The following is a 57671-nucleotide window of genomic DNA, read 5'->3' as shown; positions in this document are numbered from 1 at the left end:
TAGGCTTGCTAGTCGGAGTCTGCTCGCAGCTCATCGTTACGCCATTCGCATACCGATATTGGATCTTAAAATTAATCATAGTGTTCCAAAGGCTCACGGGGAACTCACCGTGCCCTTCGACTTCAACCGGTCCCGTATGTTCGGAATTGTTTGCCCACTGCGCCGCGTCGAAATAGTGAGGACCCCAGTTGGCGATCATGCCCTGGGCATAAGTATCGACTCTCATCCAGTTGGGCCGCAGTTTATGCTGCTTCACATCGTGCACACGTTTTTCGGTGTAAGGCACCTTTGGGGTGGGACCGAGCCACATGTCGTAGTCCAGTTCCGGAGGAATCGGCATATCCGGCTGTACACCAACCGGGGTCGGATCCGACGGGAACACAATCTCGATCCGTTCCAGTTTTCCGACGTGTCCATTGCGGACCAACTCGACCGCATGATTCTGAGGACGGAGCGAACGAAATTCGCTGTCGGTCCGGGCCGTTACACCGCATTGCTTTACTGCATCTGCAAGCATGCGCCCCTGCTGCACGCTGATGCTGATGGGCTTTTCCATGGCAAAGTGCTTTTTGGCTTTAGCCGCGGCAATGCCCATGGGAACATGCCAATGGTCGGGTGTGGAGACCATCAACACATCGATATCCGGATTGCCAATCACTTCTCTAAAGTCGGATTTCGTTGCACAGCCGTTGTATGCGGACAATCCATCCCTCTGCGCATAGAAAGAATTCACGAATGCCTGGGCCTCGGTCATTCGCCAACGATCGACGTCGCAAACAACTACGGCCTGTACCCCGGGAACCCTCATCATCTGGGGAAGGTTACTGCCGAACGCCTGGCGTCCGGTACCGATAAATCCTACGTTGAGACGGTTACTGGGTGCATTGGCCCCAAATACACTGGCTGGAACAATTGTTGGCATGCCCAAGGCGGAAAGAGTGCAGGCAGCACCAGAAACAAATTCTCTGCGGTTCATGGTTTACTCCAATCCTGATTACTTCTTATGGCAACTCTTTGATCTTGATGTTCTTGAATGCAACGTTGTGGCCGTGGTCCTGCAGGAGAATGTACCCGCTGGGAATACTCGCGAAACCCGGATAGCCGTTGAATTTGCTTTCCGCTACGCCCTGCTTGAAACGCGCAAACTTCCGATCCACGTCGAGAACCTCGATGCCATCGAGCCAATGTTGAATGTGGTCGCCACGCACGAGGACGCGCGAGTGATGCCACACACCCATCTGTGTGTCACCCTTTAGGTTCGCCGGAACTACGTCATAAATCGACGCAGTCTTCAATCTTGGAGGAAGATGTTCTCCTCTGTATATGTAATTCGCATCATCAATAATCTGATACTCATAACCAGGCTGTGATCCTGCGGGTTTAGGCTGTCGCTCTTCAACAAAGTATTTGACTCCGCTATTCCCTCCGAGGCCGAGTTTCCAGTCGAACACGAGGTCGAAGGATGTGTATTTATTGAGAGTCACAATATCGCCAGCGTCGCCTGCTTCCATCCCACCTGACAGCACGCCCCGCAATTCGCCGTCCGATACATCCCAGCCTTTTGACGGAAATGTCTGCATATACGCGCCCCTCCAGCCTTTCGTTGAGTGGCCGTCGAACAGTAGCTTCCAGCCGTCGCGGACTTCGGCAGGCGTAAGAGTGTTTGCGCTTTGCGCCTCTACCGCTGTTACGCGCAGGTTGTCGAACTGAATGTGACCCCACTCAGTTCCCAATGCGAACATCCCATGCGAATGGACTGAACTCTCAGCTGTAGCAAGTAACTTCCCATCGAGCGCGGCTGCTATCTGAGTTCCATTGAAGCTCAGCTCCAGCCGATGCCACTGATTGCGGTCTATCGCGATAGATCCGGACGCGAGCGTTACTGCCGGCTTTTTATACTCAACCGAAAGAATTTCCCATATGCCATCAGGCTTCACGCGCAGTACATAGCCGCCTGGCAGTCTAGTCTTGTCGTCCGCAGCCGACGCATCGATCCGGCCGATGACAACGGCCGGTGACTCTGAAAGAAATCGCACATCGGCAGCAACACGATAATCTGTCCAATTCTCGTCTCCGGCTAGAGTGATTGGATCCGGCAAGGCGCCCCACGGAATCGCCTTATCCGTGATCACTTGCTCCAAACAGCGGCCGGAGCGGCCATTGCAATCACGAACCTCGAACGCACCATCTTGATCGGCCAGATACTTCGCTGAGTGCCCCAACTGAGTCTTTTCAAAATCATCCCCATATGGAAAAGGAAATGGCTTTGCAGCGGGTGGCTTCACTGACCCTTTTCCTTGTCCCGTGGTTGTGGTCAACGAATAAAGCGAATCCGGATCAAAAGTGTAGGTCAACGTGCCGTTCACCGGCTTCACATCGGCGACGTGTTCAAAGGTCCGAGAGTCGTTTGTTTCCCAGATATGCACTTCATTCGCGGCAAGACCGCCGGCGGGGCGGAAAGAGACGGTTTGCGGATGTTTGGCATCGATCGTCTCCAGAATCACGCTCCAATCCTTCGCATCCGGTGAACGAAGGGCGACATAGGTTCCCTTTTCCGGGAGATTGCCTGATGAGGAGTCGAGATACTGCCACCCAGGCTGCGCAAACTGCGTGGTGTGAGCTGTGGCCCAGATTGTCCCCTGAACGTCGTAGTGTCCGGACCACGGAGTATTCGCATACATCAACCCGGAGTTAGGAGCAGCAAGAATGTCATAGTAAGAGGTAACCGGACTCCAGATTTCCGTGGCAGTTAGAGAGCCCTCCAGGTAGTTCTTGTTATAGAGATGAGCAAGGATGCGTCCGCCAACGTGCCAGTCGCGACTAACGAACGGTCCACTTCCACGATTCGGCTGATCTTCGCTTGACCAAAGCGGCTTATTCGTTCTGCGAGCCGCGTCGGTAGTGGTAGGTCCAAACCAGAATGGATAGTGCACACCGATCACATCAATGGCAGTAGCCAGATCCGGGTCTTTCAGAATCTCGGGTGCGATCGTCCATTGATCCCCGGGATTCCCATCGCAGCAGATGATTCGGGTGGATAGATGGTGAGCCTTGAAGTTGCTGCGTAGTTCCTTGATATATGCCACGTCATAAGCGGTCTCATTCCAAATGCCGGCATAGGCGATATCCAGGGAGTAATCGCGCTTTGCGGTGCGGATAAAGTCCGCAACATAATCAGCCATTTTGGAGGAATAGAGCGTTTCCTTTCCGCCCGAATTGGAGCCAACCCACTTGGGCGCGCCCCACGGAAGGACTTCCAAGATGACATGGGGATTCCGTTTGTGCGCCTCAGCCATTAGCCACCACTCGTAACCTCGTGATGAGTTGTGATCCGAAGCTGTGCGCATGTGACTCGGCTCAGAACCATCTGTTGAATTCACATCTGCGCCTATTTCAACCTTCAGATGCTGCAGGGCCGCACCATAACCCGGCTTGAACAAATAATCCAGAATCTGGCTGCGCTGTGGCTCTGGGTAGTCAATGAGCAACCGTGAAGAGGCTCCTGCGCTCACGCCGCCAAGACCGTCGAACACTCTGCCTTTACTGCTACCGTCTAAAAGTACGCTTGGCTGCTGGCCGCTTACGACTACACCGGTACACAGCAACAATGCCAGCCCAGTCATCGAAAACCGTCCCCGCCGATCGTTTGCCGAATGTCGAATCAATTCCCGTCTTGCCTTGCCCATCTCGTACTCCAATTAATCATTTGTTTCTCAAGCTTCTCTCGATTTCCTAGAGGGTCTTCTCTTTTGTTTTCGGCAATCGCAAATAGAGGAACAAAGTCCCAGTCATGCAAACTGCAGCATATGTCCAAAACGCTCCCGCTGGTCCCAGATTCGCATTCACTAGCAGAAACTGATTTCCGAAATCACCAACCAGGTCGCCGGCGCCAGAGACGAAGAGGCGCACAAACGTTGGTGAACTGAGACCTCCTACAGCACAACCCCTTGCCTTCAGTGCGCGTCTTTCGTCAGGCCGATAGCCTGCTGCATGTGAGAGATCTCAGGGTTGGACATAAAATATCGCCAGACAAGTCCGGTGCGGCCGTTTTCAATCATGACAGCCATTGGAGCTTGATTTAAGCCCATAGTAATCTCCGAATACCAATTCTCCTGCTGGTTAAACGCATCACGAAATCCATAGATGCTCCACACTTGCGTTCCCAGATCGCGATAATAATGCTTCAGGGCAAGCATCGACTGTTCCGGTGTGTAAGCGAAGGAACTGATTGCTCCGGTGGGCGCGATGGTGCCATCGTCAGTCGCGGTATATACATGCTGGTTATCGCGGGGAGGAGCAGTCACCCCATCGTTTGGGGCTAAGGGCTTGTATTCCCGATATCCATTAGGACCGTCGACGGCTGTCAAGCCCCATGTATCTGCGCCATGCCCTTTGAAGTGATTAGGATTCGCAATGCTGTATGCCTGACTGACAAGTGCTTCATTGCGATTATTAACGAAATAGTTTGCGTACTTGTCGCGCCATCCGCGGGGATCATAGCCCAAATAAGAATAATGAGTGAAGAAAAGAGGCCCAGGCGAGGACGGCGCGTGGATCATGTCAAGAGTGATACCGTAATGGGTATTTCGTACTCCATACAGGTGATCTTTAACTCCCTCCCCAGCGTACCCTGTGTAATAGAGGCTTGGTGGAACAGGATGAGTGGGTGAGGCGATCGCGAGCATATACGTGATCATTACTTCATTCCAACCTTGCAAGCGGTTGGCGATGTGAAATGCGAAGTTAGGCGACCAGTGCCAATAGAGAGCATCTTTGTTTGGTGTTGCCCGGAACCAATCCCACTCCACCCCTTTCCATAACGCTGTGATGTTATCGCGAAGCTCGTGTTCGTCCTTGTTGTCCCGATCGAAGTATTGGCGCGCGGTCAGAAGACCTTGCATGAGAAACGACGTCTCTACAAGATCGGCCCCGTCATCATATATGCCAAAGACAGCGACAGTATGGCCGGTGCTGCCGCTAAGAAAGTGCGGCCACACTCCATGATAACGATCTGCTTTGGCAAGGAAATTTGTGATGTGGAGAAGACGGTCCACAGCTTGTTGGCGCGTAATAAATCCTCGATCGGAAGCTACGACCATCGACATGATTCCGAAACCGCTCGCACCAACGGCAACGATATCGTCGGCACCTGGAGTTGATTCCCGGGCCATGCCGGAGTTAGGCTCATTGGCCTCCCAGTAATAGCGGAAGGACGCCTCCTCCACCATCGTCAGTAATTCGTCATCAGACATGGGATGCGTGCTTCCTGTAACAGCAGATGACAGAGGAGACTCATTCAGCGATGATGTGCGTGCAGAGATCTTGTAGGATGCCGTCGCGTGTGGGTCTCCGATGTAGTCGGAAAACCGGTTGACCCCATATCGCTGCACCCCAATTGCCTGATATGGCTCGCCATGGATAGAGCGATAGATGACATATTGCGCGACAGTTGGGTCTTGCGCTGCTTCCCATGTCAGATCGACGTGCCGCTCATACCCCTTTGCCGCCAGATTTGTCGGTGTCGCTGGTGCTTGTTGCCTGGCTGACGGCGCGTCTTCAATGCGGATGTCATCTATATAGAGTGTGTGGGACTTTGCATCACTCGCACCCTGCGCAAAGATGATCGATGCAATTCGATGTATATCGAAAGGCCGCAGAGATGTGCTCGTGAAGCGCGATAGAGGAATCTGCACACGTATCCATTTGCCCGGTTCGATATCATTCGTGAATGTTCCGATCGGCAACGATCCCGTAAAGTCATGACTTGCGTATTCTATGACTGGCAACAGCCCTGTAAAGTCACGGTTAAAACCGCGCAGAGCAATCTTGGGAAGATCAGCGGCGCGTATTCCGTCCTTTGCATAAATCCAAAAGAAGAGACTATCTCCGGTAAAGTGCACATTCCGATTGCGCCAGTCGTTGAGGTCGATCTCGGCAGTCCATCCACCGTTGGGCATCGATTGCCATTGCAATTCAAGCGCGTTGGGGCCGCTGATGAAATGCGAGGTCTCGATAGGTAGTTTGTTATCGACAAGTTTCACGATGCTTGGAGCGGACACCTTGCCGGAACTGTAATAGTACGAATCCGGCGAGGTGCTGTTCTCGAAGAAAACCTGCTGCGAATAGTTCTGGTCTGCTATGGCAGTACCGGATATGGAAACAAAACCTAAGAGAAATGCAGCCAGAGCCTTTGGTGCTTTCATAGGGTTCATACCGACGTTCATCGATCCTCCATCTGGTTTTGGTGTGGGGAATTGTTCGGGCTCTGGTGCAAATTGTTCATGCACCGAACGACTTGGTGAGAACGTCGCGCTGATCAGGTCCCAAGCACGGCGCCACTAGGGCACTTCAATGCTCGCCGACTGACTCCCAACGCCGTGCACATCGAAGGCCTCGACGCATGAATGTGTCCCATACAAAACCTGAACGCAGACAGACAGTTAAGGGGCAACGGTAAATTTAGCATTCTCCGTTGCAAGTGAGCTACCGCCGATCCAGACGGTGTACTCCGTTGGCTCCATCACTGCTTTGCTGTGAATGTTGTAGAAGGCGAGCTCATCAAAGCCCAGATTAAAGGTCACATCTCTCGATTCACCGGGATTGAGAGTCACCCGCTGGAATCCCTTCAAACTTCTTACAGGCTGTTCAATGCTCGCACCTAGATTTCTGACGTAACACTGCACCACTTCCGTTGCCCTCCGATTTCCAGTGTTCGAAATCGTTGCCGTAGCGATGATCAACGGTGAGGTCCCATTTTCAGTAACCTGCTTAAGCTGGATACCTGGCTTGGATAGCCGGACCCCAGAGTAAGCGAATTGGGTGTAGGAAAGACCATGCCCGAAGGCGAAGAGCGCGTCGTTTGGGACATCGATGTAACGGGAGATGAAGCGGGAGTTCGATGTTGGCGGGTTTGAGAGATCGGCATCCATTGGTGGCCGCCCGGTCGGCAACTGGTTGTAATAGAGCGGCTCCTGCCCCACAGCACGCGGAAAGCTCATGGGAAGTTTGCCGCTGGGCGACACATCGCCATATAGGACATCTGCGATTGCCGGACCGGCTTCAACGCCGGGAAACCAGACCGCCATAATTGCTGACACATTTCTGGCGGCCCAGTCCAGGACCAGGGGACGACCGGAGAATACGAGTAAAACAATTGGCTTCCCGGTGGCAGCTACGGCTTCAAGAAGCTTCTGTTGCTTGCCCGGCAGATCGAGGTGTGCGCGGGACCCCGCTTCTCCGCTCATTTGATTGGATTCGCCCAGCGCGAGAATCGCGACGTCTGACGCTTTGGCTGCTTCTACGGCCGCCACAATGTCGGCTTCGGAATCACCAGAGATCTCTGTGCCCTTGGCATAGATGAGCGAACGGCCTTCTCGTTGAGAGCGCTCTTCCAACGCAGCTTTAACGGTGATCACGTCGCTATGTTGTCCCGCCCCTCCCCACGCACCACCCATATTGGAGGCACTATCTGCCAGGGGGCCAATGAGAGCGATTCTCCTAACGCTGGGCTGGAGTGGAAGAACAGGGGTGCCGCTCGCCAGCTTTTCATTCTTCAGAAGAACAAACGATTCCTCCGCCGCTTTGCGCGCCAGTGGTCTATGTTCCGTAACAGCAGCCGTAACCTCGGTCCCCTCAGCATACGGATGCTCGAAAAGACCCAGGGCAAACTTCACTCGCAAGACTCTACGAACGGCTTCATCCACAACTGCCATTGGAACCTTGCCCGACCGAACCAGTTCAGGGAGTTCGGTATCGTAGTAGTGCGACATCATATCGACATCCACACCCGCGGTGAGTGCCTTGCTCGTTGCCGACGCCGCGTCGAGAGCGATGCCGTGATGTGTCAACTCCATCACCGCTGTAAAGTCGCTTACTACAAAGCCATCGAACTTCCACTCGTCGCGAAGGATCTTTGTAAGAAGAAACGGATTCGCCGAGGATGGAACTCCATTGAGGGAGTTAAACGCACTCATCAGCGTCGCGGCCCCGGCCTCAACAGCAGCCTTGTAGGGTTGCAGATAAACCTGTCGCAGGGTGATCTCCGACATGTCCGTCGTGTTGTATTCTCTGCCCGCCTCGGCTGCACCGTAGGCGGCAAAGTGCTTTACGGACACCGCAACATTGCCTGGCTGCGAGAGGTCATTCCCCTGATAGCCCTTCACATAAGCTCTCGCCATCGCTGAGCCAAGGTAGGGATCTTCTCCTGCTCCTTCCGTTGACCGTCCCCAGCGTGCATCGCGGCTGATGTCTACCATCGGTGAATAGAACCAACGAACTCCAGCGGTCGTGGCCTCTTCCGCGGCCATGTGCGAAAGCGATGAAACAAGATCAGGATCAAAGCTGGCTGCCAGCCCTAACGGCACGGGGTATACCGTCCGAAAACCGTGAATGACATCGGCCCCGAAGAGTAGAGGAATGTGGAGTCGACTCTTCTCGACTGCCGCATGCTGAAGTTTGTTCGTGCGCTCCGCTCCAATGGTGTTCAACGTCGAACCGAGCATTCCAGTTTCGGCAAGTCGAAAAGCATCCACTTTAACGTGGGTCACAGGATTGGCTGCGAGGTTCGCAGTTGCATTGGCTGCTTTGCCCGCCCCCGGAGATCGCGGCGGAGCAACGTGATCGTCAGCATGATACTGAACAAGCTGTCCAATCTTTTCCTCCAGGGTCATCTTTTGTAGAAGCTCATTCACCCGGGCTTCCAGCTTTGGATCCGCAAGCTGGACATTAGGGCGCTTCGACTGTTCTTGTGCAGCAGCTTCCCCGCCCTGAAGTCGGGACAGTTGTGCTGTGCTCAAACCATGAAAAGCAACAATACTGAAGCAGAGCAGGATTGCACGGCACGACAAATTCTTAGGCACATGCAACCGCTCGCTTGTCGAATGAATCATTCTTCTACTCCTTCAGTTCACGCATCCAGGTCGTAAGGGACGCGTATACGTTAATTTGCTGTCTGATCGTTGAATGCTTTCACACGGCGTCTGCTAAAGCCGTTGCGCAACGCTTGTGGATGCATGTTCGACAAAGTTAGGCAGAACTGACACTGTGGCCCGAGAAAGTCCCAGTTGGCGAGCGTGCAGGCTCCTGATGGCTTCAGATACGAAATGGCCCCCTTCTCCCTGCTCACCTGATGTACAGACACCACGTGAGCGGGGAGAGGAGGCCATATGGAGGTTAGAACGTGAACTTCCCAGCGATCTGCAGAATGCGCGGATCGGCAGCGCCCTGAATCTTCCCAAAAGAGCTGCTCGACAGGTTAGTGCTCAGGCTATTGTAGTTGGCGTGGTTGGCAAGGTTGAACGCCTCGAAACGGAATTCGAATCGTTGCTGTTCGCGGATAGCAAATTCCCTGCTCAAGGCCACATTCACGTTTATCCATCCGGGGCCTCGCACTGAATTCCGCCTGACATTGCCAAAGGTTCCCCATGCGTTTGGGGTAAATCCGGTGGCAGTGAGCCATGTAAGATGCTTCACATCGCGTTGATAGGGATTTCCCGTCAGATTCGGGCGGTCATTATTGATATTCGTCAGAGAATAATCGAAACCGCTACTCGGGGTAAACCATGTACCACTATGCCTGGTCACAATCGGCGACAGCTTCCAGCGACCGACCAGAGTGTTAGCCAAACGATTCGAAAGAGCAGGAGACACTCCAACGAACGAAATATTGGCGATATGCCGAATGTCGGTGCTGCAGTTGCCTCGTTCGCCATTCAGATTATTGGGGTCCTGCGTCTGCTGAAACGCGAAGTCGGTGGAGAATTCAGCGTTGCCGAGGCAGTGGGAGTAGGTGTAGTTCGCCAGAATCGTATAGTTCGAGCTGAACCGATGCTGGCCTTTGAGAAGCAAGCCGTTGTAACCCGCAATTCCGTTGTCGTCGGCCTGGTTAATATCGGAATATACCGCTCCAAGGGCCGGGTTCTTCAAATAGAGCGCTCGTCTCGAGTTCGACGTCTTTCGGAGCGCGGCGCAGACCGTGGACGTAGGGTCGTTGGGCGTGGGGCAGCTTCCCGGTGCGTACACAGAGGCATTAATGTTCTCTCCGCTCAAAACATGAATGGTCTTGTTACCAACATACCCTGCGGAAAATACCCAGTTTGAGAACGGCTGAATCTCATACATCAGATTCCACTGGTTGGTGTACATCTGGCGCATGTTGGACGGATACGTAATATAGGATCCTTGAGCCGGGAATGCCACGTTCCTGGAAGGCGGTTGAGGAGTCGGAAATGGACTTCCCCCCGGATATCCAGCCCATGGATTTGAGAATCCTCCCACAGGGTTGTTCAGAGAAATTTGATAGCCCCAGGGAGCATCTGCTGTTTGATCTTCCCAGTAACCCAGCGACAGCACATCATAGAAGAGCCCATAGCCGGCTCGAATAATCTGGTGGCCAGTCCCTGTAGGATCCCAGGAAATACCCGCGCGTGGTTCGAACTTCCAGGGATGGTTCTGCGCAAAAGTCTGCCCTACGCCCTTATCCCCTGGAAACAACAAACCAGCCGGGGCGTTTGGATATACGTTGCTGACGGTACCGACGTTGAAGGCAGCCATATCAAAGTGCTGCATTCGGTTGGCTCTTTCATTTCCCCACAGGTTTGGCTCCCAGCGCACGCCAAGCTGGGCGGTCAATCTCTTATTGAATTGGACGACATCATGGACGTACGCTCCGAAGTAATTCTGGTTACCATCAAAGCGCTGCTTGTTTGCTTGTGTGAAGCTCCTCGGAAGGCCGAGCATGAAGTCGGCGAGAGCGTCTCCCGTGTTGTTATTGCTAAAGCCGAACTGTCCGGCCGCCAACCCCCAGAACACGATCACGTCTTTGTGGTTGACCCATTCGACTCCCAGCGAGATGTGCTGCCGTCCGCGAACTATATCCATATCGTCTGCTAACTGGATATTGTTCTGAGTCAGGTTAGCCGACGAGCAGGTTCCGCAGCCGACACTAAAGTATGACGGGACAGAAAGAGAAAGAAAGTTAGACAAAGGTTGATACGGAATATTTACGCCCAGTGAGGCAAGGTTAATCCCATTTGGAGCCGGTCCGCGCGTAACTGCCAAGCGCGTATAGCCAAGGTGGGCGGAGTTCACAATGGTAGGAGAGATTGTGTAGGTGTCGCCCATCACGATGGACTTGCTGTGGTCCACCACGCCGGACACTTGCGCTAGCAGGATATTCGAATCGCTATAGTGTCCGGGGCGCAGGTAATCTCCGCTGAAATAGTGGCCGAAGATGTTCTGCCTCGCGCTGATATTGGTGTCAACACGGCCAAGAATCTGACGCTCGCTCTGAGGCTGTGGAATCGAATATACAAGCTTCCCGCACGGATCTGTAGGCATGGGAAGATGCTTCACGAGGTTAAGCGCCTGTTGATTGAACCGGGATGTAGGAATCTTGTTACCTGCGAATGTTCCTCCGTTCGGATCTTTTAGCGTGACTGCTGCTTTCGCCTGACATCCTCCGTTCGTGGCAAGGGCATCAAACGTGCTAAAGTCTCCATTCAGTACGGCCTGGGTAGGCAGGTAAGAGGTATACCCCGAAGGCGTAGTGCGTGTCACCGTTTCTTGAAGTCCGAAAAAGCCGAATACTTTACCCCTGAGGATCGGCCCGCCCACGGTTCCACCGAACTGATTTCTCTTTAACGGGTCAACTTTGTGGCTATAAGCGTTTGCCGCGTTGACTGCCCCGTTGCGAACGAATTCGAAAAGACTGCCGTGAATCTGATTCGTTCCGGACTTTGTTACCGCGTTCACAACGGCTCCCGGGTGCGAGCCGTAGCGTGCCGAAAGCGAGCTGGTCTCAACGCTGAATTCCTGAAGCGCGTCAGGGAAAGGCAACGGAAGGTTCACGTTGGAGAAAGTGTCGATATTCTCGCCGCCATCGAGCAGATAGTTTGTTCCGTTAGACTGCCCGCCGAAAACAGAGATGGCGGTGCCCGAGCTATAGTTCTTGCTGCCGGTCAAGTCGCTGTACCTTGGAGGCGTATCCGTTGCTCCTCCTGCTAACATGATGAGATCCGTGGGCTGGCGACCGTTGAGCGGAAGCTCGGTCATTCGCGCCTGGTCAATCACCTGCGAAACGGACGTCGTGTCGGTCTGTACCATGGCAGCTTCCGAGTTCACAACCACCTGCTCGGTGACCTGTCCCACGTTGAGGGTGATATTGACTTTTGGGCTCTCGTTGACCTGGAGGGTGATCCCGGTCTGAATATACGTTTCGAATCCCTGCGCTGCCACTCGCAGCTTATAAGGTCCAATGGGGAGAGCTGACAATACATAGATTCCGTTGGCGCTGCTTACCGTCGTCCTGACAGTGGCGGTTGCGATTTGCGTTGCGGTGATCGTCGCACCAGGTATGGCAGCCCCCGAGGCATCCGTCACGACGCCGGAGATCTGCGCACTTGCGACAGCCTGCGCGCGCGCAAGATTGCCGGAGACGGTAACCGTCGACAGCGATGAAAAGGCGAGACAATAAGCGAGAATCGTGCGTTTCATTTGTGGTCCCGTTCCTCCAGTTGAATAGGCTTGCGTGCTGCATGGCTGTTGGCTGCCATTGCGCTCGATCGAGAGTTGATTAAAATCCGTCCAGTTCGGCCGCAGATTCCATATCGAGAAAGAGAGTCGCATCCGGGTGGGTGCGAAGAATCGTCGCCGGACAATCGCGTGAGATTGGTTCTGTAAGAGCGCGCCGGACGATGCTGGCCTTTCGCACGCCAGGCACCGATGCGATCAGCCTGGGCACACGAAACAGCGTCGGGATCGTAAGAGTCATGGCCGTGGGCGGCACTTTCTCGAAGCTCTCGAACCAGCCCTCCGCGGCTTGCTGTACGCGGCACGGATCATCCAGATCCACGATCTTCACGTCGAGAGGATCGTAGAAGTCCGCAACGTGTGGATCGTTGAAAGCCAGGTGTCCGTTTTCGCCAATCCCCAACAGGCATACCTGAGGCCTGGCGGCTCGAACAGCGCTCGCATAGTCCTCGCACACGCGAGCTGGGTCGGGTTCAGTTCCATCGATCTCGTAGAATTGCTTCAGAGGAACTTTTCGCACCAGGTTCTCATGCAGGTAGCGGCGAAACGAGGCTGGATGGTCGGGCGCCATGCCCACGTATTCATCCATATGGAAGGCTTGCACCCGCTCCCAGGGAATATTGCCGATCTGAGTCAGTGCGCGAAGTGTCTCCAGTTGCGAGGCGCCAGTCGCAAAAATAACTGGAATGTCTTTGCCATCGTGACCCGCGTGGCGGAATGCGGTTGCTGCGGCCTCCGCTGCAGCCTGGCCTGCAGCCTGCCTCGTCTCGTGAACCTCAACTTTCATGGATCCACACTTGAATTGCTTGATTGCGGTAGTAAACGTGCTCATCACTTCTCCTTAATCATTTGCTTCGCTGTTTTCACGTAACGTCAGTGTTGCGGCAGGGACAGACGATCCTCTCCGCTGGCACCTAGTAACTCAATGGTTTGGTCTTCACTGGACGAATAAGTGCGAAGACACAGATGGTTGCAACCACCGGCAGCAAGCCAGCGGCAAGGAAGGCGGGACCGTAGGAAAACCGGTCGACCAGGATACCAACGGCATAGGTAAACGCAGCCCCGATCAGTCCGGCGGCAAAGCCGCTGAGTCCTGTAACGGTGGCAACTACATCCTGCGGAAACAGATCCGACGGCAAGGTCAGTCCCATGGTTGACCAACTGGCAAAACCCCATAAGGCGACGCATATCAGCGCCATCGCAAGGTACACGTTGTGCAGATGGGCCGCTGGTACTCCAGCCAGAATCGGAATCACGCTGACAGCACAAACGGCCTTCCGCGCGCGAACCACCGGAACGCCACGCCTAATGCAGTAGCTGGAAATCCAGCCACCGGTAAAGTTGCCGATGTCGGCGGCAACGAATGGGATCCAGGCAAACAGCGCGATGCTCCGCAGGCTGAATCCGCGCGCGTCGCTCAAGTACTGGGGCAGCCAGAAAACATAAAACCACCAGATGGGATCGGTAAGGCTGCGACCCAACACAATGCCCCACACGTTAGGATCTTTCATCAGCTGGAGATACCGCTGCAGGCCGCGCAGGCCGGACTTGCAGGCCACTTCCTGGCCGGAACGGATGTAGGCGGCTTCGTCCCGCGTTACCCGTGGATGACGATCGAGTGGATGGTAGACGCGAAACCACGCGACGAGCCAAACGAATCCCAGCAGCCCCGAGAATGCGAACGCCCAGCGCCAGCTCAGCGCCAACGCAATCCACGGAATGCCGATAGCAGCCAAGGCTCCCCCCACACTTGATCCGCTGTCAAAGATTGCTACCGCAAGGCTGCGTTCCTGGCTCGGAAACCATTCGGCCACCGTTTTGCTGGCGGCAGGCCAGTTGAATCCTTCCCCGATTCCGAGCATGAAGCGAAAGGCGGCAAATCCGAAAACAGAGCTCGCGAATCCGGTGAAGATGTTGACCACCGACCAGAGGATCGCCGCCAGGGCCAGCCCCAGCTGCACTCCAATTGCGTCAAGCAGGATGCCGCCCAGAAGCCACGTCAGCGCGTACGACACCTGGAACGTGCCGAATACCTTTGCGAGATCAGTGTGAGTGAAGTGGAACTCGCGGGCGATCATCGGCGACAGAACCGAGAAGGTCTGCCGGCTGATGTAGTTCGTCACCGTCGAAAAGAAGAGCGTCCAGGCGATCCACCAGCGGACCCGGCCGGATCCGTTTCGCATAGATGAAGTCGGTGCGATGCGGACTGGCAGTTCGTCGATAGCCCCTCTTCCCAACGTCATTCGTTTTCCCTCCAGACTTGACACTATCGGCGCAGCCCTTGATCCAATTCCCGAACATCAAAGCCGTCGCGGACGAGGAGTGTTACGCCCTCATTTTCTGCAGTGGCGGGAAAACATGCGTGATACTAGAAACAGCAAACGAAGATTGTCAAGATATTTTTCCCATTCGACAGATAATTCTCCATAGCCCAAAGGACCTACGAAGTGACGTGCTTAGCTCTGTGATTGCTGCGTTTTCGCCTGCTGAAAACGAACCTAGCCAGATAAAACCTCGGGGAATTACGGTGTATGTTATATATATAAATACACTTATGTCTGTGCTGTCAGCGTGTGAAAGGCTGGTTCAGCCATGCGGCAGACCATAGGGCCAATAGATATTGAACCTCAGGACAAGCAGAAAACGTGGGCCTCGCCCGGTTTGCTGTACGGATTCTGACTTGTCTATCTCATCGACTTGTGGGAAAATTTTCCGCATGCTTGAAAGAGCCGCTGCGCGACGCTCCTTGGGACAGCTCCAAGCGTCGGTTTTTGCGGTTCAAAACGTATCACTCCTCCGGCCTGCACAACATCCACAACTCACGTTCTAACCTTTCGAGGCCTCAGAGTGGGGCGCCCATGACCGAACACTATCCACCAACACAAGGACCTTTGCTGATAACACATGATTGATAAGGAGCAAAAAATGATAGACAACGGCACTCCTGGCCCCAGCCGCCGGGACTTCTTGAAGGTGGCAGGCGGAGCAGTTCTTGCCACCGGCATGGATGCGCGCTCATACGCACGCATCCTGGGCGCCAATGACCGCATCCGCCTTGGTCAGCTCGGATGCGGCAGCCGCAGCGGCGGGCATCTGCACATGGTGCAGCTTGCTTCTAAGCAGTTCCCGGTGGAGACCGTCGCGGTCTGCGATTTATGGAGTCTGGCCCGCGAAAAGAGCGCCGCCCATGTCAAAAAGAGCTTCAATTTGGAACCACGTTCTTACAAGTACTCGGAAGAGATGCTGGCCTCCAAAGACATTGACGGCGTCATGATCGCCACGGGCGACTTTCAGCACGCCAAGTTGTGCATCGACGTGGTGAAGGCAGGCAAGGACTGCTACGTGGAGAAGCCGTTTGCGAACGTTTTGAGCGAAGCCAAGGCAGCCCGCGATGCAGTCAAAGCTTCGAAGCAAGTCGTCCAGATGGGGACGGAATATCGGAGTGAGCCGTATGCGCTCAAAGTCAGGGACATCGTTCGCTCAGGCCGCATTGGCAAGCTTGTGCGTCTTGAGCACCAATGGAGCGTGAACCATCAGCGGTGGCGTTTCCCGGGAACCGATACAGGCAAATCCGACATTGCACATGCCTCGCCTGCAGAGCAAGAGAAGTGGCTGAACAGCCGTCAGTCCATGCTTCGGGAAGAAGACACCGACTGGAATCGCTGGCTGCTCGGCAAGCCTTATCGCCCCTTTGATCCTCATGTATATCTTGAGTTCCGGCTCTATAAGGATTACTCAACCGGCATCTTCGATCAGTGGATGAGCCACGCCGTGGATCTGGTGCACATGTGGACGGACGAAAGCTATCCCGTAAGCGTCATGGCAACCGGCGGAAACTTTGTCTGGCACGATCAGCGCGAAAATGCGGATACCGTTACGGCCGCCATGGTTTATCCCAAGGGATTCATGTACACCTACCAGATGACTTTGGGTAACAGTTATCGCAGCTTTGCACGGATTCAAGGGCGCGAAGGCACTATCACAAGTACAGGGACTGAGGGACCGTCATTTTACACCGTTACAAAAGAGGGCGGGTCCAAAGAGTCCGATGAAGGGCATCTACCTGTATATACGAAGCTCCCCATCGCCGCCTCTGCCGAGGAAGAAGAAGAGCTGTTGAATATTCCAGGCGCTTATCCGCCCAGCTCGCGTGAAACGCCAGACGATTCAGTTCCGCACATAATGAACTGGCTCACAGCCATGCGCGATCGAAGGGAGCCGAACAACACAGTGGACCATGGCTTCTCGCACGCCATCGCATGCATCATGGCGGCTAAGTCGTATTGGACGGGGAAGAGGGTTTATTGGGATCCCAAACGGGAAGAGATCGTGGATCAGCCTGTCTGAACCTCTGCAACCTTCAGCGTCGGAAGATGTGGTAATGCAGACAGGGAACTCTCTATAGGAGTTCCCTGTTTGTACTTTGACGATAGACTCGCGCCACGATTCAGCACTGAACGGGATGTGGTTTTCCGTATCCCTTGCATTTCGATCTGACTTAGTGAGAAACTTTCCCGGAAAGTGTGGCGAGATACGTCAAGCATGAGCAAAAACAATCTTCGAACGAGCAAGACTGGACTACGCGAGATCGCATCCGCTGCCGGCGTCAGCATATCGACTGCCTCCCGTGTACTGAATGGAAGCAGCAGGGTTGACCCCTCCCTCCAAAAGTCCGTTTTGGATGTAGTGGCAAAGCTGAACATCGATCTATCCCAGCGAGACAAGGCCAAGTCTCTGGCCTTTCTGGTCGGCAACCGGGGCATGAACGACGCCTTTCACTCGCGGATTCTGCTTGGCGCCGAGGCCTCCTGCGTCGCACACGGATGGGACATTCTGTTCCTGTGTTTCAATTATTCGCCCAACACACCATGGAAAGAACTGCCCCTTCCAAAGGTAGTGCAGCGCCACGATATGGTTCGCGGAGTGCTCCTGACCGGCACTAACTTCGGAAATCTCATTGAGCTGCTCTACAACAAAGGGATAACTTCAGTCGCACTCGGCAACAACCTGATCGGCGACCCTAAATTGCTGAATACCGATGCGGTTTTTTCCGATGATATTCAGGGTAGTACGGATGCAACCCGTTACCTGATCAGCTTGGGCCATCGCGACATCTGGTTTCTGGGAAATAATCACCTTCCCTGGTTTGCCCGCTGTTATAGCGGCTACTGCCGGGCCATGGAAGAAGCAGGCCTCGCACCGAGGCAATGCAGCATTGATTCGGAAGACAGCGAAGAAATTGGATATCTTGGAATCAAGTCATTGCTGGCTCGGGGCGAACGCGTGACGGCAGTGTTTGCCGGCAACGATCCAACTGCTCACGGCGTCTACAAGGGGCTCAGAGATTCCGGCATGTCCATTCCAGACGATGTGAGCGTGGTGGGCTGCAACGACACATTTGGCGGAATGTTGTACCCCGCGTTAACCACCGTCCGTGAATTCCCTGAGCAGTTAGGGAAGCAAATGGTGGAACTTCTTTTGAATCGAATTGCCAAGCCAAGCCTGGCTCCTCAGGCCGTTACTGTTCCTACGCAGTTCATCAAAAGGGACTCTTGCCGCCCCATCTCGACCCCGATAGAGAGCCCAGCGAAGGAAATCCCTCTAGAGTCGTGTCTCTGAAATAAATGTCACAAATCATCAAGTGAGTGTCATCGGCTAGCGAGGAGGAACTCCGATGGCGAAAGGTGGTCCGCTCACTTCGTTGTCTTTGACTGCTGAAGATCATGCCCAGCTTGTGGCCTGGAGCAAGCGTCCCAAGACGGCACAGGGACTGGCGATGCGCTCCCGGGTGGTTCTTTTGGCCGCTGAGGGACGGAGTAACACGATGATTGCAAGTCAGCTGTCGGTGACATTGCATACTGTGGGTAAGTGTCGACAGCGATATCTGGACCTGGGTTTGGACGGGCTGGTGGATGAACCGCTCCCCGGCACATCGCGTAAGCTCAGTGACCAAGATGTGGAGCGGGTGCTGGCTCTCACCCTGGAATCAACACCTGCCGATGCCACGCACTGGTCCACGCGTTCTTTGTCCAAGCAGACAGGACTAGGTCGGGCGTCGATCCAGCGCATCTGGCGGGCGTTCTCGCTGGCTCCGCATCGTTCAGGGACCTTCAAGCTATCGAAAGACCCGCCGTTCCTTGACATGGTAGTTGGCTTTCATACATGCGAATAGAAACACGGTGGAGAGCAACATGCGGCGCAACCAAACTAATAACAAAAGCAAAAGCCGTATGAAGCAGAAACAAAAAGTTTGACTCAGTGACCTGCTCATAGAAAGTCGGCTTGTCGTCACCTGTCGAACGCAGTAATGCAGTTTAAGGATTTCGCAACACCATCGTTCGTCCTTCTACACCTTCCCTCGCTTGCCTACGTCCTCGCCTTAGCTGCTGACATCATCGAAGGAAAGATTTCGTGCCCGACGACGCAAAGCGTGCTATGCGACCCGTGCAAAAACGAGTGCACGTTCCTCTTCAGGCCTCATCATGCAATCGGCACAGCCTGCCAAGTGCGTGAGGAAGTCTTCAAGATCCTGGCCAGTATAGAAAGGGCTTCGCAAACAAATGTCGCCCCATTTTTAGCTTTGAAAGTGCAGCCGCTCCGATAAGTTCTCACTTCCTGAGATCTATAAACCTAGTCTGAATCAAATGTTGAATGACAGCAAAGACCATCCCTGTCGAAACACCGAACATGAGCGCTCCATCTGCTGCTTCCAGCGGTCCCAGCAATTTCCACGACGGCGTCATAATCACATCACCGTAACCCAAGGTCGTATAGTTGACTGCTGAGTGGTAGTAGGCGGCGCTGAACTCCGAAAATTCTCCGCAGATTACAAACAACGCCGCCCACAAGGCGATCTCAATCAGATGCGCCACGAATGCGAATGATACCACCGTCACAACGATTCTAAGATCGCTCCAGAAGCCCGCACCCGCGCGGCCGAGTCTTCTTTCATAGCGAAAGAAGGCTACCGTTGTGACCAAAGCCAGCCCGTGGATCACGATCGTACATACGACGGCGCCGACGCCAACCGCCAATGGAATCAGGATCGCGATTCGATGAATTTGCGTCATCCTTCTGCCACAAGCATCCTGTGGCGTGCATTTTAGTCCATCTCTCCAGGGCCGCTGCGATGGTTCACGGCCGCTCTGGCCACTGGTGCCTCGGATAACGACGCATCAGCTCACGACGCACCTGCGGATAGAGCCTCTCCCAGAAACCTGCAAGGTCCGTAGTCATTTGCACAGGACGATGATTCGGGGCCAACAGATGGAGCACAACAGGCGTCTGATCGACACCTATCCGGGGAGTGTCCCTCATGCCGAAAAAGTCCTGTAGACGCGACGCGATCCAGGGCGGCTTACCGAGCTCATAGTGGACCTTCGTCTGGCGCCCATTCTGCAATCGAATGCTTACGGGGGCAATCTCCCGGAGCCGTCGCGCATCCATGTTCTGTTCAAGCAACGAAATCAAATGAGTCGCAGTTCGCTTCAACTCTGCGAAGCTTCGAATCCCTGAGCATAATTCGCGCAGCGCATGTGGAATATCTGGTTGTTCGAAGCCCGCGAAGTCGACGCGAGCCATGAAATCCTCGAGCGCATCTCCATCCACAAATCGATCAACACCTGCCTCCAGCGCCTTCCGCGCAAGCAGGTCTGCCGCGGCTTGCTCATCCGGAACCACGTCTCGCGATTCCTGAATGACCAATTCGTCATACAGCAATGCATTCACCGCATCGACCCGCTCCGCCACGTGATTCCAGATCACACTGGAGCGCTCCTGCACGCGATCCGGAAACAGATCAATCAGCCACTCTGGCTCGATGCGCGCCGTCATTCGAATAAGAGGCAGCGGCTTCTCTTTACGATCCTCAGAATCGATCGCGACCATAAAGTCGTACGGTGGAGGCTCACCAACCAACTCTGCCGAAGCGCCCGTGGACAACAGCACCTGATTGCCTGTTCGTCGCCGCGCGACACGGTCCGGAAATCCTGCAAGTATGGAGATCAGTACGGCATCGTCGTCATGATACGTCTGCTTTGGCGGTCGGGCGATTCTGCGGAGTTGCTCAACGTGCTGCAGCGCGTGCCGATCTTGTGGTGTTTCCATCGCAGCGAGCAGGTCGTTCTTTTCGCTTCGCGCACCGGATCCGAGGAGTGCCGCCGCGACACAGCCGTCGTCACCCACGCCGCGCTCCATAGCCTCGATCAGGATCCGGGACAACCGCGGTGATAGCGGAAACCGTGCCATACGCTGCGCCATGCTGCGTGTGGCTCCCAGGAGATCCAGCAATGACTCGGCGTTCTGCACTGCGATCGCGGGCGGCGGCTCCAGCCAGTCGATCTCATCGAAGTGAGTGATCTGCAGCGCTCGCAGGGTCAAGCAGAGCTGAGACAGCTCGCTGCGCGCGATCTCGGGGGCATCGTATTCCCGCCGGCGCAGAAAATCCTCCTCAGGGTAGAGGCGTAGCACGCAGCCGGGCCCTGTGCGCCCCGCGCGGCCGGCTCTCTGCGCGGCTGAGGCTTTGCTTACTCGACCAACATGGAGCGACGGCAAGCCGGTCCACGGAGAGTAACTTGCGAAGCGCGCGAGTCCACTGTCGATGACCGTAGTGATGCCGTCGATCGTGACCGAGCTCTCCGCGATATTTGTCGCCATAATGAGCTTTCGCTGCGATGCAGGCGAAACGACGCGGTCCTGCTCGGCAGGGGACAGATCGCCGTGAAGCGGAAGAACAATCCAATCGGCCTGACGTGCGACCGTCTCGCACTCTCGCATTGCGCGCCGAATCTCCGCAGCCCCGGGCAGGAAGACCAGGATGTCGCCGGCGCGCTTCTCGCGGACCAGCAGCTCAACTGCATTCCTGACCTGCGTTTGGAGCGGCTCAGGGGAATACGGCAGATGCGTGATCGAAAGCTCGAACATCCGCCCTTCAGACCTGACGATGGGACAAGCGTCAAGATATTGCGACACCGGAGCCGCATCCAGAGTGGCCGACATAACCACGATTCGCAGGTCGGGCCGTGTCCGCTGCAGCCGCTTCAACAATGCCAGCGCGAGATCGCTATCCAGATGGCGTTCATGGAACTCGTCCAGTACGACAGCATCGACGCCTTTCAGGGTTGGATCGGAAAGCAACCGCCTGGTAAGGACACCCTCGGTGACAAATCGCAGTCGCGTGCGTGGACCAACTGCCCCTTCAAACCGCACTTGATAACCGGCAGTCTCGCCGACCTGTTCCCCCAACTCCCACGCCACTCGCCGCGCCGCAAGTCGTGCTGCAATCCTGCGCGGTTCGAGCACAACAACTTCGCCCTTCACGAGTCCAAGAAGCGCGGGCGGCACACGAGTCGTCTTTCCGGCGCCTGGTGCAGCTTCGATCACAAGATTAGGATGATGCGCTAACGAATCGAGGATCGCCGGCAGAATCAGATCTACCGGAAGTGCGGATTGTGATTCACCAACCTTCATCCAGACACAGCGTCTCTATCGCCTCATTTCTGTTCCAGACTACACGGCCATCGGATTGCACCGAAGAGAAAGGCATTCCAGCTGCCACCCCCTTTTCCATCGCTACAGTGGAATGTCCTAATCAAGGTCTATCCGCAACATTCCAAAACGGCTGAAAGGCCCTGAAATCTCGAAATACCGCCACAGAAGCGGTCGCTTGCTGGACGACGGATATTGCGATCTGTTCCAATCTGTTGCATCGGCACGACGCCAATGACGCAGATAGAACGTCTATCGAGAGGGAAGGTGTTAGGTCGTGATCATGAAACTGGGCAAGCTTCACTTCGCGATTGCGGTTCTTTTACTGCTGGTCGCATGTCCGCTGTCACCCGCTCAACGAAACGAAACTGCGCCGCAGAGTGGAGCGAGCCCCGCAAGCGATCAAAAGCAGCCCGCTGCCCCGAACGAATCCAAGCCGGCTGACGCGACAGCGCAGAAGCCAGCCAAGCCGATGACGCCCGCCGAGGCACGACAGGCCGAGCTTCTGGCAGATACCGAAAGGCTCTACCGGCTCACGCAGGAGCTGAAAGCCGAGGTAGCCAAGAGCAACAAGGACACTCTTTCGGTCCCCGTGGTCAAGAAAGCCGAAGAGATCGAAAAGCTGGCAAAGGTCCTGAAAGAGCGGATGCGAGCTTCGCAGTAAACTCGCACTCCTCCCTACCGTCTACAGCACCGTCGCGGGCTTCGCCGCGGCGAGCTTGCGATCAAGCGCCTCCTTGGACTCCCTGTTCATGTGCTGGCCTCGACAAACTCCGCCCTGGCCGACAGCTTCAGCCGACTCCATCCACAAGAAAAACTACGTCCTCAATACTTACTTCGGTATTTACAGCCTCAGCCTCATCTCTGATACTTGGCAACAACCCTTTGGCGCGAGGTCTCCTATTCAGGCTCCCCTGTTCACGCTGGCCCCGCATACGGCAACCTTCGCACTGGCCCAGCCCTGGGCGCAGATCTACGACCCCGCGCATCACTGGCTCATCTCCGCCGGCTGGTCTGCTCTTCCTCTGATCGTCCTGCTCCTCCTGATGGGCGGCCTGCGACTGAAAGGCCACCTCGCCGCACTCGCTGGCATGGTAACCGCGCTGGTCATTGCGCTCCTCGTCTTCAGGATGCCCGCCTCCATGGCGCTGCTCGCCACCGTCTACGGCGCGGCTTACGGACTCTTCCCCGTCTGCTGGATCGTCTTCCCCGTGCTCTTCATGTATCAGCTCGTCACCCGCGCCGGTCGCTTTGCTCTCCTCCAGCAGTTCCTCCTTGGAGTCGCCGCCGACAGCCGCCTCCAACTCGTGCTCATTGCCTTCTCCTTCGGAGCGTTCTTTGAAGGCGCCGCCGGCTTCGGCACGCCCGTCGCGGTCTGCGGAACCCTCCTCATCGGCCTCGGCTTTCGACCGCTTGAAGCCGCCAGCCTTGCGCTGCTCGCCAACACCGCGCCCGTGGCCTTCGGAGCCCTCGGGATCCCTATCGTCGCTTTGCACGGCGTCACCGGCCTCGACACGCTGCTCCTCGGCCGCGTCGTCGCCCGCATGATCGCGCCCTTCTGCTTCATCATCCCCTTCTGGCTCATCTGTGCCTTCGCGGGATTCCGCAGGATGCTCGAAGTCTGGCCCGCCCTCCTCGTCGCCGGCGGAACCTACGGCCTCTCGCTCGTTCTCATCGCGACGCTCCACGGCCCCTGGCTCGTGGACATCCTCTCCGCATCCGCCAGCATCATCGCCCTCATCCTCTTCCTTCGCGTCTGGAAGCCTCGCCGCATTCTCGACGCCTCACTCAAAGAAATTCCAAACCACTCCCGCGAGCCTCTCAGTCGCAACCAGCTCATCAGGACCGCGCTCCCGTGGGTCATCTTCGTGGGATGTATCGTGCTCTGGGGAATCCCACACTTCTCCGCCTGGCTCGACCACCTCGGCGCATTCCCCATCCACGTCCACGGCCTCGACCAGATGGTGCTGCGAACGCCTCCCGCTGTCCCCGAGCCCGCTCTTGAAGCCGCCGTCTTCAATCTCAATCTGCTCTCAGCAACCGGAACAGGAATCTTCGTCGCTGCACTCCTGGCAGGTATTTCGATGAAGCTAAGCCTGCGTGATCTCGCCGCCTCCTTCATCGAAACCCTCACCGTCATCCGCTTCACCCTCATCACCGTCGCCGCGCTCATGGCGATCGGCTTCATCATGCGCTACTCCGGCATGGACGCCACCCTCGGCCTCGCCTTCGCCCGCACCGGCGTCTTGTATCCTTTTTTCGGCACGCTCATCGGCTGGATCGGCACCGCCTCCACCGGCTCCGACACCTCATCCAACGTGCTCTTTGGCAGCCTGCAGAAGCTTACCGCGCAGCAGCTCAGTCTCTCGCCCTATCTAATGACCTCGGCCAACTCCGCCGGAGGCGTCATGGGCAAGATGGTCGCACCGCAGAGCATCGTCGTCGCCACCACTGCCACCGAGACCTACGGCAGCGAGGGCAGCATCCTGCGCCGCGTCTTCTTTCACAGCGTCGCGCTCGCCTGCCTCGTCGGCCTGCTCGTCTCTCTGCTCGCCTACTGGCCCACGCTCACGCGCCTAGCGCTTCGCTAGCAGAATCCGCAGATCGCGCAGATTGTTCCCCGTCGGCCCCGTGATAATCGCATCACCCAGCATCGAGAGCAGCGAGCAGCTATCGAACGCCGCCAGCGCCTTGCTTATGGGATACCCCGTCGCAGCTGCACGCGAAGCTGTGCTTCCATCCACCACAGCGCCAGCCGCTGGACTGTTGCCGTCTATGCCATCGCTGCCGCCGCTCAGCACCGTCATCGACTCACCCCGAATCTGATCCGCACAAAGCAGCGCGAAGTGCTGGTTACGCCCGCCTCTTCCACGCGCGCCGCTCGGAACCTCGACCGTCACCTCGCCGGTCGAGATCAGGCACACCGGCCCGCGCTCCTTCTTCAACTCGCGCGCGCGGCCGACCAGATAATCTGCCGCCTTCTTTGCGCTCCAGTCATCGCACGTATCATCCACCTGAATGCTCCAGCCAAGTCCCGCGGCACACTCCGCCGCAGCGCGCTCCAGCGAGGTGCTGTCCAGCAGCACACTCCATCGCGATCTCGCAAAGATCGTCTCACCGGGCTTTGGTGTCTCCGGCACACGGCCGCGCCGCAGCATCTCCGTCACCTCCGCCGGCAGCCTCTCCGCAAGGTGATACTCCGCCACAATCCGGTAGACATCCTGCACCGTGCTGCGGTCTGGAACCGTCGGCCCCGACGACAACGCGTCCAACTCCCCTGCAGGAACATCCGAAACAAAGATCGTTAGTTGCTCCGCCGGAGCCGCGGCCGCCGCCAGCCTTCCTCCCTTCACCGCAGAGAGATGCTTCCGCACAGCGTTGATCGCCGTAATCGGAGCCCCGCTCTCCACCAGGACCTTGTGCGTCGCCGCCATCGTCTCCAGCGTCGTCTCTCCATCCAGAAACCGCTCCACCAGCGCCGACCCACCGCCGCTGACGAGAAAGATCACCAGATCATGCTCGCTCAGAGCGACCAGCGCCTCCAGAACCTCCTTCGCGGCCATCATGGAGCCCGCATCCGGAGTTGGATGCCCACCGCGCACACAGCGAAACCTCCGCGACGGCACGGCCTCCTCAACCGGAGACACCACCACTCCTTCGAACCGTTCCGCCTCGCGTCCCGCCAGCCGCAGCAGCGCCGCCGTCATCGTCCCCGCAGCTTTGCCCAGCGCAATCACCACGCACCGCTGATATTCCTTCAGCGCGAAGCGATTGCCGTCGACCTCCATCACGGCGCCATGAAAATGCACGCGCCGCTCCATCGCCAGCTCCACGCGCGAGGTGCGCAACGCATGGTCGAAGATGTCCAGCGCATCCTCTCGCGGCGTCCCCATCGCTAGACCGTCATCGTCCGCAGTTCAGGCGAGACCGTTAGCTTCGCCTCGGTCCGGGCCTGCACCTCCGCTGGCGTCATGCCCTCAGCCACCTCGGTCAGCACCAGACCCTCCGGCGTCACGTGAATCCACGCCAACTCAGTCACGATGTCATGCACGACGTTGGTCCCCGTCAGCGGCAGCGTGCATGCTTTTAGAATCCTCGACTCACCATCCTTCGTCTGGTGCTCCATCGCGACGATCACGCGCCGCGCGCCCGCCACCAGGTCCATCGCACCGCCCATGCCCTTCACCATCTTGCCCGGAATCATCCAGTTCGCGAGGTTCCCTTTTTCATCCACCTGCATCGCGCCGAGCACGCTCAAGTCCATGTGTCCGCCGCGAATCATCGCAAACGAATCATGGCTCCCGAAGTAGGAGCACCCCGGAAGCTCCGACACCACCTGCTTACCCGCGTTCACGAGGTCCGGATCGGCCTGATCGTCAGCCGGCGTTGGTCCCACACCCAGCATCCCATTCTCCGACTGAAACACCACGTCAATCCCCGCCGGGAGATACGCCGTAATCATCGTCGGTAGCCCGATCCCAAGATTCACATAGAACCCATCCTTGAGCTCCCGGGCAATCCGCCGCGCGATCCGCTCCTTGCCGTTCATGCCGCACCCCCCGCCTGCTGTGCCTTGAGAAACTTCGCTTCGATCGGCTTCACGTACTTCTCCCCAACGATCACGCGGTTCACATAAATCCCCGGCGTTACGATGTGGTCCGGATCAAGCTCCCCCGGCTCCACCAGCTCCTCAACCTCTGCAATCGTCACATTCGCGGCGGTCGCCATCGCCGGATTGAAGTTCCTCGCCGTCTTGCGATAGATCAGGTTGCCGAGCCTGTCGGCCTTCCACGCCTTCACCAGCGCAAAGTCCGCATGCAGCGCAGTCTCGAGCACGTAGGTCCGTTCGCCGATCCTGCGCGTCTCCTTGCCCTCGGCCACCACCGTCCCCAGTCCAGTCGGAGTGTAGAAGGCCGGAATCCCCGCGCCTCCCGCGCGAATCCGTTCCGCCAGCGTTCCCTGGGGAACCAGCGTCAGTGCCAACTCGCCCTTCAGCACCAGTTGCTCCAGCCGCCGATTCTCACCCACATAGCTGCCGACGTGCGAGGAGATCATCCCCGCCTCCAGCATCAGCCCCATGCCGAACCCGTCGACGCCCATGTTGTTGCTGATTGTGTGCAGCCCGGTGATCTTCCGCCGCACCAACGCCGCAATCAGGTTCTCGGGAATCCCGCACAACCCGAAGCCCCCGAGCATGATCGTAGAACCGCTCGCGATATCCGCGACCGCGGCATCCGCCGACTGAACAACTTTATTCATCCTCACACCTCGGCACAAATGGCGCGCGATGAACAATCCATCTCACCGTGCGCCAATCGCCATCGCTATTTTGCGTGTGTCGAAAACGTGAACGTCGTCAGACTATGGCGCGTCACACCCGGCTTCAGAAGAGTCGTCGGAAACGACGGATGGTTTGGCGAATCGGGGAAGTGCTGCGTCTCCAGGCACAGGCCCGTGTTCTTCGAATAGGCCATGCCGCTCGGTCCCTTGAACGACCCATCGAGAGAGTTCCCAGCATAGAACTGGACTCCCGGCTCCGTCGTCGTCACTGTCAGCACACGCCCGCTCTCCGGGTCGTACACCCGCGCCGCTGTCTTCACCTCGCCATTCGCGCCGCGAAGCACCCAGTTGTGGTCGTAACCGCCAGCCAGCTTCAACTGCTCAAAGTCGTCATGGATGTGCGCCCCAATCACCGTCGGCTTGCGAAGATCCATCGGCGTCCCTTCCACAGAGGCCAGCACTCCCGTCGGAATCAACCCCGCGTCCACCGGCGTGTACTTGTCAGCCGCAATCATCATCTCTTCGTTCAGAATCGTCCCGCGCCCTTCGCCGCTCAGGTTGAAGTAGGCATGATTCGTCAGGTTCACCACCGTCGCCTTGTCGGTCGAGATGCTGTAATCGATGCGCAGCGCATTATGGTGCAGCGAGTAGCGCACGTGCACGGTCAGCGTCCCCGGAAATCCTTGGTCCCCGTCCGGGCTCACCAGCGTCATCTCCACGCCTTCTGCGACCTCGCGCCCCTTCCACACCAGCTTGTCAAACCCAGTCGTCCCGCCGTGCAGCGCGTTCCCGTTATTGTTCTGGGGAATGCGATACGTCTTCCCGTCGATCTTGAACTCCCCATGCGCGATGCGGTTCCCATACCGGCCCACAATCGCGCCGAAGTAGGTCTTTCCGTCGGCAAGATACTCTTCCAGCGTGTTGTACCCCAGCACAACATCCGCCATATTGCCGTCGCGGTCCGCCGTTTTGATCGAGACAATGCGCGCCCCATAGGTGGTAATGCGCGCCTCCACGGCATCGCTCTTCAGCGTGTAGATATCAACTGCGGTCCCATCGGGCATCGTCCCGAAAGCCGCCTTCGTTACAGAGCCATGTGCTGCCATCGCGGAAGTCATGCTAAGCAGCATAACCGCTAAAAACCTCATCGTCATGTTTCCCCTCTTCGGCCTCCGGGCCTTGCTCAGAGATTCCCGGAAACGCTTTTGTTGCAACCCCGCCACTATACTTCACCGCTCGCGCCCCGCGAAACCGCGCCTCACCCACGCCGGCGCTGATGCAATCAACCGGCTACCCGCAAAGCAGCCACGGAAAAAACAGCGATACCATGGGTCGTCACTTTAGCTCACGAAAGGCTGTTCATGAACTCAAGCGCGAAAACGCTACGCCCGGCCCTTGCCGTCCTTGTCCTCCTGCTCTACACCGCTATCCTGCCCGCCTCTGCCGCGCCACCCGACCACTGGGTCGGAACCTGGGCCACCTCGCCCTTCGCGCTGGCCAACAACGATGGCAAATACGGCTCCGAAGACACGACCTTCCGCCAGATCGTTCACATCTCTCTCGGCGGCAACTCCGCGCGCGTCGTCCTCTCCAACGAATTCGGCGTCGAGCCGCTCACCATCAGCTCCGCCAACATCGCGCTTCGCACGACCGGCAGCGAGATCGACCTTCCCACCGTCCGCCCGCTCACCTTCGGAGGCCGCGGCTCCGTCATCATCCCGCCCGGGGCCCTCATCGTCAGCGACTCAGCCAGCCTTACCCTGCCCGCCTTCGCCGACGTCGCCGTCAGCATCTTCGTCCCCGCGCAGAAGATGACCGAGCTCACGCACCACGGCTTCGCCAACCAGACCAGCTACACCGCCCCCGGCAACGTCGTCGGAGCCAGGTCCCTCGATGCTCCCCAGGACATCACCAGTTGGTTCTTCCTCAAAGGCGTCGATGTGCTCGCCAGCGGCAACAGCGCCTCCATCGTCACGTTCGGCGACAGCATCACCGACGGCTGGCTCAGCACCAAGGACACCAACCAGCGCTGGCCCGATCTCCTCGCCCGCCGCCTCCAGGCCAACAAGAAGACCCGGGACATCGGCGTCCTCAACGAAGGCATCAGCGGCAACCGTATCCTGCACGACGTCGCCGGCCCCAACGCGCTCTCCCGCTTCGACCGCGACGTCCTCGCCCAGGCCGGCGTCAAGTACCTCGTCATCCTCGAGAGCATCAACGACATCGGCCACGCCAAGAGCCCCATCAATCCCGGCGACGACGTCTCTGCCGATGACCTCATCGCCGGCCTCACCCAACTCGCCCTCCGCGCCCACACCCACGGCATCAAGGTCTACGGAGCCACCCTCACCCCCTACGTCGGAGCCGTGTACGCCTCGCCCGCCGGCGAAGAGCTACGCCAGGCCGTCAACAAGTGGATCCGCACCTCCAGCGTCCTCGACGGCTTCATCGACTTTGACAAAGCCACGCAGGACCCCGCAAAACCCGACGTCTTCTCCGCCACAGCCGACGGTGGCGACCACCTTCACCCCAGCGACCCCGGCTACAAGGCTATGGCCGACTCCATCGACCTCAACCTCTTCACAAAATAAGCATTCCTACAAAACGAAATGGCAGGAGCCTCACGGCTCCTGCCATTTTTCTTCGCCGCAGCGAAACAGATCAGCCCACTAAAGCCCTCTCCCAAGGAGCAGGAACCTTCACCGAAGCCATTCCCGCAGCCGTCGCAGCCTGAATCCCAATCTCCGCATCCTCGAAGACGAGGCACGCCTCAGGCGCCACTCCCAGCCGGTCAGCAGCCATCAGGAACGCCTCCGGATCAGGCTTGCCCTTCTTATAATCGCCCGCGCACACCAGCGTCTCGAAACGGTCGAGCAGCTTCAGCGAGTTGAGCGAGGCAGTCACCGAATCCCGCGTGCTCCCCGACACCACAGCGAAGGGCACCTTCCCATGGCTGGCGTCGATGTGTTCGATGACCTCGGGAACTCCCTTGAGCTGCGGCAGAAGGTCAAAGTACATCTGCTCCTTCCTCTTGCGAGTCTCCTCCACGGGCATGCTCAACCCATGCTTCGCGTTCAGAGTGGAGATGATCTCCGCCACAGGCATGCCTCCCCACGAGTAAAAGAGTTCCTCCGGAAACTCGCAGTTCCACTCCGAGAGCACAGTCTTCCACGCGACATAATGCAGCGGCATCGAATCCACAATCGTACCGTCACAATCGAACAGGTACGCCTCAAATTGCCCGTCTGGCAACTTCAATCGCACAATCTTCTCCTACCGGCTCAGGAAAGCAAAAGCGGCACGCCGACCAGATCAGCCGTGCCGCTGTTGCTAAAGCCTCATGCAAAATCTATTTCAGCTCAAATCCCGCGAAGAAGTAGCCGATCTCGAACTCCGCCGTCTCCTCGCCATCCGAACCATGAATCGCGTTCTCGCCAATCGAAGCCGCGTACTTCTTGCGGATCGTTCCTTCCTCGGCCTGCGCCGGATTGGTCGCACCCATCAGATTGCGCAGGTCGACAATGGCGTTCTCCTTCTCGAGAACCATCGGGAAGATCGGTCCGCTCGACATGAAGTCTGTCAGTTCGCCAAAGAACGGCCGCTCCTTGTGAACGTAGTAGAAGCCCTCGGCCTGGGCCTTCGAGATCGAAGCCCTCTTGATCGAAACAATCCTGAATCCCGCCTTCTCAATCTCGGCGAGGATAGCGCCGGCGTAGCCCTTCTTGACCGCGTCCGGCTTGATGATGCTGAATGTGCGTTGTGACAACGTAGCTCTCCTTGCTGTTTTCTTGCTCTTTTTAAGTGTAAAACACCCATGGCCAAAGCCACGTAAACCCTGCCGTTTTGTTAAGGGCACAGCTTCAGCAAATAATTCAAAAGAAATCGGCGCATGCGGCCATGCATATGCGCCTCATACGCCGTCTCTTCAAAACCAGCTAACGCCAGCCGCGAATCCGCATCCAACGCATATGCGCAGAACCGCATGGATCTGGTTTGCAGGCTTCGCCGTGTGGGTCGCCGATGGCGTCGTGAGCCTTCGTCTCCACTCCACGCAGCACGCCCAGCTTGCCTTCTTGGTGGCGATGGTCTTCTTCGCTGCCGGCCTCTTCTATCGCCGGCAGCAAAGATAGAGCCGTTAAGCCTTCCCCAACAACCGCGCCATCGCTTCACCGATATCCGCGGGAGACTTCACCACCGTAATCCCCGCCTCCGCCATCGCCTTCATCTTCTCCGCGGCCGTACCCTCGCCACCCGAGATAATCGCACCCGCATGGCCCATCCGGCGTCCCGGAGGAGCCGTCTGGCCTGCAATAAACCCGACCACCGGCTTCTTCACGTTCTCCTTGATGAACCTCGCCGCAGCCTCTTCCGCCGAGCCGCCGATCTCGCCAATCATAATGATCGCCTCGGTCTCAGGATCGTCGTTCAGCATCCGCAGCGCATCGATGTGGGTCGTCCCGATGATCGGGTCGCCGCCAATCCCAATCGCCGTCGATTGCCCGATCCCACGCGTCGTCAACTGGTACACCGCCTCATAGGTCAGCGTTCCCGACTTCGACACAATCCCCACATTCCCTTCCTTGTGGATGCGCCCCGGCATGATCCCCACCTTCGCCTTGCCCGGCGAGATCACACCCGGACAGTTCGGCCCCACCAGCCGCGACTTCGAATCCTTTACGACCTCCCAGGCCTTCACCATATCCAGCACGGGAATTCCCTCGGTGATGCAGATGACCAGCGGAACCTCAGCCGCCGCGGCCTCAAGAATTCCATCTGCGGCAAACGGCGGAGGCACAAAGATCACCGACACATTCGCCCCCGTCTCCTTCACCGCCTCTTCGACGGTATTGAAGACCGGCCATCCCTCATGCGTCGTGCCGCCCTTGCCCGGCGTCACTCCGCCCACAACCTTCGTGCCATACTCCGCGCAGGCCTTCGCATGAAACGAGCCTTCACGCCCCGTAATTCCCTGCACGATCAGCCGCGTATTTTTATCAACCAGAACTGCCATGTGATGCTCCTTTAATCCAGTGATGCGCTGATTTTTGTGACGTCCATTGTCAACGCATATTCAAAAAGCTCTATGTCAGACTGCCGCCTGGCGGCAATCTTCAACTTTTCCGTTATCTCGGCGGCCACTAGGATTATTCGCACACGTGGTACGCCCAATTCGGCTTCTAACAGCCCCTGATACAAGAGGGCCTGCCCGACTACCCGGTCATATCCACGATTTAGCTTCAATTCAACAACAACGGGAACGCCTGAAATATCTTTTGCCAGTATGTCAACACGACATCCGCTCAATACATACTCGACTGAGGGCGGTGATTCACACCACAGTTGCAGCCCCTTTTCGAGCTTCGAGAGATGGAGCACAAGGTAATCGCGTAGGTGAGCCTCCAACGCAAATGTTGATCCTCCATCAAGTTCGTCGCCCGGATCCTCTGCCATGAACTGTTCCGGTAGCACAGTGTCAACGGATGGGACGTCTTCCTGACCTCTCTCATCTTGATCTTGCAACCTGTAGGTTCGATTGCTCTTCTCGAAATAGAGGATCTTCGGCGTGTCTTTACGATGAATCTGAGCAGATGGGACGTTCGTGCAAGACCCGTAAACTTGCGCTCTGATCGTCGCGGGATTGAAGCCTGCATCCGAATACTTATTTCCGATCCAAGCGAGAATTTGAGCCATGTTGAGCGGGCGGTCATTCGCTCGAAAGCAAGCCGCAATCGCATCGTGAATCTGCTTTATCTTGCCTGCCACAGCCCTAACCTTTCGCGGCGGCAACAGCCAAGTCCGCAGCTTCCTTCATCGTTGCGCCCACCTCGAACTTCAAGCCAGACCCCTCAAGAATCTTCCGGCCCTCCTCGACGTTCGTACCTTCCAAACGAAGGATGATCGGCAGTTGCACATTCAGCTTCTTCGCCGCTGCCACGACCGCTGTAGCCAGCACATCCACGCGCAGAATTCCGCCAAAGATATTGATGAAGATCGCCTTCACATTCGGATCGCTTAGCAGAATCCCAAACGCATTCTCAATCTGCTCCTGATTCGCACCACCGCCCACGTCGAGGAAGTTCGCGGCCGAACCTCCAGCGTACTGGATGATGTCCATCGTCGCCATCGCCAGGCCGGCGCCGTTCACCATGCAGGCAATCGAACCGTCCAGCTTGATGTAATTCAGCGCAAACTTGCTCGCCTCGACCTCCAGCGGATCTTCCTCCGCCAGATCGCGCAACTCCTTCAGGTCCTTGTGGCGGAACATCGCGTTGTCGTCAAAGTTGATCTTGCAATCCAGCGCCAGCAGCTTGTCGTCCTTCGTCGTGATGAAGGGATTGATCTCCATCAGTGTCGAATCCGTCTCGACAAACGCCTTGTACAGCCCCAGCATGAACGAGGTCGCCTGATTGATCTGTGTCGCCTTCAGTCCCAGCTTGAACGCCAGCCTCCGCGCCTGGTAAGGCTGCAGCCCGATCGCCGGATTGATGTACTCCTTGTAGATCGCCTCGGGAGTCTTCGCCGCGACCTCCTCGATCTCCATGCCACCCGCCTGCGAGGCCATGAACACCAGCTTCGCTGCCGCGCGGTCGAGCACGATGCCGAGATAAAGCTCGCGGTCGATCGCCGAGCCTTCTTCAACCAGCAACCGCTGTACCTTCTGCCCCTGCGGCCCCGTCTGGTGCGTCACCAACTGCATCCCCAGGATGGCCTTCGCCGCAACCTGCGCGTCATCCAGCGTCTTCACCACCTTCACGCCGCCGCCCTTGCCACGTCCACCGGCGTGGATCTGCGCCTTCACCACCACAACCTTATTGCCCCCATCGAACAGGTCTTTGGCGGCCCTGTCTGCCTCCTCCAGCGTCGAAACCATCTCGCCACCCGGAACCGGCACGTTGTACTTTCGCAGAATCTCTTTTGCCTGATATTCGTGAATTTTCATAAATGTCTTCGGGACTCCGCCCCCGCGCGAAAAGTGTAGCGAACTCGAACAGCCGCCCGCAATGCGAAATACGAACAACAGTGCGGTAATCGTGCATCGGCCAAAGCGTCACCCCATCGCGTGCTGCATTTGATCCTGTATAGAGACCAAAAAATAACGTCTGATTGACATAGGCATATCTGCGAGAGTAGCGTCGGGCGGCTTCAAATCCCCCTAAGCAAAAGGAGTGCAACATGCGAGTACGACCAGCGTTTTATGGGGTTGCAATGTGCCTCTCTCTCGCCCCAATCGTCTTGGCCCAGGATGCGGTCAAGGTCGATCCAAAGCATTACAAGGTCGTGAGCGAAAACAGCCAGGTTCGGATTCTGCGGGTACACTATGGCCCGCACGAGAAGTCGGTCATGCACAGCCATCCCGCCACGGTTGCCGTGTTCCTCACCGACGCCAAAGGGCAGTTCACTTATCCCGATGGGAAAAAGGAATCGTATACCGACAAGGCAGGCGAGTCGCAATACTCCGCCGCCACCACCCATTTGCCCGAGAACACCGGCGACACCGGGATGGACCTAATCTTAATCGAGCTGAAAAGCCGGGCAGCCAAGCCCTAGCCGGGAAGCCCATCCTTCCGCGCCTTATGCGAAAGGATGGGCTCCATGATCTCGCTTCAGGCGACTCGCGGAATCATCGCCCCACCATCCATCGCAATCCCGGAACCTTGCGGATCTGCTTCGTGATCGATAGCGACGTCAGATAGACCACAACTCCGAAAACCACTCCAAGCCCAATCATGAGAAGCCCGTTCGACCTCATTCGAGCCAGAGCCAGCGCTGGAATATGCACCTGATTCATCTGGTACAGCTCAATCAGAATGGGATGAAGCAGGAAGATCCCAAACGTCTCCGTCCTCACCTCGATCCACGAGGGGCACAGAGACCTCTTGCACTTCACGATCAGCAACGCAACAAACACCGAGAACGCCTGGTTGGAAATGCGGAGCGTGTTGGCCGGGTCCACCGACGACCTCGCTCTCAGCACGTGATACTCCGCCAGGGCCAGCATCGCGGCTATCGCGGCGTAACTGGCCAGGCGCGCCCACGAAGTTCGATCGAGCCACCGGCTCAGCGCTTTATGGTTTTGATAGGCATACGAACCAAGCCACAGGTAGAACATGAAACCGAAGATCGCGGCCGTGTGTCGCGGCTCGATGACATTCAGATAAGCGTTCACTCCATAAAACAGGCTGAATGCCAGAAGAACTGGCCCCTGAATTGAGTCCGGCAATCTTCCATAGAGTGCTAGGACTACCGCAAGGCAGATAACAAAATTCGGCACAAACCAATAGATCGATTGCAGAAAAACAAAGTGGAAATACTGCCGCGCGATGCCATGCAAAGAGGTCTCCAACGAACCCGGCGCGCCATCTTGCAGCAAGTGGCTCGATACGGCAATGACAAACCAGACGCAACCCCAGAAAACCCACGGTACGAACACAGCTTTGACACGCCGACGGAAATATTTCAGACGACCTGTGCGCGTCATTCCCTCTCCCAGCAGAAAGCCGGAGATGAGAAAGAACCCGATCGTCCCGAACTTCATCGCCTGCCGCAGCACGATCTCGAGATAGGCGACCGTCGTCTTGTCCGCTGCATTTCCGAGAAAAAACAACGTATGCAGCGCGACGATCGCCACCATCGCAACAAAGCGCACGTTGCTGACAAACAGATAGCCGGATGTCTGATTGCGAGCGCCCGAACCAGTCTCTCTCGCTGGCAATGGCGCGGACCGCTGCTTTGCGACTTCCTGGACATCGGCTACCAGCACAGCTTGCACTCGTCCAATCCTCAGGTATCTCGGCGCACCTGAAATCTACAATCCAATTGCAACCAATAAATATCTCAATGAATCTCGCACACTCACAGACACCAAATGAAACAAAGTGTTGCACTTAAGTTGCACATTTCCGCCTCTTCCCTTCAACCTCAGCCACAATGCCTCCACCATCATCACCCTGCTACCCTTTAACCAATGCCCCACCAGCCGCATCTCAAGCTTCTCATCGAGAACCGAGCGACCCTCACCCGCGAGCAATCCCGCGAGCTCATGCAGGAGATCCTCGCCGGCAATCTCACCGAAATCGAGATCGCCGCGCTCCTCGGGGCCCTCGCCGCCCGTGGCGAAACCCCCGCCGAGGTTGCCGGCTTCGTCGACACCATGCGCGCCGCTGCGACCCTCATCCCGCTAAGCGACACCGAGCGCCTCAAGCTCGTCGACACCTGCGGCACCGGCGGCGATGCCAGCCGCACCTTCAACATCTCCACTGCCTCGGCCCTCGTCGCCGCCGCTGCCGGAGCCAACGTCGCCAAGCACGGCAACCGCGCCATCACCTCTCAGTCCGGCTCCGGAGACGTCCTCGAAGCCCTCGGCATCCCCGTTGGGCTCGCTCCCGCCGAAGCCGCCGAGACACTCCGCCGCCACCGTTTCGCCTTCCTCCACGCCCCCAACCTGCACCCGGCCATGAAGACCGTGATGCCCGTGCGCAAGGCCATCGGCGTGCGCACCGTCTTCAACCTCCTCGGCCCCCTCACCAACCCTGCCGGAGCCTCCGCGCAGGTCATGGGAGTCTACGCCGCCCACGCCGTCCCGCTGGTCGCCGAGGCCATGGCGCTGCTCGGAACCCGTCATGCCTTCGTCGTCCACGGGACGTCACAGAACGCGGACGGCACCACAAAAGGCCTCGACGAGATCTCCATCTCCGGCCCCACACACCTTGCCGAAGTCCACTGCGGCATCGTCACTCTCTCCACCATCACCCCCGAGGACGCCGGCCTCACCCGCGCCCCCATGGAGACCCTCATCGGCGGCGACGCCCGCGAAAACGCCGCCATCCTTACCGCCATCTTCGCCGGCGAACCCGGGCCCCGACGCGACATCGTGCTTCTCAACGCCGCCGCCGTTCTCGTCGCCGCCGACCTCGCACCCGACCTCCCCACCGGGGCCGCCCTCGCCGCCCGCACCATCGACTCTGGCGCGGTCACCCGCCTCGTCGAGTCCCTCCGCAGCCGCTAAAAACTCCATCTCCGACTCAGAGTAAAATCGCGCCAAGCTCAACCCGAGCAAAGGGAACGCACTGCGCCCATGTCGACTACTCCATCTACCTCACTCCCGCTGGCTCCGTCCATGCGTCTCGACGAATCCATGGTCACGACTGCCTTCGAGCTCCCCGGCTACCGCATCGTCCGCAACCACGGTGTCGTGCGTGGCATCGTCGTTCGCTCGCGCTCCGTCTTCGGAACCATTGGCGCAGGCCTACAAACTCTCGTCGGAGGAAACATCACTCTCTTCACTGAACTCTGTGAGAGGACCCGGCACGATGCTTTCACGCTCATGATGCAGCACGCTGCCGAGCACGGAGCCAACGCCATCATCGCCGCACGCTACGACGCCAACGAACTCATGCAGGGAGTCACCGAAGTCCTCGCCTACGGCACCGCCGTCACCGTCGAACGCATGTAGCCTCCCGAGGCGTCCCGTCCTGAGACAGCCACCAAAAGAAAAAGGGTGTACGGCCGAAGCCATACACCCCGCAAAACCGCGGCTCGTCTTCTTCTTTAGAAGATGTACTTCGCCGCAAGCTGCGCCCTGCGCGGAGCGCTGTTGATGATCCCAGAGTCGTTCGCCGGGTTCAGCCGCATGAAGACCGGCGACCCAATCGATTGCGACCCGGTCGTGTCATAGGTCACGTTGTTGAACACGTTCTGCACCTCGAACCGAAGCTGCAGGACCTGCTCTCGCCACGTCCGGAACGACTTCGACAGATTCGCATCTGTATTCCAGACTGCATTCTGCCGAAGCCAATTGCGTCCCAGGTTCGAGAACTGTCCCGCTGCTGGCGCGTAGAACTGTGCCCTCTGCGCCGCCGTCAGATAGTAGGTCTGCGTACCACTCGACGTCGTCTCCGTGTGAACCTTGCCCATATGGGCATCGCAGTGACCGAGGCAGGAAGCAGGCGTCTGCACGCTGCCGCCGTAGGTAAACGCACCATTCGAACCCGAGCCGGATCCGGCATAGATCGTAAGCGGCCTGCCTGACTGCCACACACCGTCACCGGAGATCTGCCATCCTCCGATCATGGCGTCCACCACACGGTTTGCCTGCGAGCCGAACTTCTTACCATGGCCGAACGGAAGATCGTAGACATAGTATCCCGACACCACATGCGTGTTATCGAAGTCCGCCGCTGCGTAGTTCAACCGCGGAGTGCGAAAGTCAAAGGGCGTTCCCGCAGCCGACTGCGAGCTGCCCGTTGCCACCGTCGTGAACGTCGGATCATAGGACCGAGTATCCAGCGTCTTCGAATATGTGTAGCTCGCCGTTATTTGGAGGCCGCCAGACATGCGCTTCTCAAGCTGCAGTTGCAGTCCGTTGTAGTTCGAGTAGTCGCGTGTCTGCAAAACGTTGAGGCCACCAAGATACTGCGAGTACGGCTTGAAGAAATTATCCGGCAGTCCGTCCTGATGGACCAAGGAAGACACACCGTTAGACGATTGCGAATCGGGCAGCAGGGTATTCGCAAAAAGGTTCGCCAGTCCGCCCACGCTGTTGTTATCAAGGTAGGCCTGATAGTTCTTCTGGATGTACGCCGAATCCTTCAGTCCGCCGGTGTTGACCTTGGAGATAAGCTGGTGCATCAACGGCGTGACAACTCCCGCCTTCGCCTGCTGGAATGAATCCAGGAATTTATTGGAGTAGAGCTCCGCCTGGTTCGAGTCGTAGCCACCATAAAGGTGCGTCCCATGGTTTCCGATATACGTCATCGTGAACACCGTGTTCTTCAATACCTCGCGCTGAATGCTCAACGCCCACATCGAAACCGTCGGCGTCTTCATGTTTGGGTCGGACACTGTTAGCGAGTTGACGGTGTACGGTGGAGGCGACACCAGAGACGCAGGCGTTGCCGTAGTCGTCGGCGGTGCCCAGTTCTGCGCGCGCTTGCCCATCTGCGTTCCTTTGTCCAGGCCCGAAACAACATCGTTTACCTGGTAGGTCAACCCCGGCATTCCCTGGAAGACCGACGACGAAAACGAAAACGAGTTAATGCGGTCGTAAGCAATCCGGAAGTTGCCGCGAATCGAGGTCTTGCCGTCCTTGAATGGGTCATAGGCAAACCCAATCGAAGGCCCGAAGTTCGTCCAACGGCTCTTCATAAACGCTCCATGCACAAACTGCAGGGGACCGTTCAGTTGGGTGCCATACACCATCGACTGGTTCGGAATCTGCCCAGGGAAACTGTGCAGGTCCGGAGCCAGACGAGCATCCAGCCGCACGCCGTAGTCGAGCACCAGATTCGGCAGTGCCTTCCACGTATCCTGCAGGTAGAAGTCGTACTCCGGCCAGCGGTGGTCCATGTTGTTGACCGTCCCAGCTGGATAAAAGGAGCTCAAATCCGGCTTCGCCACATAGCCTGCCTGTTGCGAATAAATACGGCCAAGCATGTCGTTGACCGCCCCTTTGAGGGTCGTCTGATCGGTGGTATTGATCGACGTCGTGGGGATATTGTAGTTCGTCGTATCCGGTGAATTACTGCTGCTGCCCGATGCACTAAAGGTCACCTGCGGAACCGCGTTCAGCGATCCGATCGACCCGCGCTCGTCGATCTCGCGGCCGTAGCGGAAGTTAATTCCGCCCTTGACCACATGCGGCCCGTGAACCCAGGTTACGTTATCCACCAACTGTATCGTCGTCAGGAAGCGATTGTTGCCCAGATAGGCATTCAGCGGCGCCACAACAGAGTTGTTCAGGTTGAACGGAGTCTTCGCGTTCGCAGCCGCAGCCGGATTCTCAAACTTGTACCCGAAACGATTCATCCCGACAACAAACTCATTCGCCAGGCTTACAGTCGGCGCCCATCGATAGTTGAACGCAAAGTTACGCGGCGTACGGTACGTATTGACGACAGGTGGAAGTCCCGGAAAGGTCGGCAATCCGCCATTGGTGACATCGGAAAACGTATTCTGATGGCCAGAGGTCCAACGGAAATAGACCTGATTTTTCTCGTTGAACTTATAGTCGATCTTGAAGTTCAGATCGACCTGCTTGTCCGTCGCAGGCGCAACCCAGGTGTATCCCGCGGTATTCAATCCGTCGCCAGTCTGAAATGTGTTCGGCAGCGGCGCCAGCCCGATAAAGTTCTTCGTCGCCGGATCCAGCCCAGCATGGAACGGATCACTCGCGACCATGTCATATGTGTTGTAGCAATTCTTCTGTTGAGAAGACGAGCATGCCGGCAGAGTAGGATTGCCGCTGCCGTCTACTGAAGCCCCGTTCGCACCAAAGGGCGCGTTCTTACCGGTCGCGACATACCGGATAAGGCCCTGCCGAGCCTGCTGCGTGTACACCCTTTGAGTCTGAAGTGTGCTCGTTAACGCGTGCAGCAGCTCCACGTTGACAAAGAAGAACGCCTTGTCCTTCCAGATAGGTCCGCCCAGCGATCCCCCCGGCACGTTCTGGACAAATTGCCCCCGCCCCTTCCCAGCAGCCTTGTTCTGCGGCGTATTCGCCCGCAAAAACGGCGACTGATAGAACCAGAACAGGTTGCCGTGCCACTGGTTGGTTCCCGACTTGGTCACCATCAGCACCTGCGCGCCAGAGTTACGGCCAAACTCCGCCGTCGGAGCCGATGTAATCACGCGAAACTCCGAGAGCATGTCCGGATTCTGGTGTGGTGGCGAGGTACTCGATCCGCCCGACGAGCTCTCGTTTGCGTCGATGCCGTCCATCACATAGTTCCACGCGCGGTCACGCGAACCGTTCACGCTGATGCCACCGCCGACAGCATTGCCGCCATTCACCACTACGCCCGGGATGAACTGCACGAGGCCCAACGGGCTCCTACCACGTGACCCCACAATCGGCAACTGTGTCAGTGTAACGTTGTCGATCTGGCCGCCCAGATTACCCGACGACTCCGTCTGCACCAGGTCGTAGCCGCCCTCAACCTGTACCGTCTCTGTACCGCCACCGATCGAGAGCCTCGGATCCACGCTCGTCGGAACGCCGATCGACAGCACATTCCCCGTCGAGACAAACTGCTTGAAGCCCTGGGCCTCCGCCTTGATCGTGTACTTGCCCACCTGCAGCAGGTCAAACGTATAGGTGCCGGAGCCAGAAGTCTTGGTCACAAATACTGCGCCCGTGCCTTCATTCATCGCCGTCACCGTTGCATTCGCAACCACGGCTCCCGACGAGTCAGTGACAATACCCGAAATGCGGCTGGTAGTTCCTTGCCCGAACGCGAATGCCGTAAACAGCAATACGACCCAACAGAGAGAAAACGTCCTGCGATAAGTCATTGTCCTCCTAAGGTAAGGCTGGTCAATTTAAGACGAAGACGGAATTCGCGCCTAAGCCGTCCTGGCAGACCGGCAAAAAACACGGAACGATACCGATTTAGTTCGGAGTTTCGTAAAACCGTATTTCCACTGGCCGATACTGTCAAGTAGATTCATCACTTTATCGCGCGCACACTTTTCGCCCCCGGATATCCACCGCCCCCCTTCGCGCCGCCGTTTAAGATAGCCACAACCACTAAAAAGCACGCGAGGGCTCCTGCATCATGTCCATCCCCGTCCCCGGCCGCATTGAGATCATCACCGGCCCCATGTTCTCCGGAAAATCCGAAGAGCTCATCCGCCGGCTCAAGCGCGCCCGCATCGCCCGTCAGCGCGTCGCCTGCTACAAGCCCGACATCGACCTCCGCTACCACCGCACCTCGATCGCCAGCCACGGTGCGCAGACCCACGACGCCTCCACCGTCGCCAACGTCGAAGACCTCCGCGCCGCGCTCTTCCCCCAGCTCGATCAGATCGAGGTCGTCGGCATTGATGAGGTGCAGTTCTTCGCCGACGCCATCATTCCCCTCGCCGTTGAACTCGTCCATCTCGGCAAGCGCGTCGTCATGGCCGGCCTCGACACCACCTTCGCCAACGAGCCCTTCGGTCCCGTCCCCAACCTCATGGCCCTCGCCGACGAGGTCACCAAGCTCTCCGCAGTCTGCATGGTCTGCGGGGCCCCCGCCATCCACACCCAGCGCCTCGGCCAGAGCCAGGAGCTCGTCGTCGTAGGAGCCACCGGACTCTACGAAGCCCGCTGCCGCGCCCACTTCCATCCCTACGCCGACGAACACCACTCCGAGCAGCTCGAACTTCCCGCCGTCAGCTAACAGGGCCAGCCTCTCTCCGGAATCATCCAAATTACCCAACGTCGAATACCAATCACCGAATACCCCGGAGCCACCGACCGCATCTAATCCTTTTTGGCCTGAACCAGATCAACCGTCCACGCTCCACCTGTGCGACCCAGCCTGCACTCCGGAGGGTTTCCTTTGAGAGCATCCCTCGGATCACTTGCCGTCGCTTTTTGCTTGACACTCCCACTCAGCGCATCCCCCCAGCACCGCGGCCGCGCTGACGCCCACTCTGCTCCGAAACAGGGCCCCGCGCCCTTCTACGGCGTACCCAACACCGCCCACGACCGCTCGTATGTCGACCACCCCGGCCACGTCAACGCTCCCCACGTTGATGGGAACCGCTGGGTAGGTCACGACACCGGCCCCAACGACCCCAACTACCACCTCAATCACCCTTTCGAGCATGGCCCCTTCAACGGAGGCTTCGGCCCCGAGCATCGCTGGCGTCTCGCAGGCGGAGGCCCATCCCGCTTCTCGTTCGGAGGTTTCAACTTCAGCGTCGCGCCCTATGACGTAGGCTTCTGCTCCGGCTGGCTCTGGGACTCCGACTACGTCGCCATCTACGGCGACCCCGATCATCCCGGCTGGTATCTCGCCTACAACACCCGCCTCGGTACCTACGTCCACGTCATGTACCTCGGCGCCCAGGCGGTTGCTCTACATCCCTAACCCGGAGAGGGAGTTCGCCTCTCCCGTGCGCTAATCCTCACCAAGCGACCGAATAATCGGACAAGGCTCGCCATATCTTCGCTCATCGCAGGCATGGACAAGATGAGTAAGCGCCGTTCGCATTGCGGTCAAATCCGCGAGCTTCCGTTCGATGAGCTCCAGCTTCTGTACTGCCAACTCTTGAGTCTCGCCACACGCGGTCGCCGCATCCAGCCCCATCAACTCGGCAACCTCCTCCAGCGTGAACCCCAACGTCTGCGCCCGTTTGATGAAGTACACACGCTTTGCCATCTCAGCCGGGTAACGGCGATAACCTCCCGGCGGCTTACGTGGCTCCTCCAACAGACCGCGCCGCTGGTAATAGCGGATGGTCTCAACATTCACCTGGGCCAGCTCCGCCAGCTTGCTTATCGTCAGCCCGTCTTGCACGATGCACCGCCTCTTGACTCCGTACTATGGTACGGAGTTTATGCTGGAAACGAAAGATCGAGTGAATATGGCCACAATGTCGTCTAACGTGAAGGTTCCTCTGCTCGCCGGTGTGCTGGCCAGTCTCGGAGCCTCCGTATGTTGCGTCGGTCCGCTCGTTCTCCTGTCGCTCGGCGTCGGCGGAGCCTGGATAAGCCACCTGACTAGATTCGAGCCCTATCGGCCCCTCTTCATCGGCCTTACCCTGCTGTTCCTGCTACTTGCCTTCCGTCGACTGCACTTTGCCCCAAGGGCCTGCGCCCCCGGCACTCCGTGCGCCGACAAACAAACCCGGAACAATCAGCGCCTCCTCTTCTGGATCACGGCTTCTGTGCTGCTCGCGCTGCTGGCTGCTCCCTGGGTGATATCGCTGTTCTATCGCTGAAACGGAGACTCTATGCGAAAAGCTCTAATCACCGCCTTCATCACGATCTCGCTTACAGCATTCGCCGCCAGCCAGCAGACAATCGTGCTCGACGTGCCGAACATGACCTGCCCCGTGTGTCCGATCACCATCAAAAAAGCTCTCAAGAGAGTGCCCGGAGTTGAGGATGCGACCGTCAACTACGACAAGAAAACCGTGACCGTAAAGTACGACCCCGAAAAAGCCTCTCCTGCCGCACTCATCAAGGCCACGACTGACGCCGGCTTTCCCTCCTCAACGCACAACGCGCCTAAGTCATGAAGAAACCGTCCCCCATCCTTGAATCGGTGCTGACATGTCCGAACTGTGGCCACTCGACACAGGAAAGCATGCCCGCCGACGCCTGCCAGTTCTTCTACGAGTGCCCGCGCTGCAAGACAGTGCTGCGCCCGAAGCCAGGAGACTGCTGCGTCTTCTGCTCCTACGGCTCAATCAAATGTCCCCCCGTCCAGCTCTCGGGAAACTGCTGCGGCGCCTGAGCCCACCTAATGTCTCCCTTCTCCTCCTGTAACACTGCCCTGCCGCCTGCCATTGCAGCTTGACCCGCAGAATCTGTACGTTACGATAGGGGCGATGCTGCCAACATCCCGCGTAGTCCCACTGTTCTTCCTCGGAGCGAGCCTCTCACTGTGCGCTCAGGCCCCTCGGTTCGTGTCCCCTTGGGCGACACCCAGACAAAGGCTCTCGAGACCTCTTCTCTCACCACACCCGGCTCACATCCCTTCCACATCAAACTGCAAATTCGGGACGCCTTCAATCCGACCTCCGACTACCACGCCGAGATTGAAGAGTATTGGTCATCTCCTACGCTCTGGAAACGGATCGTCACCGCGCCCAACCTCAGGCATGTCACCACGGTCAACGAATCGGGCACGCACGTAGAGTCCTCCGGCGACTATTTCCCTCTCTGGCTCCGTGGCTTTGTCACGGCCATCGTAGATCCAGTTCCGAGAGATGTCTGGAGCAAACCCGATCTCATGCTCGAACAGACTCTATCGGCTTCGGGAACCAAAACGCCACCCTGTGCTAGTGCGCTTGTACGTATCGGCGGAAGCCCGCCTGCCCCAGCCAGCCTGTGTTTCTTCCTCAACGGGCTTCTCTCTTCGGTAGACACTCCCGGATACGAGATGGAGTTCAATGAATTTTCCGATTTCAACGGAAAGCAGATCGCCCATCTCTATTTGTCGCAAATTCAGCCAGAAACTCTTCTGGTCGGAAAGATCGACAAACTCGAACACTCAAACAAAAAGGCCGACTTCTTCGCTACTCCGCAAAGTCAGAGCAGTCCTGATCCACTAGCCTCGTACACAATTGACGCCTCCCAAATCGAGAAGCTGGCTGAAAACTCCACCGGCCTGAATTGGCCTACGGTGAGCTCGGGAAAAACCGAAGGCTCGATCTCACTTTTCGTCTCCGTCGATACCCATGGCCAAGTCCGGGAAGCCTCAGTGCTTTCCACGGATAATCCCGAACTTGATCAGGCAGCCCTTGACCAGCTTTTAGGCAAGAAGTTGAAGCCGGCGGCATGGAAGGGCTCACCCGTACAGGTCGAAGGTCCGCTTCTTCTTTCTTTCTCTACAAAAACAGATTCTTCCTCGAAGACCTCAAGCACTGCTGTTGGCTTGCCGAGCGGAGTGGTAGCCGGCAAGGCCATATCTCAACCTAGGCCCCATTACCCCGACTCGGCGAAACAACAACATATTTCTGGCTCGGTCTACCTTCGCGCGATCATCGCTGCCGATGGCACAATTCTTAAGCTCGGAGTGATTGAGTCGGCTTCGCCGATCCTCTCGGAAGCCGCGTTGGCTGCTGTCAAACAGTGGAAATATCAGCCTTACCTGCTCGATGGAGTTCCGACCAAGGTCTCGACAACAATTACAGTGAACTTCAGCATCGGACCTTCAACATTCACTCTCATAGGTTCTCGCTGACCTGATATCACATCGTCAGGTCACTCCGAGGCAGCTCCAGCACACCGGAAATCCGCCGTGCGCTATCCTTACTCCGAACAGGTTCTAAGCATCCGAGATATCAGCAACTTCAGGAGAGTAGCCGTTATGCGCCTTACCACCGCCGCCGCCCTTACCCTCAGCCTCCTCGCAGTCCCTGCCTTTGCCAGACCCTTCGCCAAGCACAAAGACGCCGTCGTCGTGCATCTCAAAACCAGCTCTGGCGAAGACGCTGGCACCGCCACCTTCACCCCCTCCAAGGACGACAAGCTCACCATCAACCTCAAGCTCAAGAACCTTCCCGCCGGCGACCACGCTGTCCACATCCACCAGAACGCCAAGTGCGACGCCCCTGACTTCAAGTCCGCCGGCGGCCACTTCAATCCCGCCGGCAAGCAGCACGGAACCATGAACCCCATGGGCCACCACAACGGCGACCTGCCCCAGAACATCGCCATCGGCCCCGATCACACCGGCATGGCCACCTTTACGGTTGACTACCTCTCGCTCAACCTCTCCGCGGCTGACTCCCTCTACGCCAACGGCGGAACCTCCATCATGGTCCACGAGAAGGCAGACGACATGAAGACCGACCCCACCGGAAACGCCGGAAACCGCATCGCCTGCGGAGTCATCACCGCACCAACTCCCTAGGGAGCTGCCTTTGCCTTCTATTCCCTACTCCCTATTCCCTACTCCCTGTTTCCATTGAACCGGGACAGACGCCCATGCGTATAGCAACCACATGGGCGTCTTGCACATGGCGATTCCGGTAGCTCCCGGCCGACACTCCAGCCGGGCAGTGTCTCCGCGACGCCTCCCTCGTGCCACACCGAATAACCCCGCCCCCATGCAGGCCACCCCGCCGCCTGCCGCACGCGGTACACTTCTACCACCCTTGAAACCCGCTGAGGCCACGTTGGAGCGAACGCCAGAACAGGTAGCCGCACAGGAAGCCCTTGTCAGGCTCGTTCGCCAATGCATCGCCGGCGACCCACAGGCCTGGCAACAGCTCGTCGCCTCCCAGCACCGTCGCATCTACGCCATCTGCTACCGCTTCACCGGTTCCAGTTCCGACGCCGAGGACCTCACCCAGGACGTCTTCCTCAAGCTCTACAAGAACCTCTCCAGCTTCGACCTCCAGAAGGGCAGCTTCCAGACCTGGATCACCACGCTCGCCCGCAACCTCCTCGTCGACCACTTCCGCCGCACCCGTCAGGACCGCGCCACCGACTCCATCGACGCCTCCTTCGACGGTGAAGACGACGGCCCCACCCTCGCCGACCGGCTCGCCGACACTCGCGACTCGCAGGAGAAGCACGTCGGCGACCTCGAACTCCGCGGCCGCATCCAGCACGCCCTCAAGCAGCTCTCCCCGGAGCTCCGAGAGGCAGTTATCCTGCGTGATCTTGAAGATATGGATTATAAGGAGATATCCCAGGTACTCCGCATCCCCGAGGGAACCGTCAAGAGCCGCATCAGCCGCGGCCGCGGGGAACTGGCACGACTCTTGCAACGTATAGAAAGACAACAGATGTAGGTGCTAGAAAGACAGGTGATTTAAGTGGCAGACCATAACCAATTCGGCAGCGCGACGCCTCCTCAGTCTCCCGGCGCGCAGCACTGCTCCCAGTGCGAGGCCATGCTGGCCGACGTCCTCGACGGAACCCTCTCTGCCGCCGATCAGGCCGTCTTCGACCTTCACGTCGCCGGTTGCCCCTCCTGCACGGCCATGCTCGCCGACGCCCGCCGGGGAGCCTCTCTTCTCGAGGTCCTCGCCGCCGTGCGACCCGAGCCCTCCGCCGCCCTGCTCGACCGCATCTTCGCCCAGACCACCGGAGCCGCAGCCATCAGCGCCCAGGCCATCGCCCAAACCTCCGAAACGTCTGCCGCCCAGCCCGTCTCCATCCAGAGTGGCCGCCACCCCAACACGCTGCTCGGCGTCCCCGCCCGAATCCCTGCCCTCAACCCGGCGGCTGCCTCGGCAGGAAACGTCCTGCCCTTCCGCCAGCGCGTCGTCAACGCCCTCCGGTTCAGCTCCATCGGCCACGCCCTAATGCAGCCGCGCCTGGCGATGACCGCCGCCATGGCCTTCTTCTCCGTCGCCCTGACCCTCAACCTCACCGGCCTTCACATCACCGAGCTCCGCGCCAAAGACCTCAAACCCTCCAGCATCCGGCGCAGCTTCTACGAGACAAACGCCCGCCTCGCCCGCACCTTCGACAACATGCGCGTGGTCTACGAGTTCACGTCCCGCGTCCACGATCTGCAGCGCTCGGCAGAGAACACCACCCCGGCGCCGGCCCCCTCCAATCAGAACGACTCGGCCCCCAGCACCTCCACGCCCTCTGGCGATAAGAAGCCAGACGGCCAGAAGCCAGACGACAGCAACGACCCCAAGCAGGCGCGTCCTCGCCCTAAGTCCGGAACCAGCCGGCGCGAGATTCCACAAGACCGCCTCCAGTTCGTCGGCTCCCTTTCAGGGCGCGGCTCCACCCCAGCCGCGACGTATGCCTTTGCTCCACTTGCTCCCAATGTCTTTAGGAACCAGGAAGGGGGACTGGTATGAACTGCGCTAACCATCCTGATCGTGAACGAATCGCCTTCTGTCAGAACTGCGGCAAGCCGCTCTGCCAGGAGTGTGCCCGGACGGTAGGCTCTGCTGTCTTCTGTGAGCCCTGCCTCGCGGCCCGGCTCTCCGGTGTCGGTGCTCCTCCGCCAGCTTCGGCAGGAACCTACGCCAACGCCGGCGGTGCCCCCAACCTCAGCTACTCGACCGCCGGAGCCATCCCTCCTCCCGGGGGTCCGAACCCCGTCCTCGCCGCCCTGCTCGGCGTCATCCCCGGCGTCGGTGCCATGTACAACGGCCAGTACGCCAAGGGAGTCGTGCATCTCATCGTCTTCGCCGTGCTCGTCAGCATCGCCGAGCAGCACGATATCTTCGGCCTCTTCGTCTTCGGCTGGATGGTCTACCAGGTCATCGAGGCCTACCACACCGCCAAAGCCCGCCGAGACGGAACCCCGCTGCCCAACCCCTTCGGTCTCAACGACCTCGGTGAGCGCCTCGGCTTCGGAAAATCCTGGCCCTCTGCTGTCGCTACATCCGGCCCCATGCAGCAGCCTCCCCCTGCCGAACCCGTCGTTCCCCCGCCGGCTGCGGCCTCCGCGGTTCCGCCACCGCCTGGCGGTTACAACTACACCTACAACTACCCGCCGCCCGCCGCCAGCTGGAGTGCGCCTTGGGACAGCCAGGCAAACCCCTACGCCGCAACACAGCCGCAGCCCCTCGACCCCAACGCGCCGCTCTATCCTCCGCGCAGCCGCTTCCCAACAGGAGCCATCTGGCTTATCGGCCTCGGCCTGCTCTTTCTCATCGGGAACTCCGGCTTCTTCCACGTCTTCCACCTGGTTCCGTTCTTCCTCATCGGGCTCGGCGTCTGGATCTTCATCCACCGGATGACTCTCTCCGGCGAGGGCCTGGCCGACGATGGCACGGCCTATTACCGCATCCGCCTCTTGAGCGCCTTGCGCGGCTCCATCTGGGTCATCCTCGTCGGAGTCATGTTCCTTCTCGCCAGCTTCAACATCCTCTCCTGGGGAAAGAGCTGGCCGCTCTTCATCATCGTCGCCGGTCTCATGATCTTCTTCGAGCGCGCCGCCTACAGCTCGGCCGCGGCCTCCCCTCCTCTCTATCCACCGCCGCCGCCCGCAGCTCCGGCGCCTCCGGCCCCACCCACAAGCACTACTCCCATCGTTCCCACCGAGCACGATCAGGAGGGACGTTAGGCCATGGCAAACTATCCTCCACCGTATCCGCCGCCACCCGCAGGTCCCCCATACGGAGGCGACTGGCGCTACCAGCGCCGCGTCCTCAAGCAGCAGGCTCGCATGCAGCGCGACATGCTCCGCGCCCAGCGTGACGCCTACCGCTACCAGATGCGCAGCACGCGCCGCTCCTCCATCCTCGGCCCACTGCTTTTGATCGCCGTCGGCGTCGTCTTCCTGCTCATCCAAACGGGCCACATCTCTGCCCGCTACTTCTGGGATTGGTACGGCCGCTTCTGGCCTATCCTTCTCATCGGAGCCGGCGTCATCGTACTGCTCGAGTGGGCCTTCGACCAGTACTTCCACTCCGATGACGCCATCCCGCGCCGCCGCAGCCTCGGAGGAGGCGTCTTCGCCCTTCTCATCCTCTTCGGACTCGCCGGGATCTTCTTCAGCGGCATGCGCCACGGCCACGACATCTTCGGCCACGCCATGAACTTCGACCAGAACAACCTCGACGAGTTCTGGGGCGACAAGCATGAGAGCGATCAGGCCCTTGCCCAGGCCCTCCCCGCCGGCGCCGCCATCCTCATCAACAACCCGCGCGGCGACGTCACCGTCTCCGGAACCAGCGACGACAACCAGGTCCACATCGCCGTCCACAAGCAGGTCTACACGCGCTCCGACTCCGAGGCAGGCAACAAGGCCCAGCAGCTTAGCCCCGCGATCACCTCCGAGGGCAACACTCTCAGCGTCACTCTGCCTTCGGTCGAAGCAGGACGCGCCGACCTCGTCATCACCATTCCACCCTCCGCCGCCACCACCGTCTCAGCCAACCACGGTGATGTGCACGTCAACGCCATCAAGGCCCCCGTCACCATCACCGCCAACCACGGCGACGTCGAAGCCAGCGCCATCACCGGAGCCATCACCACTCACATCAATAACGGCGACTCCTCCTTCTCGGCCCACAGCGTCACCGGCGCAGTCTCCGTCGAGGGCCGCGCCCGCGACCTCACCCTCTCCGACATCGACGGCACCACCACCATGAACGGTGACTTCTTCGGGACCACCCACCTCGAGCGCATCCGAAGCACCGTCAAGTTCCACACCAGCCGCACCGACTTCCAGCTCGGCCGCCTCGACGGCGAGATCGAGATCAGCCACTCCGACATCTCCGCCGACCAGGTCTCGGGCCCGCTCACCCTCGCCGTAGCCAACCGAAACATCTCGCTCGACCGCATCTCCGGCGACGTCTCCGTCACCAATCGCAACGGCTCCGTCGACCTCACCAGCGCGCAGCCCCTCGGCAACATCACCGTCGAAAACCGCAACGGCTCCGTCAACCTCACCATGCCCGAGCACGCCGGCTTCGTCGTGCAGGCCGAGACCACCAACGGCGACGTCGAGAACGACTTCTCCCTTCCCGGCGAAGAGGGCGGCAACAACCGCAAAACCATCAACGGAACCATAGGCAAAGGCGGCCCACTCGTCCGCATCAGCACCAGCCAGGGCGACATCGCCCTCAAGAAGGCCAGCGTCGCACCCATCCCGCCCACGCCGCCTCCTCCGCCGCCGCCCATCTCCATCCATGGCAGCGACGGAGCCTCCGTCGTCATCGGCAAAGAGGGCCTCAACATCTCCGATGGGGGCGGCACCAAGGTCGTCATCGACAAGAACGGGGTCAATATCAGGACACACCCCGACGGCTCCAGCGTCTACGTTCGCAACGGCACAAGACTCATCACCCAGGCCGACGGCACCCGTGTTTATGTCGGCAGCGACGGAACTCATCTCACCACCCACCCCGACGGCACGAAAGAATATGTAGGCAAGGACGGCGTCAAGATCATCATCCGCCCCAACGGTAGAACAGTCTCCAGTCCGGGGAAGCCGCTCACGGATGCCGACATCGATAAACGCCTCGCAGAAGCCGAACGCGACGCCGACAAAGCCGCCGCCGAACGCGACGCCGCACGCAACAAATAGCTTCGATCCGAGCAGTTGCCATTCCGCCCCCTGTGCATAGTCGAAGGGGGAGGATCGATCCTCGCTCAAAAAAACCAAGGGGAGTCGCTGTTTCGCGACTCCCACTGGAGAGGACTTGCCAGCAACTCTTAGTTCACCTGCATCTGCATCAGGTGGGACTTATATTCATTCTCTACGTTGACGCGCCGCACAACTGTGAGGCCATCTCTCCCAAGCAGGAACGTCGTTCCTGTCTCCGCATTCACTAGCTGATGTCTGACCTGCTTCACAGTCGTCAATAGCGTCGGGTCGGATGGTGTAGAGAGGTCGATCACCTGATAGTCGCGGGGCACAGCGCGGGCATAACTATACCGTTGGTTGCTGACGGCAAGAAGCCCCGACTCCCCTAGCGATTGCATAGATCCGGAATCTGCCAACGCTGTTACGACGCGCAGGCTTGGCTTGCGTGGCTTACGCAGATCCAGAACGCCTACGTTTTGCCCGTCGCGAAAGCGGACCAGTTCGGCGCTTCCATCCAATGGGCGCCTGAAGTCGAAGGCGCCGGGCGTAGCAAGCTTTGTGGTTGAAACCAGTTTGATGCGGCCGGGATCCGATACATCAAAGACGGAGAGCCTCGCCCCTTGCTGCTGCTCGACGTAAAGGTATGTGCTGCCCGCATTGTCTGAATGCAGAAAGAAAGAATTGCCAGGGAGCTCTGCTTCCTCCGGAAGGTCTCGAGAATCCATCACGACAATCTCCTTCGACCTTGAGTGCACTTCAGCATTCCCAACGAGGGGAGCGAAAATCGTGGCGATGCCGACGAGGCTGATTGCGATTCGGTTCAAAGTGAGTTTGTTCATGGCGTTTCTCCTTTTCGTAATTCAGAATCAACCCGTTTCGCTCGCTTGTCCAAGAAGTAATCGTGATACCGCATAAGTCAACTGAGTGTCGCCAAAACCCGCGAATCTATTGGGCTTTTGCTTATAGGGCATAACAATTTGTGAGTTCCTTTATGCAGTAGCGGGCCGTAGTGTCAGAGCATGATGACTCAGACCACAACCCGAAAGACTATCGCGATTATCGGTGGTGGCGTCAGCGGTGCACTGACTGCCTATCACCTCGTACAGCAACGAGCGGAGGCAAGGATCCTCGTGATCGATCCGCGGCCGGAACTTGGGTTAGGCTTGGCGTATTCGACACCAAGCCTGCGGCATCTCCTGAATGTTCCGGCAGGCAAGATCAGCGCTCTCCCCAATCAGCCGGAGCACTTTCTCCACTGGTTGCGCGCCAACTACGATCCGGAGGCGAACCGCGGAACATTTGCGCCGCGCGCGGTGTTCGGCATGTACATTCGAGACCTGCTTGCGACGGTTGACGGCGTAGAACAAGTGAGGGCAACCGTTGTCGACTATCGCGCAGCCGTGGCCGGCGCGGTGTTGACGCTCGATGATGGCCGCCGAATCGCATGCGACCTCGCCGTGCTGGCAACAGGCAACTTCGATCCCGCCGTCCTGCCGGGGATCAGTGATGAGGCCCGTTCCACCAACGCGTACTGCCACAATGCATGGCTCTCCGCGACTTATGAGAAGCTCAACCCCGACGCGCCCGTCACGCTGATCGGCAGCGGTCTCACGGCAGTGGATGTGCTACTCAGGCTGCGTGAACTGGGGCACCGCGGTACGATCACTGCAGCGTCCCGGCATGGCATTTTGCCGAACCGCCACTCCGACTACACGCCAATGACGGAGAGCGCGATTCCTTCCGACACTCCCGCCACCTGCATCGCGTACCTGCGCGCGCTTCGAAGCGCGATCCGAAATGGGGCCGAATGGAGAGCGGCGTTCGACAGCCTCCGCGCGACCACAAACGATCTATGGCTCGCGCTCCCACTCGCGGAGCAGAAGCGCTTTCGTCGTCACCTGCAGCGTCGCTGGGATGTCGTTCGGCATCGCATGGCTCCGCCGGTCGCTGACATCATTGAAAGCGAGTTGGCCGCTGGCACACTGATCGTTCGCGTGGGTCACCTGCACAGTGTGGGGGCCACCACGAAGGGAGCCGCGGTCGTGATTCGCACAGCCTCCGGAGAGGAGAAGTTCGAATCTGCTCGCGTAATCAACTGCACCGGCCCGAGCATGAACTACCGGCGCGTGAAATCCCCGCTCCTCGAGAGCCTGTTTGAGCAAGGTTTGGTGGCCCCTGGTCCACTTGGCGGCGGATTCAACACCACGCGTTCCGGCGCGCTGATCGATGCTCGTGGCCAGGCATCCGGTGTGCTCTTCAATCTCGGACCGGCCCGCCTGGGAACGCTTCTCGAATCGATCGCAATTCCGGAGCTTCGCGAACAGGCTGTGGAGCTCGCAACGATCCTGGTTGGGATTTTGGTTGGGCTCTTGAGCACGATGCGGAGCAGTCGGCAAGAAGAGGATCAGCAATCTTCACTCTCTACAACAGCGGAGCTTGGCTCGTTGGTGGCGGCATGACGACCGTCTTATCAATCTCGCGGCCAAGCCGAATGACCCGGTGCGGGCAATGTGTTCGTGACCGCTTCCTTATCCTGGCATGGTCGGCGCTGCTTGGCCTGGTGAGCGGCGCAGCCTGCGTCGGCGTCCGGCTTGGCCTCCACGCGTTGCAGTGGATCTTCGTGCAGCGAGCGGGCATGCTGCCGGATGCGGCGGCCGCTCTCTCGCCCGTGCGACGGATGCTGACCCCGGTTGCCGGAGCGGCGCTTGCAACGGCTGTTGTCCGGGCTGCAGGTCGTTGGTCCAGAGCTGGATACTTCGAGGGGTATGTGGAGGCGGTGCGATATCGAGAGGGACGCATACCGTTCGCTCCAACTCTCTGGCGCACAGTCTCCTCGGCGTTTTCGATAGCAACCGGAGCGGCCATCGGGCGCGAGGGCTCGATGATTCAGTTCGCGGCAGCAGTCGCATCCTGGGTCGGGGAGCATTCGCCAGGTGAACGTTCGCCCTTTCGCGCGCCCGCTCTCTCACGTCAGGTCGCCTGGGGCGCTGCTGCCGCGGTGGCGGCCGTCTACCAGACTCCGCTCGCAGGAGTGTTCTTTGCGATGGAGATCGTGCTAGGGGCATGGGAATGGACGGAGGTTCCGCAACTTCTGGTCGCCTCATTTGCGGGTTGGTTCGTCACTCGCGCGATCCTGGGTAGTGGCCCGTTGTTCGCCGTCACGGGGCCGCTTTCTCTCTCATGGCAGGTGCTGTGGGCACTTCCGCTGGCCATTCTGCTTGGATTTGCAGGCCCGGCGTACCGGGGGCTGCTGCGAAGTCTGCACTCTGCCAGACGATGGCCGCTGGCGCTGCTGTGGAGCGGGCTTGTCGTCGGCGCACTTAGCCTATTGCAGCCAGCCGTATGGGGGAATGGCGATGCGGCCCTTATGCGCACACTCGAGAGCGCGCCTGCACTATGGAGCATCGCTGCCGTTCTGGCGGCACGTCTCATCGCTACCACGTTCTGCGTGGGAACCGGAACGGTTGGCGGAGTCTTCACTCCGACACTCTTCGCTGGTGCGGCCGTTGGTCTCGCAGCCGGCCGCCTCGTTCATAGCGCCGACCCGGTTCTGCTCGCCATCGTTGGCCTGAGTGTGTTCCTGTCGGCCGTAACCCATGCACCTGTCATGGCCGGACTGATGGCCGTCGAACTCACCGGACAGTGGCACCTGTTGCCGTTGCTGCTTATCATGAACGTGGTCTCTTGGTGTACCGCCCGGCGAGTTTCGCCGAGGTCGCTTTACGATATTGCCACGCCTTCTCCGGCAGAGGTCGAATCAACTCTAAGGAGAATCTGAATCAGATGATCGACAACTTTCGTATTCGTGTCTTCCGTGCTGTAGCACACCATCTGAATTTCAGCCGTGCGGCGGAGGAGTTGTTACTCACACAACCCGCGGTGACACAGCAGATCAAGGCACTGGAAGACGAGTTCGGCGTGCCGCTATTCGACCGGGGCGGAGGACGCATCTCCTTGACACCGGGCGGAGCGGCATTGCTGCCCTTCGCAGATAGGATGAAGGCGCTGTCCGAGGAGGCAGTGGCAGCGGTCGCAGACGCCAACGGACAGCAGGCCGGGGAGCTGACTCTGGGAGCATCCCAGACGATTGGCCAATATCTGCTGCCAAACCTCGTTGCCGGCTTCTTGCGCGCCAACCCAAGGGTTCATGTAACCGCCCGTAGCGGAAACACCGACGCAATGCTGGAGGCATTAGTTTCGCGCGAGATTCAACTTGCGCTCATCGAAGGCCCCGAGCACCGTAAGGACGTGCACATTGAGCCGTTCATGGAAGATCATATGGTGCTCGTCGTGCCGGCAGGTCATGAATGGGCTGACCACGCGATCGAGCTTGCCGAATTGAAGGAACAGCCTCTATTGATGCGTGAGTTCGGCTCAGGCTCGCGGCGGGTTGTGGAGCACGCACTGGCTGCTGCAGGCCTGAAAGGCAAGGACCTGAAGATCAGCATGGAACTGGATTCCACCGAAGGCTTGCTGAGCGCTGTCGAAGCCGGGTTGGGAATCACGTTTGTCTCACGCTGGGCCGTGCGAAATCAACTCTCGCTGGGGACGCTCAAGCTCGCAAGAGTGCGTGGCCTCAAGCTCTCTCGTCGATTCTCCATGGCTTATCCTGCCGGTCCGGAACCTGCCGGCAACGTGGGCTCCTTCCGCGGCTTCCTGCTCTCACACTCTCTTGAGCTTGCTCCGCGAACGACAGGCAAACAGAAGGACAACCATCGAGCGGGAAGCTAATAGATCAGTCACGGGATCAACTAGTCCAGGTTCGCGGACTCACGTGATGGAGAATCTTCTGGAACTCGACGACGCTTCAGCTAGTTCTCCACATCGAAGACCTGAATCGCCGCCGGCTTCCCGCCCTCCTGCCGGACGGCCAGAAAGAATCGGCTCAGCTCGGGGACGAACATGCTTGTGCGAGCGCCTTTCACCGTCTCGAGCTGGGTGACTTTGCTGTAGTGGTCGCGATCCTGTTGCCGATACACAGCAATCGATCCCTCGCCGCCTGAAACATACAACCGCTTGCGCTCTTGATCGTAAAAGACGTCGTCCGAATCTCCCACAGTGGGAAGGCTCGCTACGACAGCGCCCGATTTCGTATCCAGCACCAACAGAACAGCAGGTCTGCGGCAGACGATAAAAAGCCTTTCATTCGTTTCGTCCAGCGCCATCGGAAAGTTCGAGCTGGCATTGCCCGTCGTCCAGCTTGCCACAACCGCGCGCTTCGCCTGATCAACCACAGCCACCTTCTGCGAACGCGGCAGATTGACAAATATCCGCGAACCCCTCTTCTCCAGCTGAAACGACTCAGGGTGTGCATCCAGCTTTACGTCAGATACCTTGTTGCCGTCAGAATCAAAGGTCGCAATACCGCCGCTGCCATATCCCACCAGAATCTGTCCGCTCGTAGCGTATTGGCGGATATTGTCCGCGTCATCACCCAACTCGACTGTGCGGAAAGGCTGAAACGTCCGCGCGTCAAAGATCCGTACCGTGCCGTCCTTCCCGTTGGCGATCCACAGCCGTCCCTTTCTCGATTCATAGAGGACGCCCTGCGGCTCGGCAAGGCTGCCGATCGCTTGCACCACCTTACCGCTCCGAACATCAACGACCTCGACGCTGTCATTCCCCAGCGCAGCAACAAAAAGGCGCTGGTGCTCTGCATCGAAAGCCATGTGATCGATTCGCCCCTTCACATCTGGCAAAGGAATCGTCTTTTCCCAGCGCAACGGCGCCGGAGACTGAGCACTCGCAATCCCAACAGCTGGCATCAGCAGAGCGATCCCGCACGCAATCCTGACTATTCTTTTCTTCGACATGGACGGCCACCCTTTCCTTGCTACCAGATGACCGCAGTCTATTCTTCGCAAGCTTAAAGCTCACTGAACCCACTCGCTGAAGCTTGCTTCTCAACGAATCCCAATTGAGGCTTAC

At 58.4% G+C, this 57671-nt stretch carries 47 protein-coding genes (1 of these 47 cut by a window edge); 24 read left to right on the top strand and 23 right to left on the bottom strand.

Going from position 1 to position 57671, the window contains the following annotated elements; translation table 11 throughout:
• From OHL16_RS12120 to OHL16_RS12090, 7 genes are all read right to left on the bottom strand, one after another.
• Window positions 1-976, bottom strand: partial view of a Gfo/Idh/MocA family protein gene (locus tag OHL16_RS12120; RefSeq protein ID WP_263367382.1) — the 5' portion only. It extends 353 nt beyond the left edge of the window; 976 of the gene's 1329 nt are visible here — the first part of the coding sequence; the start codon lies at window positions 974-976; the stop codon falls past the left edge of the window.
• 25 nt (window positions 977-1001) lie between these two features.
• Window positions 1002-3686 carry a family 16 glycoside hydrolase gene (locus OHL16_RS12115; protein WP_263367381.1) on the bottom strand — a complete coding sequence of 895 codons (2685 nt, stop codon included), beginning with the start codon at window positions 3684-3686 and terminating at the stop codon, window positions 1002-1004.
• Between the two features lie 267 nt (window positions 3687-3953).
• A complete protein-coding gene (locus tag OHL16_RS12110; RefSeq protein ID WP_263367380.1) occupies window positions 3954-6224 on the bottom strand; it encodes a glucoamylase family protein in 2271 nt (756 codons plus the stop codon).
• Between the two features lie 216 nt (window positions 6225-6440).
• The gene (gene bglX / locus OHL16_RS12105; protein WP_263367379.1) at window positions 6441-8888 is read right to left on the bottom strand and encodes a beta-glucosidase BglX; all 2448 of its coding nucleotides are present in this window, start codon (window positions 8886-8888) and stop codon (window positions 6441-6443) included.
• A gap of 283 nt (window positions 8889-9171) precedes the next feature.
• A complete protein-coding gene (locus tag OHL16_RS12100; protein ID WP_263367458.1) occupies window positions 9172-12378 on the bottom strand; it encodes a carboxypeptidase-like regulatory domain-containing protein in 3207 nt (1068 codons plus the stop codon).
• 193 nt (window positions 12379-12571) lie between these two features.
• Window positions 12572-13315, bottom strand: coding sequence for a 6-phosphogluconolactonase (locus tag OHL16_RS12095; RefSeq protein ID WP_263367378.1), 744 nt, complete (start codon window positions 13313-13315; stop codon window positions 12572-12574).
• Window positions 13316-13442: 127 nt separating this feature from the next.
• Window positions 13443-14771 carry an MFS transporter gene (locus OHL16_RS12090; protein ID WP_263367377.1) on the bottom strand — a complete coding sequence of 443 codons (1329 nt, stop codon included), beginning with the start codon at window positions 14769-14771 and terminating at the stop codon, window positions 13443-13445.
• 661 nt (window positions 14772-15432) lie between these two features.
• Between OHL16_RS12090 and OHL16_RS12085 the strand changes: the two genes are divergently transcribed.
• The 3 genes from OHL16_RS12085 to OHL16_RS12075 all read left to right on the top strand — a co-directional run bounded on the left by OHL16_RS12085 (window position 15433) and on the right by OHL16_RS12075 (window position 18700).
• Complete coding sequence (locus tag OHL16_RS12085) at window positions 15433-16875, top strand: Gfo/Idh/MocA family protein (protein ID WP_263367376.1); 1443 nt, start codon at window positions 15433-15435, stop codon at window positions 16873-16875.
• A gap of 195 nt (window positions 16876-17070) precedes the next feature.
• Window positions 17071-18147 (top strand): LacI family DNA-binding transcriptional regulator, encoded by a 1077-nt coding sequence (locus OHL16_RS12080; protein WP_263367375.1) that lies wholly within the window; start codon window positions 17071-17073, stop codon window positions 18145-18147.
• Between the two features lie 55 nt (window positions 18148-18202).
• Window positions 18203-18700, top strand: coding sequence for a helix-turn-helix domain-containing protein (locus OHL16_RS12075; protein WP_263367374.1), 498 nt, complete (start codon window positions 18203-18205; stop codon window positions 18698-18700).
• A gap of 436 nt (window positions 18701-19136) precedes the next feature.
• Here OHL16_RS12075 and OHL16_RS12070 read toward each other — a convergent pair whose 3' ends face one another.
• Complete coding sequence (locus tag OHL16_RS12070) at window positions 19137-19598, bottom strand: potassium channel family protein (RefSeq protein WP_263367373.1); 462 nt, start codon at window positions 19596-19598, stop codon at window positions 19137-19139.
• A 64-nt stretch (window positions 19599-19662) separates the two neighbouring features.
• Window positions 19663-21996: an ATP-dependent helicase HrpB gene (gene hrpB, locus OHL16_RS12065; RefSeq protein ID WP_263367372.1), complete on the bottom strand. Its 2334-nt coding sequence runs from the start codon at window positions 21994-21996 to the stop codon at window positions 19663-19665.
• Window positions 21997-22291: 295 nt separating this feature from the next.
• Here hrpB and OHL16_RS12060 point away from each other — a divergent pair, with 295 nt between their 5' ends.
• Both OHL16_RS12060 and OHL16_RS12055 read left to right on the top strand, forming a co-directional pair.
• Window positions 22292-22678: a hypothetical protein gene (locus tag OHL16_RS12060; RefSeq protein WP_263367371.1), complete on the top strand. Its 387-nt coding sequence runs from the start codon at window positions 22292-22294 to the stop codon at window positions 22676-22678.
• A gap of 88 nt (window positions 22679-22766) precedes the next feature.
• The gene (locus OHL16_RS12055; RefSeq protein WP_263367370.1) at window positions 22767-24605 is read left to right on the top strand and encodes an L-lactate permease; all 1839 of its coding nucleotides are present in this window, start codon (window positions 22767-22769) and stop codon (window positions 24603-24605) included.
• Here the strand turns inward: OHL16_RS12055 and OHL16_RS12050 are convergent.
• The 4 genes from OHL16_RS12050 to OHL16_RS12035 all read right to left on the bottom strand — a co-directional run bounded on the left by OHL16_RS12050 (window position 24591) and on the right by OHL16_RS12035 (window position 28448).
• The gene (locus OHL16_RS12050) at window positions 24591-25907 is read right to left on the bottom strand and encodes a glycerate kinase type-2 family protein (RefSeq protein WP_263367369.1); all 1317 of its coding nucleotides are present in this window, start codon (window positions 25905-25907) and stop codon (window positions 24591-24593) included. The genes OHL16_RS12055 and OHL16_RS12050 overlap by 15 nt on opposite strands.
• A gap of 2 nt (window positions 25908-25909) precedes the next feature.
• Window positions 25910-26563 (bottom strand): 3-oxoacid CoA-transferase subunit B, encoded by a 654-nt coding sequence (locus tag OHL16_RS12045; protein ID WP_263367368.1) that lies wholly within the window; start codon window positions 26561-26563, stop codon window positions 25910-25912.
• Window positions 26560-27273, bottom strand: a complete 714-nt coding sequence (locus OHL16_RS12040) for a CoA transferase subunit A (protein WP_263367367.1) — start codon at window positions 27271-27273, stop codon at window positions 26560-26562. The genes OHL16_RS12045 and OHL16_RS12040 overlap by 4 nt, the downstream gene beginning before the upstream one ends.
• 65 nt (window positions 27274-27338) lie before the next feature.
• Complete coding sequence (locus OHL16_RS12035) at window positions 27339-28448, bottom strand: aldose epimerase family protein (RefSeq protein ID WP_317891058.1); 1110 nt, start codon at window positions 28446-28448, stop codon at window positions 27339-27341.
• Between the two features lie 207 nt (window positions 28449-28655).
• On the opposite strand from OHL16_RS12035, the gene OHL16_RS12030 reads away from it, so the two are divergent.
• Window positions 28656-29885 carry an SGNH/GDSL hydrolase family protein gene (locus tag OHL16_RS12030; protein ID WP_263367366.1) on the top strand — a complete coding sequence of 410 codons (1230 nt, stop codon included), beginning with the start codon at window positions 28656-28658 and terminating at the stop codon, window positions 29883-29885.
• Window positions 29886-29955: 70 nt separating this feature from the next.
• Here OHL16_RS12030 and OHL16_RS12025 read toward each other — a convergent pair whose 3' ends face one another.
• The gene (locus tag OHL16_RS12025) at window positions 29956-30558 is read right to left on the bottom strand and encodes an HAD family hydrolase (RefSeq protein WP_263367365.1); all 603 of its coding nucleotides are present in this window, start codon (window positions 30556-30558) and stop codon (window positions 29956-29958) included.
• Between the two features lie 85 nt (window positions 30559-30643).
• Window positions 30644-31060 carry a nucleoside-diphosphate kinase gene (ndk, locus tag OHL16_RS12020; protein ID WP_263367364.1) on the bottom strand — a complete coding sequence of 139 codons (417 nt, stop codon included), beginning with the start codon at window positions 31058-31060 and terminating at the stop codon, window positions 30644-30646.
• A 202-nt stretch (window positions 31061-31262) separates the two neighbouring features.
• On the opposite strand from ndk, the gene OHL16_RS12015 reads away from it, so the two are divergent.
• Window positions 31263-31424, top strand: a complete 162-nt coding sequence (locus OHL16_RS12015) for a hypothetical protein (RefSeq protein ID WP_263367363.1) — start codon at window positions 31263-31265, stop codon at window positions 31422-31424.
• Between the two features lie 5 nt (window positions 31425-31429).
• Here the strand turns inward: OHL16_RS12015 and sucD are convergent, their stop codons facing one another.
• Genes sucD through sucC form a run of 3 tightly spaced genes read right to left on the bottom strand, consistent with a single transcriptional unit; the run spans window position 31430 to window position 34234 of the window.
• On the bottom strand, window positions 31430-32305 hold the full coding sequence (sucD, locus tag OHL16_RS12010) for a succinate--CoA ligase subunit alpha (RefSeq protein ID WP_263367362.1): 876 nt from the start codon (window positions 32303-32305) through the stop codon (window positions 31430-31432).
• A gap of 11 nt (window positions 32306-32316) precedes the next feature.
• Window positions 32317-33057: an endonuclease NucS domain-containing protein gene (locus OHL16_RS12005; RefSeq protein WP_263367361.1), complete on the bottom strand. Its 741-nt coding sequence runs from the start codon at window positions 33055-33057 to the stop codon at window positions 32317-32319.
• Window positions 33058-33061: 4 nt separating this feature from the next.
• A complete protein-coding gene (sucC, locus tag OHL16_RS12000; RefSeq protein WP_263367360.1) occupies window positions 33062-34234 on the bottom strand; it encodes an ADP-forming succinate--CoA ligase subunit beta in 1173 nt (390 codons plus the stop codon).
• 233 nt (window positions 34235-34467) lie between these two features.
• On the opposite strand from sucC, the gene OHL16_RS11995 reads away from it, so the two are divergent.
• Window positions 34468-34842, top strand: coding sequence for a cupin domain-containing protein (locus OHL16_RS11995; protein WP_263367359.1), 375 nt, complete (start codon window positions 34468-34470; stop codon window positions 34840-34842).
• Between the two features lie 73 nt (window positions 34843-34915).
• Here the strand turns inward: OHL16_RS11995 and OHL16_RS11990 are convergent, their stop codons facing one another.
• A complete protein-coding gene (locus OHL16_RS11990; RefSeq protein WP_263367358.1) occupies window positions 34916-36064 on the bottom strand; it encodes an acyltransferase family protein in 1149 nt (382 codons plus the stop codon).
• Between the two features lie 195 nt (window positions 36065-36259).
• Here OHL16_RS11990 and trpD point away from each other — a divergent pair, with 195 nt between their 5' ends.
• Both trpD and OHL16_RS11980 read left to right on the top strand, forming a co-directional pair.
• Window positions 36260-37300, top strand: coding sequence for an anthranilate phosphoribosyltransferase (gene trpD / locus OHL16_RS11985; RefSeq protein ID WP_263367357.1), 1041 nt, complete (start codon window positions 36260-36262; stop codon window positions 37298-37300).
• A gap of 69 nt (window positions 37301-37369) precedes the next feature.
• Window positions 37370-37747 carry a YbjQ family protein gene (locus tag OHL16_RS11980; protein ID WP_263367355.1) on the top strand — a complete coding sequence of 126 codons (378 nt, stop codon included), beginning with the start codon at window positions 37370-37372 and terminating at the stop codon, window positions 37745-37747.
• Between the two features lie 95 nt (window positions 37748-37842).
• Here the strand turns inward: OHL16_RS11980 and OHL16_RS11975 are convergent, their stop codons facing one another.
• On the bottom strand, window positions 37843-41583 hold the full coding sequence (locus OHL16_RS11975; protein WP_263367354.1) for a carboxypeptidase-like regulatory domain-containing protein: 3741 nt from the start codon (window positions 41581-41583) through the stop codon (window positions 37843-37845).
• A gap of 263 nt (window positions 41584-41846) precedes the next feature.
• Between OHL16_RS11975 and OHL16_RS11970 the strand changes: the two genes are divergently transcribed.
• Together OHL16_RS11970 and OHL16_RS11965 are read left to right on the top strand one after the other, a co-directional pair.
• Window positions 41847-42452 (top strand): thymidine kinase, encoded by a 606-nt coding sequence (locus tag OHL16_RS11970; RefSeq protein ID WP_263367353.1) that lies wholly within the window; start codon window positions 41847-41849, stop codon window positions 42450-42452.
• Window positions 42453-42614: 162 nt separating this feature from the next.
• The gene (locus OHL16_RS11965) at window positions 42615-43148 is read left to right on the top strand and encodes a hypothetical protein (RefSeq protein ID WP_263367352.1); all 534 of its coding nucleotides are present in this window, start codon (window positions 42615-42617) and stop codon (window positions 43146-43148) included.
• A 30-nt stretch (window positions 43149-43178) separates the two neighbouring features.
• Here OHL16_RS11965 and merR read toward each other — a convergent pair whose 3' ends face one another.
• Window positions 43179-43577 carry an Hg(II)-responsive transcriptional regulator gene (gene merR / locus OHL16_RS11960; protein ID WP_263367351.1) on the bottom strand — a complete coding sequence of 133 codons (399 nt, stop codon included), beginning with the start codon at window positions 43575-43577 and terminating at the stop codon, window positions 43179-43181.
• 67 nt (window positions 43578-43644) lie between these two features.
• On the opposite strand from merR, the gene OHL16_RS11955 reads away from it, so the two are divergent.
• The 9 genes from OHL16_RS11955 (at window position 43645) to OHL16_RS11920 (ending at window position 51743) form a co-directional block, all read left to right on the top strand.
• A complete protein-coding gene (locus OHL16_RS11955) occupies window positions 43645-44001 on the top strand; it encodes a mercuric transporter MerT family protein (protein ID WP_263367456.1) in 357 nt (118 codons plus the stop codon).
• Between the two features lie 12 nt (window positions 44002-44013).
• Window positions 44014-44301, top strand: a complete 288-nt coding sequence (merP, locus tag OHL16_RS11950) for a mercury resistance system periplasmic binding protein MerP (protein ID WP_263367350.1) — start codon at window positions 44014-44016, stop codon at window positions 44299-44301.
• Window positions 44298-44519: a GDCCVxC domain-containing (seleno)protein gene (locus OHL16_RS20135; RefSeq protein WP_317891057.1), complete on the top strand. Its 222-nt coding sequence runs from the start codon at window positions 44298-44300 to the stop codon at window positions 44517-44519. Before merP ends, OHL16_RS20135 begins: the two co-directional genes overlap by 4 nt.
• A 498-nt stretch (window positions 44520-45017) precedes the next feature.
• Window positions 45018-45971 (top strand): energy transducer TonB, encoded by a 954-nt coding sequence (locus OHL16_RS11945; protein ID WP_263367349.1) that lies wholly within the window; start codon window positions 45018-45020, stop codon window positions 45969-45971.
• Window positions 45972-46097: 126 nt separating this feature from the next.
• The gene (locus tag OHL16_RS11940) at window positions 46098-46643 is read left to right on the top strand and encodes a superoxide dismutase family protein (RefSeq protein WP_263367348.1); all 546 of its coding nucleotides are present in this window, start codon (window positions 46098-46100) and stop codon (window positions 46641-46643) included.
• 106 nt (window positions 46644-46749) lie between these two features.
• Window positions 46750-47529 carry an RNA polymerase sigma factor gene (locus tag OHL16_RS11935; RefSeq protein WP_263367347.1) on the top strand — a complete coding sequence of 260 codons (780 nt, stop codon included), beginning with the start codon at window positions 46750-46752 and terminating at the stop codon, window positions 47527-47529.
• A 24-nt stretch (window positions 47530-47553) separates the two neighbouring features.
• Window positions 47554-48558, top strand: coding sequence for an anti-sigma factor family protein (locus OHL16_RS11930; protein WP_263367346.1), 1005 nt, complete (start codon window positions 47554-47556; stop codon window positions 48556-48558).
• Entirely contained in the window at window positions 48555-49775 is a 1221-nt protein-coding gene (locus tag OHL16_RS11925; protein ID WP_263367345.1) for a B-box zinc finger protein, read from the top strand. The genes OHL16_RS11930 and OHL16_RS11925 overlap by 4 nt, the downstream gene beginning before the upstream one ends.
• Before the next feature lie 3 nt (window positions 49776-49778).
• Complete coding sequence (locus OHL16_RS11920; protein ID WP_263367344.1) at window positions 49779-51743, top strand: DUF4097 family beta strand repeat-containing protein; 1965 nt, start codon at window positions 49779-49781, stop codon at window positions 51741-51743.
• Between the two features lie 128 nt (window positions 51744-51871).
• Here the strand turns inward: OHL16_RS11920 and OHL16_RS11915 are convergent, their stop codons facing one another.
• Window positions 51872-52582: an LVIVD repeat-containing protein gene (locus tag OHL16_RS11915; RefSeq protein WP_263367343.1), complete on the bottom strand. Its 711-nt coding sequence runs from the start codon at window positions 52580-52582 to the stop codon at window positions 51872-51874.
• A 180-nt stretch (window positions 52583-52762) separates the two neighbouring features.
• Here OHL16_RS11915 and OHL16_RS11910 point away from each other — a divergent pair, with 180 nt between their 5' ends.
• Genes OHL16_RS11910 through OHL16_RS11900 form a run of 3 tightly spaced genes read left to right on the top strand, consistent with a single transcriptional unit; the run spans window position 52763 to window position 56474 of the window.
• Window positions 52763-54202, top strand: coding sequence for an FAD/NAD(P)-binding protein (locus tag OHL16_RS11910; RefSeq protein WP_263367342.1), 1440 nt, complete (start codon window positions 52763-52765; stop codon window positions 54200-54202).
• Window positions 54199-55521, top strand: a complete 1323-nt coding sequence (locus tag OHL16_RS11905) for a chloride channel protein (RefSeq protein WP_263367341.1) — start codon at window positions 54199-54201, stop codon at window positions 55519-55521. Before OHL16_RS11910 ends, OHL16_RS11905 begins: the two co-directional genes overlap by 4 nt.
• Before the next feature lie 5 nt (window positions 55522-55526).
• Entirely contained in the window at window positions 55527-56474 is a 948-nt protein-coding gene (locus tag OHL16_RS11900; protein ID WP_263367340.1) for a LysR substrate-binding domain-containing protein, read from the top strand.
• A gap of 80 nt (window positions 56475-56554) precedes the next feature.
• Here OHL16_RS11900 and OHL16_RS11895 read toward each other — a convergent pair whose 3' ends face one another.
• The gene (locus OHL16_RS11895) at window positions 56555-57556 is read right to left on the bottom strand and encodes a YncE family protein (RefSeq protein ID WP_263367339.1); all 1002 of its coding nucleotides are present in this window, start codon (window positions 57554-57556) and stop codon (window positions 56555-56557) included.
• Window positions 57557-57671 lie beyond the last annotated feature (115 nt).

Source organism: Edaphobacter bradus, from assembly GCF_025685645.1.
Lineage (GTDB): Bacteria > Acidobacteriota > Terriglobia > Terriglobales > Acidobacteriaceae > Edaphobacter > Edaphobacter bradus.
Note: the sequence above shows the minus strand (reverse complement) of the source record. Positions and strands in the feature narration are given on the sequence as shown.

Coding starts and splice junctions, on each gene's coding strand:
- OHL16_RS11980 (WP_263367355.1), top strand. CDS start 37,370: ATGTCGACTACTCCATCTACCTCACTCCCGCTGGCTCCGTCCATGCGT.
- OHL16_RS11995 (WP_263367359.1), top strand. CDS start 34,468: ATGCGAGTACGACCAGCGTTTTATGGGGTTGCAATGTGCCTCTCTCTC.
- OHL16_RS12095 (WP_263367378.1), bottom strand. CDS start 13,315: ATGAAAGTTGAGGTTCACGAGACGAGGCAGGCTGCAGGCCAGGCTGCA.
- OHL16_RS20135 (WP_317891057.1), top strand. CDS start 44,298: ATGAAGAAACCGTCCCCCATCCTTGAATCGGTGCTGACATGTCCGAAC.
- merP (WP_263367350.1), top strand. CDS start 44,014: ATGCGAAAAGCTCTAATCACCGCCTTCATCACGATCTCGCTTACAGCA.
- OHL16_RS12015 (WP_263367363.1), top strand. CDS start 31,263: ATGCGCAGAACCGCATGGATCTGGTTTGCAGGCTTCGCCGTGTGGGTC.
- OHL16_RS11945 (WP_263367349.1), top strand. CDS start 45,018: ATGCTCGAACAGACTCTATCGGCTTCGGGAACCAAAACGCCACCCTGT.
- OHL16_RS12045 (WP_263367368.1), bottom strand. CDS start 26,563: ATGAACGGCAAGGAGCGGATCGCGCGGCGGATTGCCCGGGAGCTCAAG.
- OHL16_RS11900 (WP_263367340.1), top strand. CDS start 55,527: ATGATCGACAACTTTCGTATTCGTGTCTTCCGTGCTGTAGCACACCAT.
- OHL16_RS12110 (WP_263367380.1), bottom strand. CDS start 6,224: ATGAACGTCGGTATGAACCCTATGAAAGCACCAAAGGCTCTGGCTGCA.
- bglX (WP_263367379.1), bottom strand. CDS start 8,888: ATGATTCATTCGACAAGCGAGCGGTTGCATGTGCCTAAGAATTTGTCG.
- OHL16_RS11905 (WP_263367341.1), top strand. CDS start 54,199: ATGACGACCGTCTTATCAATCTCGCGGCCAAGCCGAATGACCCGGTGC.
- sucC (WP_263367360.1), bottom strand. CDS start 34,234: ATGAAAATTCACGAATATCAGGCAAAAGAGATTCTGCGAAAGTACAAC.
- OHL16_RS12035 (WP_317891058.1), bottom strand. CDS start 28,448: ATGACGATGAGGTTTTTAGCGGTTATGCTGCTTAGCATGACTTCCGCG.
- OHL16_RS12080 (WP_263367375.1), top strand. CDS start 17,071: ATGAGCAAAAACAATCTTCGAACGAGCAAGACTGGACTACGCGAGATC.
- OHL16_RS11895 (WP_263367339.1), bottom strand. CDS start 57,556: ATGTCGAAGAAAAGAATAGTCAGGATTGCGTGCGGGATCGCTCTGCTG.
- OHL16_RS11920 (WP_263367344.1), top strand. CDS start 49,779: ATGGCAAACTATCCTCCACCGTATCCGCCGCCACCCGCAGGTCCCCCA.
- OHL16_RS12055 (WP_263367370.1), top strand. CDS start 22,767: ATGTGCTGGCCTCGACAAACTCCGCCCTGGCCGACAGCTTCAGCCGAC.
- OHL16_RS12090 (WP_263367377.1), bottom strand. CDS start 14,771: ATGACGTTGGGAAGAGGGGCTATCGACGAACTGCCAGTCCGCATCGCA.
- OHL16_RS11940 (WP_263367348.1), top strand. CDS start 46,098: ATGCGCCTTACCACCGCCGCCGCCCTTACCCTCAGCCTCCTCGCAGTC.
- OHL16_RS12040 (WP_263367367.1), bottom strand. CDS start 27,273: ATGAATAAAGTTGTTCAGTCGGCGGATGCCGCGGTCGCGGATATCGCG.
- OHL16_RS11970 (WP_263367353.1), top strand. CDS start 41,847: ATGTCCATCCCCGTCCCCGGCCGCATTGAGATCATCACCGGCCCCATG.
- OHL16_RS12075 (WP_263367374.1), top strand. CDS start 18,203: ATGGCGAAAGGTGGTCCGCTCACTTCGTTGTCTTTGACTGCTGAAGAT.
- OHL16_RS12030 (WP_263367366.1), top strand. CDS start 28,656: ATGAACTCAAGCGCGAAAACGCTACGCCCGGCCCTTGCCGTCCTTGTC.
- trpD (WP_263367357.1), top strand. CDS start 36,260: ATGCCCCACCAGCCGCATCTCAAGCTTCTCATCGAGAACCGAGCGACC.
- OHL16_RS11955 (WP_263367456.1), top strand. CDS start 43,645: ATGGCCACAATGTCGTCTAACGTGAAGGTTCCTCTGCTCGCCGGTGTG.
- OHL16_RS12070 (WP_263367373.1), bottom strand. CDS start 19,598: ATGACGCAAATTCATCGAATCGCGATCCTGATTCCATTGGCGGTTGGC.
- OHL16_RS11935 (WP_263367347.1), top strand. CDS start 46,750: ATGGCGATTCCGGTAGCTCCCGGCCGACACTCCAGCCGGGCAGTGTCT.
- OHL16_RS12050 (WP_263367369.1), bottom strand. CDS start 25,907: ATGGGGACGCCGCGAGAGGATGCGCTGGACATCTTCGACCATGCGTTG.
- OHL16_RS11975 (WP_263367354.1), bottom strand. CDS start 41,583: ATGACTTATCGCAGGACGTTTTCTCTCTGTTGGGTCGTATTGCTGTTT.
- OHL16_RS11925 (WP_263367345.1), top strand. CDS start 48,555: ATGAACTGCGCTAACCATCCTGATCGTGAACGAATCGCCTTCTGTCAG.
- sucD (WP_263367362.1), bottom strand. CDS start 32,305: ATGGCAGTTCTGGTTGATAAAAATACGCGGCTGATCGTGCAGGGAATT.
- OHL16_RS12115 (WP_263367381.1), bottom strand. CDS start 3,686: ATGGGCAAGGCAAGACGGGAATTGATTCGACATTCGGCAAACGATCGG.
- OHL16_RS11910 (WP_263367342.1), top strand. CDS start 52,763: ATGATGACTCAGACCACAACCCGAAAGACTATCGCGATTATCGGTGGT.
- OHL16_RS12085 (WP_263367376.1), top strand. CDS start 15,433: ATGATTGATAAGGAGCAAAAAATGATAGACAACGGCACTCCTGGCCCC.
- hrpB (WP_263367372.1), bottom strand. CDS start 21,996: ATGAAGGTTGGTGAATCACAATCCGCACTTCCGGTAGATCTGATTCTG.
- OHL16_RS11915 (WP_263367343.1), bottom strand. CDS start 52,582: ATGAACAAACTCACTTTGAACCGAATCGCAATCAGCCTCGTCGGCATC.